Origin of the sequence: Cribrihabitans pelagius (assembly GCF_048820915.1) — a bacterium.
Classification (GTDB): domain Bacteria; phylum Pseudomonadota; class Alphaproteobacteria; order Rhodobacterales; family Rhodobacteraceae; genus Cribrihabitans_A; species Cribrihabitans_A pelagius.
Genome location: NZ_JBMERR010000017.1, coordinates 54834 through 110396, shown reverse-complemented (window position 1 = coordinate 110396; position 55563 = coordinate 54834). Strand labels below are relative to the sequence as shown.

Sequence of the window (55563 nt, the reverse complement as noted above, 5' to 3'; positions counted from 1 at the left end):
GAATGTGTAAACAGCGAGGCCGAACGATGCCAGCCCCCAAAAGCGCGCCCTTTGCGCTGCAACCCGCCAAACCCGCGGCCGCCGATTTCAAGATGGGCCTTGCCACGGCGCCGCCTGTTGCTGCGGCGTTTGCGCCGGGCCCGCAGGCACAGGCAGGCACTGACCGGGGGCAGGCGGATGCCGCGGCGGAGGTGCAGCGGCTGGTGGACGAAGGCCAGAGGCTTTTCCTGCTGCAGAACTACGGTGAGGCGGAGGCTTTGCTGCGAAAAGCGGTGCGGCAGATGCCGCGATCCGCACCGGCACAGCTGATGTATGCTATGCTTTTGCAAAACCTTGGCCGCATTGGCGAAGCCATCGACCATTTCAAGGCGGCGATCCAGGCCGATCCGAAGAATGCGCAGGCTTTCACCGCGCTGGCCGGATTGCTGTGGGGGGCAGGGGAATACACCGATGCCCAGGCGCTGTTTGCCCACGCGCTGACCTGTGACCCTGGCCATGCCATTGCCCGGGCGCGGCTGCTGCATGCAGACGGCCATCTGGCGGATTGGAGCCGCTTTGCCGCGCGGCCCGACGATGTGGAGCTTCTGCGCACCGCCAGTGCAAACGTCGAACCCTTTGCTGTCCTGCCGCTTGCGGATGACCCGTTTTTCCAGCGCACGGTGGCCGAACGCTATGCCCGGCTGATCCATGCGGGCCGTCAGGAAGTCCCGCTGGAGCCGCAGGTGCCGCGGGCGGGCGGCAAAATCCGGATCGGCTATTTCTCCAACGATTTCTTCAGCCACGCGACGATGTTCCTGATCGGCGAGCTGTTCTCGCTGCATGACCGGGACCGCTTCGAAGTGGTGCTCTATGATTACGGATCCCGCGCGCAGGACGAACAGCACACCCGCGCCCGCACCTCCTGCGACCTGTTCCGTGACGTGGCCGACCTGGACGACCGCGCTATCGCCATGCAAGCGCGCGCGGACGGAATCGACGTGGCGATCGACTTGAAGGGCTACACCGAAAAGGGCCGCACCGGGATCTTTGCGGTGCGCGCAGCGCCGGTGCAGGTTTCTTTCCTTGGCTATCCCGGCACGCTGGGCATGCCGGAGATGGACTATATCCTCGCCGACCCCATCGTGATCCCCCCGGAAATGCGCGACGGCTGCACCGAAAAGGTGCTGGCGATGCCGCAGTGCTATCAGGTCAACGACAGTACCCGTGAAGTTCCGGCTGAGGCGCCCTCGCGCGCGGAGCTGGGGCTGCCGGAGGACGCCTTTGTCTTTTGCTCCTTCAACAACACCTACAAGGTGAGCTTGAGTGAATTCGGTATCTGGATGCGGCTGTTGCAGCGGGTGCCGGGCAGTGTGCTGTGGTGTTTTGCGGCCCATGCGGCGGCGGAGGCCAACCTGCGCGCCGAGGCGGAGAAGCGGGGTGTGGCTGCGGACCGGATCATCTTTGCCAAGCGCGTCCCGCATGAGGACCACATGGCCCGGCACCGGCAGGCGGACCTGTTCCTCGATACCTTTGCGGTGAACGCCCATACCACCGCCAGCGATGCGCTTTTGGCGGGGGTGCCGGTGGTGACCAAGCTGGGCCGCCAGTTCGCCGCGCGGGTGGCGGGCAGCATTCTGAAGGCGGCCGGCATGAGTGAGCTGGTGACGGAAACCGAGGCGGAGTACGAGGCGCTGGCGCTGCGGCTGGCGCGGGACCCGGAGGAGCTTGGCCATCTGCGTGTGCAGTTGCAGCAGGGGCTGCGGCAAAGCCCGCTCTACGACACTGCTCAGTTTGCCCGCGATCTGGAAACGGGATTGGAAATGGTGGTCGCGCGCCAGCGCAGCGGCGCAGCGCCGCAGCATCTGCAAATCGGTGCCTGAGCGGCGCCTTTCCAACGGAATACGGGCGGCGGTTGGATGACCGCCGCCCGCGCTGTTGGATAGTCAGGCCAGAGGGATGAGGCCAAAGAAATCAGGCCAGTCGGATCAGAGCAGGCGGACCTGGGTGCCGATCTGCACCATCTCGTACAGCTCTTCCACGTGCTGGTTGAAAAGGCCGATACAGCCCGAGGAGCTCTGCCGCCCGATCTTGCGGGTGTCATGGGTGCCGTGCACCAGGTAGGCGGGCCAGCTCAGATACATCGCACGGGTGCCCAGCGGGTTGCCGGGTGCGCCGCCCTCGATCCGCTCCGGCAGCGAGGGGTCGCGCTCGCGCATGTTCGCGGTGGGCGTCCAGCTTGGGTTCTCGGCCTTGCGCACCACTTCGGTATAGCCGCGCTTGGTCAGCTCCTCGGTCATCGGCACGGAGGAGGGGAACAGGCGGTAGGTCTCCCCGTCCGCGCCCCAGTAATGCAGCGCGCGCGAGCTGATGTCGGCCAGCAGGCAGCCGGCCCCCAGCGTGTCGAAATGGTCCTGCCAGTCCTGCTGTTCGAAGGCGGAGACATTGCGCTCAACCGGCACCTGGTCGCGGATCGCCGGTTCGTCCTGCGGGAAAGCATCGGTGGACTGCGCTCGCAGGAGGGCCGGAGTGGCCAGAGTGGCGCCAAGCCCCATCAGCGTAGCACGGCGGGTGATGCGGAAGTTGCTCATGACTGTCCTCTTGCGGTTTGCTCTTATTCTCCGGGGGAAAATAGATATCGCGGCGGATTTTCCTAGGGGCCGCGGGGGCTTTCTGTCCAGCCTCACACGGATGTGTTGTCCCGCGGCGGCGGATCTTTGCCGCCCGGTCAGAAGTAAGGGGGATTGACGGTTGGGTCAGATTTCATTAGTTAGTCATCCTAACTTGTGGAGCAGCCGATGCAACTGGCCCGATTCCTGGAGCTGATTCACCGCAGCGCGCACCGGCAATGGGCCCGGAGCGCGGGGGAAGCGGGCGTCACCTACAGCGAATTCGAGTACCTGAGCGCGATCAGGGATCAGGAAGCTCGGCAGACCAGCAAGGAGGACCACGGACAGCACCTGCAGGATGTTGTCGATGACATGGGCGTGCGCAAGGCCTCGGCCAGTGCGATGGTGGTGAAGCTGGAGGGGCGCGGCTGGGTGCATCGCGTCCCGTGCCGCTATGATGCCCGCGCCCAGCACATCCTGCTCACCGAAGAAGGCGCGGCGCAGCTGGCCAAGGGGCGGGAGATCTATCTGGCCGTGGCCCGGGATCTGCTCGGCCGGCTGGAGGACTCGGACCGGCAGGCCGTCGCGGTGTTGCTGGAGTCTTTGGAGCAGGGGGCGTGAGCCCTCATTTGAGCCATAAAGTATGGCAGACTAACTAACATAAGGATCCTGAAATGACCTTCGAACTCGTTCTGATCGCCACCGCGGTGCATATATTGGTCTGGGAGAAGCTGCCGGAGTGGGGCAGCTGGTTCAACACGCTGATCGCGGCGCTGCCGCGGCCGCTGCGCACGCTCTACCACCAGTGGCATTGCCCGTTCTGCGCGGGCTTCTGGATTGCGCTGGTGCTGCACGGGCTGACCGGCCTCTGGACCGTCCCGGCGCTGGCGGATCTGCCGGCCTTCCTCGGCGCAGCGGCACCGGTGGCGGGCTGGGGGCTGGACGCGCTGGCCTCGGCGGTGCTGATCTATGCCGCGGTCATCGGGCTCAAGGCCATCGGCCTGCCCGCGATGAAGGGGGAGCTGATGAAGGAGGAGTTCATGCGCGCAAAGTTCGGCTCCCCGGAGGCGGAGCCTGCCGCCTGAGCCTTCCGCTCCCTAACCAGACGGCAAAAGGCCCCGGATCAAACCAGGGCCTTTATTGTTCTAAGTCACGATTTTAGTCCATCGGCCTAAAGTTGAACTCGCCACCGTCCTTGATGCCCGAGGGCCAGCGCGAGGTGATGGTCTTGGTGCGCGTGTAGAATTTGAACGCATCCGGGCCGTGCTGGTTCAGGTCACCAAAAGCCGACTTCTTCCAGCCGCCGAAGGTGTGGTAGGCCAGCGGCACCGGGATCGGCACGTTGATGCCCACCATGCCGATGTTGATCCGGTTGGCGAAGTCGCGCGCGGCGTCGCCATCGCGGGTATAGATCGCGGTGCCGTTGCCGTACTCGTGATCCATCGCCAGCTTGATCGCTTCCTCATAGGAGCCTGCGCGCACGGTGCAGAGCACGGGGCCGAAGATTTCCTTCTTGTAGATATCCATGTCCGGGGTCACGTTGTCGAACAGGTGCGGGCCGACAAAGAAGCCGTCCTCATAGCCCTGCAGCGAGAAGCCGCGGCCGTCGACCACCAGTTTTGCGCCCTGCTCAACGCCGGATTCGACCAGACCCAGGATGTTCTCCTTCGCCGCGGCGGTCACCACCGGGCCGTAGTCCACGTCGTCGCCGGCGGTGTAGGGGCCGACCTTCAGCTTCTCGATGCGCGGCACCAGCTTTTCGATCAGGCGGTCGGCGGTTTCGTCACCGACCGGAACCGCAACCGAGATCGCCATGCAGCGTTCGCCCGCCGCGCCGTAGCCTGCGCCGACCAGCGCGTCGGCGGCCTGGTCCATGTCGGCGTCGGGCATGATGATCATGTGGTTCTTGGCGCCGCCGAAGCACTGCACGCGCTTGCCCTGGGCACAGCCGGTGCCATAGATGTACTCGGCGATCGGGGTCGAGCCGACAAAGCCGACCGACTGGATGGTGTCGTTGTACAGGATCGCGTCGACCGCTTCCTTGTCGCCGTTCACCACCTGGATGATGCCCTTGGGCAGGCCGGCTTCTTCCAGCAGCTCCGCCAGCATCAGCGGCACCGAGGGATCACGCTCCGACGGCTTCAGGATGAAGGCGTTGCCGCAGGCGATGGCGGGGGCAAACATCCACATCGGGATCATCGCGGGGAAGTTGAACGGGGTGATGCCCGCGGTCACGCCCAAGGCTTGGCGCATCGAGTACATGTCGATGCCGGGGCCTGCGCTGTCGGTGAACTCGCCCTTCAGCATCTGCGGCGCACCGATGCAGTATTCCACCACTTCCAGGCCGCGCTGAATGTCGCCCTTGGCGTCCGGTACGGTCTTGCCGTGCTCGCGGCTCAGGGTCTCGGCCAGCTTGTCCATGTCGCGGTTCAAGAGGTCGACGAATTTCATCATCACCCGGGCGCGGCGCTGCGGGTTCACTTTTTCCCAGGCCGGCTGCGCCTTGGCGGCGATGGCCACCGCGTGCTCCATCTCCTCATTGGAGGCCAGCGGCACCCGGGCCTGCACCTCACCGGTGGCCGGGTTGAAGACATCGGCAAACCGGCCCGAAGTGCCCTTCACGTGTTCGCCGTTAATGTAGTGGGTCAGTTCCTGCATAGGATCCTCCTCTTTTCCGTTGGGACAATCCTAGGCTTGCAAAAAACACTGGAAAAGAGGAAAGATTTCAAAGAGGCTTTGCAGTAACGCAAATGGTTAACGACAAGTTGACAGGAGCAGGGAGGACCCCGGGCCGATGGAACCCCAGTGGGATGATATGAAAGTGTTTTTGGCGGTGGCCCGGGAGGCGAGCCTGTCCGGCGCCGGGCGGATCCTGAAGATGGACCCCGCCACCGTAGGCCGCCGCATTGCCCGGTTCGAGCAGGCGCTGGACACGCCGCTGTTCGTGAAATCGCCCCAGGGATACGCGCTGAGTGCCGCCGGGGACCGGCTCCTGGTGCATGCGGAAGCCGCCGAGCAGGCGATGCGCGCGGGCGCCGAGGCGCTGACGGGCCCGAGCGACACGCTGTCGGGCCAGATCCGCATCGGCGCGCCGGACGGGGCCGCCAACTACCTGCTGCCGCAGGTCTGCGCCGAGATATCGGAAAAGAACCCCGACCTCGACATCCAGATCGTGGCGCTGCCGCGGATGATCAACCTCAGCCGCCGCGAGGCCGACATGGCGGTCACCGTCTCTGCGCCCTCCGCCGGGCAGCTGGTGGTGCAGAAGATCACCGACTACAAGCTGCATATGGTTGCCTCGCGCCATTACCTGAAGGACCACGGGCCGATCGGCCGGCTGCAGGACCTGAAAGATCGCAAGATGATCGGCTATATCCCCGACATGATTTTCGACCGCGAACTCGACTACCTCAACGAGATCGGGGTGGAGCGGGTGGCGCTGGCCTCCAACTCGGTTTCGGTGCAGATCCGGCTGGCGGCGGAAGGCACCGCGCTGTGCGTGGCGCATGATTTCACGCTGCCGTCGCACCGGATGCTGCGCAAGGTGCTGACCGGAGAGATCAGCCTGACGCGCAGTTTCTACCTCGTCCGCCACCAGGGCGATCAGCGCAGCGAGCGGCTGAACCGCTTTGCGCAGGCGTTGTCAAAAGGCCTCCGTGACGAGGTGCTGCGGCTGGAAGCCTTGACTTGATGCGGTGTTGCGACAAACCTCAATAGAAAGGCGGCAACATATTTTCGGAGATCTGCGGGATGCTTGTTCAAGAAATTCTCAAGTCCAAGGCCGGCACTGGGGTGGTGACGATCAAGCCCGAGGCCAGCGTGGCGGAAGCGGCGCGGATGATGTCGGAGAACCAGATTGGCACCGTCGTGGTGTCTCCCGACGGCGAGGCCGCCGAGGGCATCCTTTCGGAGCGCGACATCGTGCGGGAGCTGAGCAAGGTCGGGCCCGGCTGTCTCGACAAGCCGGTCAGCAGCTACATGACCCGCAAGCTGATCACCTGCACCCGCCAGTCCAGCGTGGATCAAGTGCTGCAGCAGATGACCGAGGGTCGGTTCCGCCACATGCCGGTGATCGAGAATGACAAGCTCGCGGGCATCGTGACCCTGGGCGACGTGGTGAAGGCGCAGCTGTCGGAGGTGGCGATGGAGAAGGACGCGCTTCAGGACATGATCATGGGGCACTGACTTATGGCGCGCTGAGCGCGGCGCGGGTCACCGCCGGGCGCTCCTGCCAGGCTCCCGCGATGCGTATTTCTGCGCACTTGCATTTGCGGGCGCAAATGTGCTTGCCTGCGCGAAAATTTTGACATGGCAGGAGGCCGCCCATGCGCGTGGGTCTTTATCCCGGCACGTTTGACCCGATCACCATCGGACATGCCGACATCATCCGCCGGGCCTGCGCCCTGGTCGATAAGCTGGTCATCGGGGTTGCAATCAACCGCGACAAGGGGCCCTTGTTCCCGCTTGAGGAGCGGCTTGCGATGATCGAGGCGGAATGCGCTAAGCTGAGCGCCGAGACCGGCACCGAGATCGTGCCGCATCCCTTCGAGAACCTGCTGATCGACTGCGCGCGCGACGTCGGCGCCCAGATCATCGTGCGCGGCCTGCGCGCTGTTGCCGATTTCGAGTATGAATTCCAGATGGTCGGCATGAACCGTGTGCTCGACAGCTCGATCGAGACGGTATTCCTGATGGCCGAAGCGCGGCACCAGGCGATAGCCTCCAAGCTGGTGAAGGAAATCGCGCGGCTGGGCGGCGATGTGTCGAAATTCGTGAGCCCTGAGGTGAACGAGGCACTGAAAGCGCGGTTCGCAGTTTAGTGTTGGTCGTGTGAATTGAGCAAAGCCGGGGCCTGGCGGCTCCGGCTTTGCGCTTCTCTGGCGCGCGCGCTTCGCGCGCGGCGCCGGGGCGGACGTCCCGGCTCTTTCCGGGAAGTCGCGCCATACGCTTCCGGTCCGCCGCGACGATCTGTCCGCCACGGTCCTTGAGCCGCAAGCCGCACATCGCTGCCGCGGGAGGGCGCGCCGGCGATGCGCGGCGGCCTCTCGGCCTTGTCCCGCGCTGGGGATGATTTGGGTAAAGGCGGCTTCGCTCCAGCCGAAGCCCGATCCTTGGTCTAGCGCCAGAAGGCGGTCCAGTGAATCAGCGCGAAAAGTCGTTTGCCGAGAAACACCAGGTGGCGGTCGCCGAACAGCAACACGTCAATGGAGGCGGCCGCGGCCAGGAGCAGCGCCAGGGTCAGGGCGATCCGGTTGGTCATCGAGGCTCCGCCGCAGGGAAAAACACCCGCCCAGATAACCTGAGCGGGCGTGCAGTCTCAAGGGGCAGGGCGTGCGTCAGCCCAGCTTGCCCATGGCAACGGCCACATCGGCCATGCGCACCGAGAAGCCCCATTCGTTGTCGTACCAAGCCAGCACCCGCACCATGCGGCCGTCCACGACGCGGGTCTGGTCCGGTGCGAAGATCGAGCTTTCGCTGCTGTGGTTGAAATCGGTCGAGACCAGCGGTGCGGGCTCGTAGCCCAGCACGCCCTTCATTGCGCCGTCTGCGGCTTCCTTCATCGCGGCGTTGATCTGGTCGGTGGTGACGTCGCGCGCGGCGCGGAAGGTGAGATCCACGGCGGAGACATTCGGCGTCGGAACCCGGATCGCGGAGCCGTCGAGGCGGCCTTTCAGGTTCGGCAGCACTTCGCCCAGGGCCTGGGCGGCGCCGGTGGTCGTCGGGATCATCGACATGGCAGCGGCACGGGCGCGGTAGAGGTCGTCGTGACGGCGGTCCAGCGTCGGCTGATCGCCGGTGTAGGCGTGGATCGTGGTCATGATGCCGTGCTCGATGCCGAAGGCCTCGTCCAGCACCTTGGCCAGGGGTGCCAGACAGTTGGTGGTGCAGGAGCCGTTGGAGATCATCCGGCCCGAGGCGCGCAGCTCGCTGTCGTTGACGCCGAAGACGATGGTTTTGTCGACGTTCTTGCCGGGGGCGGACAGCAGCACCTTCTTCGCACCGCGCTGCAGATGGGCTATGGCCTTCTCGCCGTCGTTGAACTTGCCGGTGCATTCCAGCACCACGTCGCAGCCCGACCAGTCCAGAGCGTCCATGTCGTAGGTGGAGAACATCTGCATGTCGCCGCGGCCGAGGTTCATAGTGCCCTCGCCGATGGAGACCTCGCCCGGGAACCGGCCATGCACGGAGTCGTATTTGATCAGATGCGCGGCGGTTTCCAGCGGGCCGGTCGCGTTCACCTTGATCACTTCGATGTCCTCGCGGCCCGAAGCGGCGATGTGCGACAGGGTGCAGCGGCCGATGCGGCCGAAACCGTTGATCCCGACTTTGATGGTCATGAGCTGGTCTCCAAGCGAGCAATTCCTTTGCCGCCATATAGCCCGCTGCCCATGCGGTCTAAAGAGGAAAAAGCGCCACTATATGAGACTGTTAGCGCAAAAAGTTGACGGTGGCGCTAACGATTCCGGGCGGTGGCGATAACGGGATATTGCGGTGGCGCTAACGCTTGTGCCCGGCGCCGGAAGCAGGCAGGGTGCGGGAAACACGGGCCAAGAGACGGGACGGGATGATGAGCGGTTTGCTGGCGCTTCTGGATGATGTGGCTGGGATTGCCAAGGTGGCAGCGGCCTCGGTCGACGATGTGGCGGCGGCGGCGGGCAAGGCCGGGGCCAAGACAGCCGGGGTGATCATCGACGATGCGGCGGTAACACCGAAATACGTGCAGGGCTTTGCGCCCGCGCGGGAGCTGCCGATCATCTGGCGCATCGCGCGCGGTTCATTTTTCAACAAGCTGGTGCTCTTGCTGCCCGTTGCCATGCTGCTGGCCAATTTCGCGCCCTGGCTGATCACGCCGCTTCTGATGCTGGGCGGCGCCTACCTGTGTTTCGAAGGGGCGGAGAAGATCTTCCACGTGCTGTTCCCGCATGCCAGCCACGCCATCGACGAGGACATGAGCGTGAAGGACCCGGGCCACCTGGAGGAGCAGAAGGTGAAGGGCGCGATCAAGACCGACTTCATCCTCTCGGCCGAGATCATGACCATCTCCCTCGCCGCGATCGAGGCGCCGAACGTCTGGATGCAGGCAGCGACGCTGGCCGTGGTGGGCATTGGGGTGACGGTGGCGGTTTATGGATCGGTGGCGCTGATCGTGAAGATGGACGATGTGGGGCTGTTTCTGAGCGGTAACGCCTATACGGCGGCCGGCCGGGGTCTGGGGCGCGGGCTGGTGAAGTTCATGCCGGTGCTGATGAAGATCCTGTCGGTGGTCGGCACCGCGGCGATGCTCTGGGTTGGCGGCTCGATCATCATTCACGGGCTTGAAGTGCTGGGCTTTGGCTGGCTGGGGCATCACATCCACGACTGGGCTTATGCCGTGGGCCACGCGGTGCCTGCAGGCTGGACAGGGGTTGTCGAATGGGCCGCCAAGGCGGTGATGGACGGGGTGTTCGGCGTGGCGCTGGGGCTGCTGCTGATCCCGGTGGCAACCAGGGTGATCGGGCCGTTGATTGCGAAATTCTCCGGAAAAGCTGCGGAACATTGATCCGGCCGGGCAGGCCGCCTTTGGCAACCGTGTGAGACCGTATCCCCTGGTTCTTCCTCCAATGTGCGCAAGTCACTGATCTGTGATATACTTGCCTTGCTCGTGCCGTCCGGCAAACAGGCAGTTTGGACTCGTGTGGGCTTAGCGCATCACAAAGTCGAGGAGGAACACATGGCACTGTTCATGTGGCTGGCCCGGTATACGCCGCAGGCTGTGAAAAGCATTGTGGAAAGCGGATCGAACCGGGAGGAAATGGCCCGCAAAACTGTCGAGGCTGCAGGCGGAAAGCTGCTGGGGTTTTATGGGCTGATCGGTCAGGAGCATCATATCGCCCTGATCTGCGACGTCCCCAAGCAAAGCGACTTTATCGGAATCGTGCTGAGGGCAAACCTTGGCGGGGCGATCGAAAGTTTCAAGACGGTGCCACTGTTTGACTGGCCGGAATTCGAGGATGCCCTGAAGACCTATAGCAGCCTGAGCGGGGTCTATACCCCGCCAAGCTGAACGGGCCCGAGACACAAAAACGCCGGCAGCGTCTGGCTGCCGGCGTTTGGCTTTCAGATCGGCGGTAGCTTTAACCCAGCAGCTCTTTCACCTTGGCAACGGTGCCCTCGGCGGTGATGCCGAAGCGCTCGAACAGCTCGCCCGCGGGGGCGGAGGCGCCGAAGCGGTCCATGCCGACGAAGCCGGCTTTCTTCTCCTGGCCGCGCTCGCCCAAGAGCCAACGGTCCCAGCCGCCGTCGCGGACAGCTGCCTCGATGCCGACGCGCACGGGGCCCGCGGGCAGGACCTTGCGGCGGTAGGCTTCGTCCTGCGCGGCAAACAGCTCCATGCAGGGCATAGAGACCACGCGGGTGCCGATGCCTTCACCTTCCAGCTTGGTCTTGGCTTCCATCGCGACGGAGACCTCGGAGCCGGTGGCAATCAGGATCACCTGGCGCTTGCCCTCGGCCTCGGCCAGCACATAGGCGCCTTTTTCGACCATGTTGTTGAGCTTGTGCTCGGTCCGCACGGTGGGCAGGTTCTGCCGGGTCAGCGCCAGCACCGAGGGGGTCTCTTTGGCGGTTAGGGCAATTTCCCAGGCTTCCGCAGTCTCGACGGTGTCGGCGGGGCGGAACACATAAGTGTTCGGGGTCGCGCGGCAGATCGCCAAATGCTCAACCGGCTGGTGGGTCGGGCCGTCTTCGCCGACGCCGATGGAATCGTGGGTCATCACGAACACGGTCGGGATCTTGGACAGCGCGGCCAGGCGCATCGCCGGGCGGGCATAGTCGGTGAAGCAGAAGAAGGTGCCGCCGTAAGCGCGCACGCCGCCATGCAGCACCATGCCGTTCATCGCCGCGGCCATGCCGTGCTCGCGGATGCCCCAGTAGATGTAGCGGCCCTTACGATTGTCGGTGTCGAAGACGCCGAGATCGCCGGTCTTGGTGTTGTTGGAGCCGGTGAGGTCGGCTGAGCCGCCCACGGTTTCCGGCATGATCGGGTTGATCACTTCCAGCGCCATTTCCGAGGATTTGCGGGTCGCGACCTTGGGCTGCGTCTCGGAAACCTGCTTTTTCAGCGCCTTGATGGTGGCGGACAGTTTCCTGGGCGCCTCCAGCGCATAAGCGCGGTTGAAGCGGTCCTGCTTCTGCTGCGAGAGTTCCGCAAAGCGGGTTTCCCAGGCTTCGCGCTCGGACTTGCCGCGGGCGCCGATCTCTTCCCACTGGGACTTGATGTCCGCCGGCACCTCGAACGCACCGCCGGTCCAGCCGTAGGCGTCCTTGGCCGCTTGCAGCTGGTCCTTGTCGGTCAGCGCGCCGTGGCCCTTGGAGGTGTCCTGCGCGGCATGGCCCAGGGCGATGTGGGTCTTGCAGGCGATCATGGACGGCTTCTTGGTTTTCTTCGCCGCTTCAATGGCCTCGTCGATGGCCTTGGGGTCATGGCCGTCGATTTCCTGCACGTGCCAGCCCGAGGCCTTGAAACGCTGCACCTGGTTGGTGCGGTCGCTGAGTTCAACGCTGCCGTCGATGGTGATGTTGTTGTTGTCCCAGAACACGACCAGCTTGCCCAGCTGGTGGCGGCCGGCCAGGCCGATGGCCTCCTGGCTGATGCCTTCCATCAGGCAGCCGTCGCCGGCGATCACATAGGTGTGGTGGTCGACGACCTTCTTGCCGTAATGCGCGCGCTGCATCTCCTCGGCCATGGCAAAGCCCACGGCATTGGCGACGCCCTGGCCGAGCGGGCCGGTGGTGGTTTCCACCGCGTCGATCAGGAAGTTCTCCGGGTGGCCCGCGGTGATCGCGCCGGTCTGGCGGAAGTTCTTGATCTGATCGAGTGTGACCTGCTTGTCGCCCGCGAGGTACAAGAGCGCGTAGATCAGCATCGAGCCGTGGCCGGCCGACAGGATGAACCGGTCACGGTCCGGCCAGGCGGGGTTGGATGCATCGAATTTGAGGTGCTTTTCAAACAGCACCGTGGCGACATCGGCCATGCCGATCGGCATGCCGGTATGCCCGGAATTGGCGGCAGCAACGGCGTCCAGCGCCAGAGCGCGGATGGCGGCGGCCTTGTTCCAATGGTCGGGGTTTGCGGTGCGCAGGGCGGTCAGGTCCACGGGGAATATCCTTTGGCGTTTCTGGCGATCGGTTAGGGCGGTAGCGCCTTCGCTGCGCTGAATACCAGCGGTGCCGCAAAGATCAAGCACTGCTGCGCCAATCCTTGCGATACCGCGCGAAGGACCGCGGGCAAGTGGTTGAAAGGCAAGGATGGGTGTTTTACTCCTGAAACAGCGCCCCGGACCGGACCCGGTCGGGGGCTTGCGATTCGCAAAGACCGGCTGGAACAGGCAACGCGGGAAGAGGCGGACGGGTGAGGGACAGGCATGAACCAGATTGAAGAGTTGCAAGGCCGCATCCAGGCCGCGCTGGAGCGGATCGGCGCCGGCACCAGGGCGATGGAGGCCGCGCGCGAAGCCGGCATCGCCCGCGCGGCGGAAGCCGCCGCCAGCAGCGGCGCGGGCAATGCCGCGCTTGAGCAGGAGCTGGAAGAGGAACGTCTCGCCAATGCTCAGCTAGAGGAACGGCTGAAGGCCCTGCATGCCCGCCTGAAAGAGGCGGAAAGCCAGGCCGGCCCCAACAGCGACATGTCGGCGATGCAGGCTGAACTGGAGCTCTTGCGCAACGAGGCCGGCGACCCGGCCGAGAAACAGGCGCTGAGGGCCGAAGCAAAGCGGCTGAAAGCCGAGCTGGAAGCCGCCGCCAATGGCGCCGCTAGCCAGCGCGAGGCGCTGGAGGATCGGCTGGCCGAGGCCCAGGCGGCAAATTCCGGATTGAAACGGGAGCTTGAAGAGCTTTCCCCGGGCGGGGACGGCGGTGCAGTGGAGGCCGAGATTGCGGCGCTGCGCGAACAGCTGGAAACCGCGCAAGCCGCCGTGGCCGAGGCGCAGCAGCAGGTGCAGCAGGCCGAACTGGAGCAGGCGCAGGCCGCCGAGGCTGCGGGTGCGGCCGCGCCCGCGTCGCAAGACGTGAGCGCCGAGCTGGCCCGCCAGAACGAAATGCTGATCCGGCTCGACAGTGAATTGCAGCAGCTGCGCCGGGCCAATGAGGAACTGCGCGCCTCCAACACAGCGCTGCGCGCTGCCAATGCCGAAGGCGTCGGCGATGCCAGCCTGATCAACGCCGCGATGGAAGCGGAAATCGAGGGGCTGCGCGCGGCCCAAGCCAGCGACCAAGCCCAGGTCAACGTCGTGCTGGCCAAGCTGGAGCCGCTTCTTGCCGATGCGCGCAGCCTGCCCGAAGGAGAGGAAGTCTGATGCCGGAAGTCACCATTCACATCGGCGGCCGCGGCTTTGAGGTCTCCTGCCAGGAGGGCGAGGAGAGCTATCTGCACTCCGCCGCCAAGATGCTGGACGATGAGGCGCAGGTGCTGTCTGACCAGATCGGCCGCATGCCCGAAGCGCGGATGCTGCTGATGGCGGGGCTGATGCTGGCGGACAAAACCACCGCGGTGGAGGAACGCAACAAGGAGCTGGAGGCCGTTCTGGCCGAGCGCGAGCAGGAGCTGGCCGCACTGCGCGCCGCGCCTGCACCGGAGCCGGAACGGATCGAAGTGCCGGTGGTGCCGCCGCTGGTCACCGAAACCCTGGCCGAACTCGCCGCCCGCACCGAGGCGCTGGCCCAGGAGATCGAGGAAAAGGCAGCGCAGCCTGAGTAGGCCGCGCGCTATCCCCGCAGGCAAAGAAGGGCGCTCACCCGGCCAGCCCTTCGCAAGTCCGAGGCAGCAGAATGATCTGCACGCGCCGGGCGGCATTAACCGCCGAGAACCCGGTACTGGCTGTCCCCGGCATCGGACACAAGGCCGAAGGCCGCCGCGTGTCGCCCGCGCGGCACGGCTTTCCGGTTGCCGCCTGCGATTGCCGCTGCGGGGGGACGCTATCCGGCGTGGGTAGCCAACACGGTTTGCGGAAGTCCAAATGAAAAAGGCGCCCGATCGGGCGCCTTTCCTGTCTGCTCCGGCCTGCGGCCCAGCTCAGCCGTTGGCTTCGCGGATCTTGTCGGCAGCGTCTTTGTCGAAGGCTATGCCGTTCTGCTCGAACATGCCGTCCAGCTCGCCCGACAGGGTCATCTCGGTGATGATGTCGCAGCCGCCGACAAATTCGCCCTTCACATAAAGCTGCGGGATGGTCGGCCAGTCGGAATATTCCTTGATGCCTGCGCGGATTTCCTCATCCGCCAGCACGTTCACATCGGTGTAGTCCACGCCGATGTAGTTCAGCACGCCCGCCACGCGCGAGGAGAAGCCGCACTGCGGCATTTCCTTGGTGCCCTTCATGTAGAGCACCACGTCGTTGGCTTTGACGGTTTCGTCGATGCGGGTCTTTGCGTCGGTCATGGTCCGGTGTCCTTTTCGTCGTGCAGGCGCATGATGGCCGGCAGAAGGTGTTCGAGAGCGAGATAAGCCACAATGGGCGGCAAGAAAAGGCCGCGGGCGCAGGAAATCGCGCTGGCGGCGGCCAGGGGCTGCCGCCGCGGGCGGTTACTCCGGCGCCTTAGTGGTGAGCGCCAGCGCGTGCAGCTCGCCGTCGGAGCCGTCCATCTTGCCTTTCAGCGCGGCATAGACGGCGCGCTGCTGCTGAACGCGGTTCTTGCCGCGGAAGCTTTCGTCGATCACCATCGCGGACATGTGCACCCCGTCGGTGCCGCCGACCTGGATCTTGGCCTCGGGAAAGGCTTCGCGCAGCAATTCTTCGATTTCGTGGGCTTGCATAGGCATGCGGGGAAGTCCTTTGTCTGTTTCCAAAAATGTAAGGGGAGGCCGGGAGCTCTGCAAGCAGGATCAGGAGGCGTCTGGCGCGTAAGGCGCAACCGCCTCGACGAAGTCCGGCACACTGGCGAGTGCCTCCTGCACGGCGTCTTCCTCGAAATCCCAGACCGAGGTGGTGCCTTCGGGGCAGAGCGCCCGGATCAGCGCCGCGCAGCGGGTTTGCAGCGTGGCGGGCAAGGGCAGGGACGCGGCTTCCTGCAAGACGAGAAGCGCCTCGTGGATCGGGCGCAGGACGCGCAAGGCGCGGGTCATATGCGGCAGCAGGTCCTCGTCGTCGCGCCAGGTCTCACCGCTGAACAGCTCCTGCGTCACCCGCTGGCCGGCGCCCGCGCAGGAATAGGCAACGCAGCCGCCAAAGCCGCAGGCGGCGAGGTCATCGTGGATGGTGCAGCGGAAGTCTTCGCCCAGGTTGGGGCAAGGGGTGTCCGCGTCCTTGAGGAGACCGAAGTCTTCGTGTGCTTCAAAAGGATAGGCAAGGCAGCAGAGGGCCGCGCAGCGGCTGCAATCCTCTGTCAGCCCGGGAAGGTTCCGGTCCGTGCCGGAGACGCCCGTATCGGGAAATCCTGTGCGCGCGGGGGATGTCAACGCCTAAGCACCTTCGGGCAATGCGGGCGGGGAGGCCATGCCATCCCGCCCGTTAGTTTAATGCGGCCAGCGCCCGTCAGGCGACGGCGGCGGCGAAGCTGGAGCGGAAGATCTCCGACAGTTCGGCCAGCGGCGCTTCGGAGCCGCCGATCCTCACCGTGTCGCCGCCAAACTTGCCGACTGTGGCAATCGGCACTCCGGCCTGGCCCGCGGCCAGCATCAGCCCCTCGGCTTGGTCGAAGTTGCAGGCCACCAGATAGCGGGCCTGATCCTCGCCGAACACCGTCGGGGTATCGCCCGCGTCGATCTGCACGCCGACGCCCGCTTCCTCGGCCAGCTCGAAGGCTGCGAGTGCAAGGCCGCCGTCGCCGAGGTCGGTGCAGGCCTTGATCAACTCGCGGTTGGCGCGGATGAACTCGCCGTTGCGCTTCTCCGCTACCAAGTCGACGTGCGGCGCATCGCCGTCCTCCCGGTTGAAGACCTCGGCGAGCAGTGCGGACTGGCCCAGGTGGCCCTGCGTCTCGCCGATGAGCAGCGCGACATGGCCGTCGCGGACCTCGCCGATGATCGGCTCCTCTCCGGCGGCAATGAGGCCGACCGCGCCGATGGTGGGGGTGGGCAGGATCGCCTGGCCGTCGGTCTCATTATAGAGCGAGACGTTGCCGGAGACGATCGGCATGTCCAGTGCCGCCACGGCGGCGCCGATGCCCTTGATGGCGCCGACGAACTGGCCCATGATCTCCGGCTTCTCGGGGTTGCCGAAGTTGAGATTATCAGTGCTTGCCAAGGGCTTGGCGCCCACAGCCGAAAGATTGCGGTAGGCTTCCGCCACCGCCTGCTTGCCGCCCTCGAAGGGGTTTGCCTTGACGTAGCGCGGGGTCACGTCGGAGGTGAAGGCGAGCTTTTTCTCCGTGCCGTGCACCCGGATGATGCCGGAGCCCGCACCGGGGCGGCGGGCGGTGTCGCCCATCACGGTGGTGTCATATTGCTCGTAGACCCACTGCTTGCCGGCGTAGTTCGGCGAGGCGATCAGCGCTTTCAGCCCGTCCACGGGATCGATGGTGGGCACGTCCTCATCCGCGAGCGCCTCGGGGGGAGTGACCTCCTGCCAGGGGCGGTCGTATTCCGGCGCGGTCGACGACAGTTTCGACAGCACCAGGTCCGCCTTCACTTCGCCGTTGTGCAGGATCAGGAAGCGGTCTTCGGCGATGGTCTCGCCCACGATGGCGAAGTCGAGGTCCCATTTCTCGAACACCGCCTTGGCCTCGGCCTCCAGCTCGGGCTTCAACACCATCAGCATGCGCTCCTGGGATTCGGACAGCATCATTTCGTAGGCGGTCATGTTCTCTTCGCGCTGCGGCACCTTTTCGAGGTCGAGCCGCACGCCGAGGCCGCCCTTGTCGCCCATTTCCACCGCAGAGCAGGTGAGGCCCGCGGCTCCCATGTCCTGGATCGAGATCACCGCACCGGTCTGCATCAGCTCCAGCGTCGCCTCCATCAGGCGCTTCTCGGTGAAGGGGTCGCCAACCTGCACGGTGGGGCGCTTTTCCTCGATGGTGTCGTCGAACTCGGCCGAGGCCATAGTGGCGCCGCCAACCCCGTCGCGGCCGGTCTTGGCGCCGAGGTAGACCACCGGCATGCCAATGCCCGAGGCGGCGGAGTAGAAGATACCGTCCGTGCGCGCGAGACCCGCGGCAAATGCGTTGACCAGGCAATTGCCGTTATACGCGGGGTGGAAGCGCACTTCGCCGCCGACGCAGGGCACGCCGAAGCAGTTGCCGTAGCCGCCGATGCCTTCGACCACGCCGTTGACCAGCTGCCGGGTCTTGTGGTGCGCGGGCTCGCCGAAAGAGAGCGCGTTCATCGAGGCGATGGGGCGCGCGCCCATGGTGAAGACATCACGCAAAATGCCGCCAACACCGGTGGCGGCACCTTGATAGGGCTCGATGTAGGAGGGGTGGTTGTGGCTTTCCATCTTGAAGACAACCGCGTCGCCGTCGCCGATGTCCACTATCCCTGCGTTCTCGCCGGGGCCGCAGATCACCTGCGGGCCTTCGGTGGGCAGGGTGCGCAGCCATTTCTTGGAGGACTTGTAGGAGCAGTGCTCGTTCCACATCGCCGAGAAAATGCCCAGCTCGGTGAAACTCGGCTCCCGGCCGATGATGTCGAGGATCAGGTCGTATTCATCGGGCTTGAGCCCGTGATTGGCAATCAGTTCCGGCGTGATGGCGGGTTCCTGCATCCGTATTCGTCCCCATTGGCTGCGATTGCGCGCCTTGTAGGGCAAGGAGGGGCGCGGGGGAAGGGAAATTCCAGCGCGCCTCGATGCAGCTGCTGCGCCGCGGTGCAGGCGGGGCGCTCCCGCCCGGGGCGCAGGCTGTGCAGGGCACAGCGGCCCCCGTTGGGCGTGGCGCCGCGCTCACGCGCGGCGGGGCGCGGGGTGCAAGGCGAAGCGCAAGAAACGGGCAGGAGGGCATTGAAGGCGGCGGAATTCCGTGCAGTTGCAGAGTTTTCGGCAGATTTCTGGCCGGGTCCGCGTGACGGCATTGAATGGTTCTGCAAGGAACGGGGCATCAGCCTAACGGGCCGGCCGCGTCCAACGCCAGAAAACCGGAATACGCCAAGCACTTGACCAAAAAAAAGGCCGAGCACTAAGCTCGGCCGAAGTCCAACAGGGAGGTATGAAGGGGGGCAGCTGCCGCCGCCTTCATAAGGATCATTTAGGGTGATGCGATTGCCCCTTCAAGGGAATTAACGAGAAATGACGCTCAAGGCTGCTATGCGGAAATTGCATGGCTGGCGGTGCGCCTGTCCCGGCCCGCCGGAGCGGGCCGTTAGCAGCGCCGCGGCCGCCGCCGCCGGGGAAAACCCAGCGCGCAGGGGGCTGGCCTGTTCCTGCGGGCAGGCCCGTTGCCGAGGGGGAGGTTAGAGGCGCCCCAGTTCCTTCATGTGCTTGCGGTGGGCGATGATCTCGTTCTGGACGAAATCGCGGAAGGCGCTGACGCGCTGGGAGTGGCGCAGCTCCTCGGGGTAGGCAAGGTACACCGGCACGTCATCGGCATCGTTGGCGGCCGGCAGGATCTCGACCAGCTCGGGAAAATCCTCGGTCACGTAGTCCGGCAGGATGCCGATGCCAAGATTGTTCAGCACCCCCTGCAGCACGCCGAAGTAATTGTTCACGGTCAGCAGCGAGCCCGGGTTGTGGGTCATCAGTGTCTGGCCCAGCACCGCGGCCGATCCAACCTGTGCGGCGCGCAGGTTCTGACAGATCAGCCGGTGCTGTGAGATGTCCTCGATCCGGTCCGGAGTGCCGTTCTTCTCCAGATAGGCACTGGTGGCATAAAGCTTCATCTGCACCGTCATCAACCGTTTGCGCACCAGATCGGCCTGGCTCGGCTCCTTCATGCGGATCGCCACATCAGCTTCGCGCATCGGCAGGTCCAGAACCCGCTCCTCCAGCATCAGGTCGATCTTCAGATGCGGGTACTGCTCGTAGAGCTTTGTCAGCCGCGGCGCCAGCCAGAGCGTGCCGAAGCCTACGGTGGTGGTCACGCGCAGCTCGCCAAAGACCTCCTCCTCGCTGTCGCGAATGCGGGCGGAGGCCGCCTCCAGCCGCGCCGACATCGATTTTGTGGCGTCGAACAGCAACTCGCCCTGTTCGGTCAGAATCAGCCCGCGCGCATGGCGGTGGAACAGGGTGGCGTTGAAGCTCTCCTCCAGCGCGCGGATCTGGCGGCTGACCGCCGATTGCGAGAGGTTGAGCGTGTCGCCGGCATGGGTCAGGCTGCCCGCATCCGCCACGGCGTGAAATATTCTGAGCTTGTCCCAATCCATATGCGTTACTTTCCGTGCCTGCGGGTGTGATTTGCTGAAATCATACGTATGTACCAATTCTATGGGCGCAAGCGAGAGAAAAGCGAAAAATACCGGCTATGCAGGTCAGCAGTTATGACCTATTATGCCGCGCAGCACAGCAAGCTAATCCAAAGGTTGAGGAGGAACGGATGGGCACGCAAAAGATCTCGCTCAACGACAAATACGACCTGAGCAAATCCCCCGTCATGCTGAACGGCACCCAGGCGCTGGTGCGCCTGATGCTGATGCAGAAGCACCGCGACGCGGCGGCAGGGCTGAACACGGCCGGGCTGGTCACCGGCTACCGCGGCTCGCCGCTGGGCGCGGTGGACCTGCAGATGAGCCGCGCCGAAAAGCTGTTGAAGGCGTCGGATGTCACCTTCCAGTTCGGGCTGAACGAAGACCTCGCGGTCACCGCGCTCTGGGGTGCGCAGCAGGCGGAGGTGCGCGGCGAAGGCAAGTATGACGGCGTTTTTGGCCTGTGGTACGGCAAGGGGCCGGGCGTCGACCGCTCCGGTGACGCGATCCGCCACGCCAACATGGCCGGCACCTCGAAACACGGCGGCGTTCTGCTGGCGATGGGGGACGACCACACCGGCGAAAGCTCCACCGTGCTGCACCAGTCGGAATGGTCTCTGTTGGACTGCTACCTGCCGATTGTGAGCCCCGCAGGCGTGCAGGAGATCCTGGACTACGGCATCTATGGTTATGCGCTCAGCCGGTTCTCCGGCCTGTGGGTCGGCCTAAAGACGATGAAGGACACCATCGAGGTGACCTCGGTTGTGGACGCGCAGCCTGACCGGATGCAGCTGGTGGCACCGAAGTTCGACATGCCGCCCGATGGGTTGAACATCCGCCTGGGTGATGACCGTTTCCGCCAGGAAGACCGCATCATCGACTACAAGCGTTTCGCCGCCGAGGCTTTCAGCCACGCCAACAAAATGGACAAGCGCGTCTGGGGCAAGCCCGGTGCCAAGATCGGTTTTGTCGCCGCGGGCAAGAACTGGCTCGACCTGGTGCATGCGCTGAAGCTGCTGAATATCGACGAGAACATGGCCGAACGCCTGGGCATCACCACCTACAAGGTGGGCCAGACCTGGCCGATGGACATGAAGGGCTTCCACGACTGGGCCGAAGGCCTGGACCTCATCGTGGTGGTCGAGGAGAAGCGCAAGCTGATCGAGATCCAGATCAAGGAAGCGCTGTTCGACGACCGCCAGGGCCGCCGGGTCTATGGCTGGTACAAGGGCGGCGCGGGCAGCATGCACCGCGAGGAGCTGTTCCCGACCCGCTATGCGCTCGACCCGGTGATGATTGCAGAAAAACTCGGCGGCATCCTGACCGAGGAAGGCCGCGAGACCGAGGCGATCCGCGCCGGCATGGCCAAGCTCGACGAGGCGCGCCGCGCCGACAACGCCGAGGAAATCGCCACCCGGCTGCCCTATTTCTGCTCCGGCTGCCCGCATAATACCTCCACCAAGCTGCCGGAAGGCTCGCGCGCCTATGCCGGTATCGGGTGCCACTTCATGGTGCAGTGGATGGACCGCGAGACCACGGGCTTTACCCACATGGGCGGCGAGGGCGCGAACTGGATCGGCGAAGCACCGTTCTCCAAGCGCAAGCATGTGTTCCAGAACCTCGGTGACGGCACTTACAACCACTCGGGCGTGATGGCGATCCGCGCGGCGCTGGCCGAAGGCACCAACATCACCTTCAAGATCCTCTACAATGATGCTGTGGCGATGACCGGCGGCCAGCAGGCCGAAGGCGGGCTCACCGCGCAGCGGATCGCGCATGAGCTGACCGCGATGGGCGTGAAGACCATTGCCGTGGTCTACGACGAAAAGGAAGACGTCGACGCCAAGCTGTTCCCGTCCGGCATGCGGATGCACGAACGCGCCGAGCTGATGAATGTCCAGCGCGAATTCGAGGAGGTGGAAGGCGTCTCTGCCATCATCTACATCCAGACCTGTGCCGCCGAAAAACGCCGCCGCCGCAAAAAGGGCCTGTTCCCCGATCCCGACCAGCGCGTCTTCATCAACAGCGACGTTTGCGAAGGCTGCGGCGATTGCGGCGTGCAGTCGAATTGCGTCTCGATCGTGCCGAAGGACACCGAGCTGGGCCGCAAGCGGGCCATCGATCAATCGTCCTGCAACAAGGACTTCTCCTGCCTCAACGGCTTCTGCCCCTCTTTCCTGACCGTCGAGGGCGCCAAGATCCGCAAGGAAGCCACCGCCAGCCTGGTCCTGCCGGAGCTGCCGCAGCCCGAGCTGCCCGCCATCGATGGCACCCATAACGTGGTGATCACCGGCGTCGGCGGCACCGGCGTGGTGACCATCGGCGCGGTGCTGGCGCAGGCGGCGCAGATCGACGGCAAGGGGGCCGGGCTGATGGAAATGGCCGGGCTCGCCCAGAAGGGCGGCGCGGTGCATATCCACTGCCGCATTGCGGAGAAGCCCGAAGACATCTCGGCCATCCGCGTCGCAACCGGCGAAGCCCATGCCCTGATCGGCGGCGATCTGGTGGTGAGTGCCGGCGCCAAGACCCTGGGCCTCACCGCCACCGGCCAGACCGGTGCGGTTGTGAACAGCCACGAGATCATCACCGGCGATTTCACCCGCAACACCGAGTTCAACCTGCCCACAGACCGGCTGCAGGTGGCGCTTCAGGCCCGGCTGCGCGACCGGCTGGCGCTGTTCGACGCCTCCGAACTGGCGCGCGCCACGATGGGGGACTCGATCTTCTCCAACATGATGGTCTTTGGCGGCGCCTGGCAGCGCGGCCTGGTGCCGGTCAGCCTTGAGGCGATCACCGAAGCGATCACGCTGAACGGTGCCGCGGTAGAAAAGAACCTGCGCGCCTTCGACATCGGCCGCTGGGCGGTTCTTTACCCGGCGGATGCGGCGAAGCTGTTCGCGCCCGACACAGTGGTCGAAAAGCCCAGGACGCTGGACGAAAAGATCGCCTTCCGCCGCGATCACCTCATCGCCTACCAGGGCAAGGGGCTGGCGAAGCGCTACATGAAGATGCTCGACGGCATCGAAGATCCTGCGCTCAAGGAAGCGGTGGCCAAGGGTTACCACAAGCTCCTGTCCTACAAGGATGAATACGAGGTGGCGCGCCTGCTTCTGTCGAGCCGGGAGAAGGCGGAAGCCGAGTTCGAGGGCGATCTGAAGATCTCTTACAACCTCGCCCCGCCGATCCTTGGCGGCAAGGATCCGAACGGCCGCCCGAAAAAGCGCAAGTTCGGCCCCGGCATGGAGCGCTGGCTGTGGCTTCTGGCCAAGTTCAAGGGCCTGCGCGGCACGCCTCTGGATGTCTTCGGCTACACGGACGAGCGCAAGATGGAACGCGCGCTGATCAAGCAGTATGAGGCCGACATGGCCGAATGGCTGCCCAAGGCCGGCCCGGACATCATCGCGCCGCTGACCGCCCTGGCCGAGCTGCCGCTGCAGATCCGCGGCTTCGGCCCGGTGAAGATGGCCAACGAGCAAAAGGCCGCCAAGCGCCGCGAAGAGCTGCTCGCCACGCTGCGGAATCCGGGCGCCGCGATGCAAAAAGCGGCCGAATAAGCCGCCCTGCGCCACGCAGGCGGACGGGGCCCTCCCGCCCGCCTGGCCGCAATCGCAGATTGCCTCCAGCCCGTTGGGCCTCGCGCCCGCGGCCACTCTTCCCCCTTACTTTCTGGCCGAAAATACCCTGGGGTCCGGGGCAAAGCCCCGGGTGCCAGCCACAATCGGCAGCCTCTCCACGAAGACCGGGCCTCCGCGGTCATGGCGCTGTTACAGCGCCCCGCTACGCTACGCTGCACCCCCGCCGCTGGGGGATCGAACCGCTAACGGAGACCGGCGCATGACGACAGGCTACCACTTCGCCCGCGACATTTCTTATGCCCATGCTGCCGAAAGCCGCAGCGGGCGCATGGTAATCCGGCTGATGGAAAACGCTACCGGCCGGCTGGGGCTGATCGGCCGCGCGCGCGGCTATGAGGCGGAGCTGGCCGAGGGCCGCGACTTCTGGTCGGTGATGGCGGAGCGTTACGGGCTGACACTGGAGGTGGTGGCGGGCTCGCTGCAGAACATCCCGCGGGACGGGCCGGTGGTGCTGATTGCCAACCACCCCTACGGCATTCTCGACGGTCTGATGATGGGCCATATCCTGCATGAGGCCCGCGGTGATTTCCGCATCCTCGCGCATCAGGTGTTCCGCAGGGCGGGGGACCTGAGCCGGATCATCCTGCCGGTGGACTTTGCCGGAACCAAGAAAGCGCTGCGCACCAATCTGGAAACTCGCAAAACCGCGCTCGATTACCTCGGCCAGGGCGGCGCCATCGGAATCTTCCCGGGCGGCACGGTTTCTACCGCGGCCAAGCCCTTTTCGCGGCCGATGGACCCGGGCTGGCGCAGCTTCACCGCGCGAATGCTGACCAAATCCGACGCAGTGGCGGTGCCGATCTATTTCGACGGCCACACCTCGCGCCTGTTCCAGATTGCGAGCCACCTGCACACGACCCTGCGCATGGGGCTTCTTATCAAGGAGTTCAGGACCCGCATCGGCACCCCGGTGCGGGTGGCCGTGGGGGAGCCGATCAGCCGCTGCGTGCTGGACCCGCTGGCAGGCGATGCCCGCGCGATGATGGCCTACCTGCGCCAGGCCACCTACGCGCTCTCGCCCGAGCCGCTGGACCCAGAGCTTCGGGGCTTCGAGTTCGAGGAGAAGCACCGCCTCTGATCCGGCAGGAGCCGCGCAGCGGGCTGCGGCGCTGCGGCTGGCGAAAGGCGTGGATTTCCCGCGCAAATCCACGTAAGAGCTGTCCTTAGCACCGCCCGGACCCCGCGCAAGGGCCGGGCTCCACCACCCGCGTGTGAGAGAGCTTTATGTCTGTAGGCATCTTTGATTCAGGCCTCGGCGGCCTGACCGTCCTGAACGCCGCGCAGAATCGTCTGCCGGATGTGAACTTCCTCTATTACGGCGACAACGCCCATGCCCCCTACGGCGTGCGCGACGCCGAGGACGTCTACCAGCTGACATCGGCGGCGGTCCGGAACATGTGGGACAAGGGCTGCGACCTGGTGATTCTGGCCTGCAACACCGCCTCTGCCGCGGCACTGCGGCGGATGCAGGAGGGCGGCCTGCCCAAGGGCAAGCGCGTGCTTGGCGTGTTCGTGCCCCTGATCGAAGCGCTGACCGAGCGGCAGTGGGGCGACAATTCGCCGCCGCGCGAAGTCGCAGTGCAGCATGTGGCGCTGTTTGCAACCCCCGCCACCGTCGCCAGCCGCGCCTTCCAGCGCGAACTGGCCTTCCGCGCCATCGGCGTCGATGTGGAGGCGCAAAGCTGCGGCGGCGTGGTCGATGCGATCGAGGAGGGTGACCTGATCCTGGCCGAGGCGCTGGTGCGCAGCCATGTGGAGGCACTGAAGCGCAAGATGCCGCATCCTGAAGCGGCGATCCTCGGCTGCACCCATTATCCGCTGATGCAAGATGTCTTCCAGGCGGCACTCGGCCCGGAGGTCAAGGTCTTCAGCCAGGGCGATCTGGTGGCCGACAGTCTCGCCGACTACCTGCAACGCCACCCCGATATGTATGGCAACGGCACCGGCGGCTATTTCACCACTGGCAACCCGGGCCGCGTCGGCGACCGCGCGACGCAGTTCCTGCGACGGGAAATTAATTTCCAGGCCGCGTAAGCAGCCCTCGCCGCGGCATTGTCCCAAATCAAGGCGCGCGGCGGCTCTCCCCTTTATCCGGTTCCGAAACACCTGCGGAACCGGCCCGGCATTCTAAAGACGAGGTCCGACATGACCCATAAAGTGGCAATTCTGGGCGCTTCCGGCTACACCGGCGCCGAACTGGTGCGGCTGATCGCTCAGCACCCCAACATCGAAATCGCGGCGCTGGCGGCGGAGCGCAAGGCGGGCATGGAAATGGCCGAGGTCTTCCCGCACCTGCGCCATATGGATCTGCCCACGCTGTGCAAGATTGATGAGATCGACTTTTCCGGCATCGGCCTCTGCTTCTGCGCCCTGCCGCACAAGACCAGCCAGGAGGTGATTGCCGCGCTGCCGAAGGATCTGAAGATCGTCGACCTTTCTGCTGATTTCCGCCTGCGCGACCCGGCCGGATACGAGAAATGGTACGGCAATCCGCATGCGGCGCTGGAGCAGCAGGAAGAAGCGGTCTATGGGCTCAGCGAATTCTACCGCGACGAGATCCGCGCGGCGCGGCTGGTCGCGGGCACCGGCTGCAACGCGGCCACCGGACAGTTTGCGCTGCGGCCGCTGATCTCCGCCGGGGTGATCGACCTGGACGAGATCATCCTCGATCTGAAATGCGCAGTTTCCGGCGCCGGGCGCGCGCTGAAGGAAAACCTGCTGCATGCGGAGCTGAGCGAGGGTTACAACGCTTATGCCATCGGCGGCACCCACCGGCACCTGGGCGAGTTCGACCAGGAATTCAGCAAGCTGGCAGGCCGCCCGGTCAAGGTGCAGTTCACTCCGCACCTGATGCCCGCCAATCGTGGTATCCTCGCAACCGTCTACGTGAAGGGCGATGCCCAGGCGATCTATGATACCTTCGCCAAGGCCTACGCGGATGAACCCTTCATCGAGCTTCTGCCCTTTGGCACCGCGCCCTCGACCCATGACGTGCGCGGCTCCAACTTCTGCCATATCGGCGTCGCTGCGGACCGGATCGAAGGCCGCGCCATCGTCTTTGCCGCGCTCGACAATCTGACAAAGGGCAGCAGCGGCCAGGCCTTGCAGAATGCCAACCTGATGTTAGGTGAAGAGGAGACCCTGGGCCTGATGATGGCGCCGCTGTTCCCTTAAACCGGGGCAGGGCACGCGGTCTGGGGTGACGAAGAGGATACGATGAAGAACCTGAAGAAACAGCGCCGGATCCAGGTCATTGCTGTGGCCGCGCTGGCGCTGGCGGTGTCGACGGTGCTGATCGGCTATGCCATGCGCGACGGCATCAACTATTTCCGCTCGCCCAGCCAGGTGATGGACGCGCCGCCCACGCCGGATGAAGTTTTCCGCATTGGCGGGCTGGTGGAGGAAGGCAGCCTCCAGCGCGGCCAGGGCGAGACCGTGCGTTTTGCGGTGACCGATGGCGGCGCCACGGTGCCGGTTGCCTTTACCGGCGTGCTGCCTGACCTGTTCGAGGAGAACCAGGGTATGGTGGGCACCGGTCGTTACGTGAATGGTGTCTTTGAAGCTTCTGAAATCCTTGCCAAACATGATGAGACTTACATGCCCAAGGAAGTCATGGACGCCTTGAAGGAGCAGGGGGTCTACAAGGAGCCCGAGAGCTGAGTTTGGCGGTTTTCCCAGGTCGAAGAACGCCCCGCAGGACTTCGGTCCTGCGGGGTTTTTGCTTCGGGTCTCACCGGCTGACGGATCCGGGTTTCGGGCGCGTTGCGCGGGCCGCGGGCGCTGTGGTGAGGCGGGGTTAGCACGCCTTCGGCAGCATGGTTTCCCAAAAGGTGAGGTGCCATGCTGACGGTCAGAGAGATTGCCGACGCCATCGTTGCGCGCGAGGGCGGATTTGTGGATGACCCCGACGATCCGGGCGGGGCAACCAAACACGGGGTGACGCTCACGACGCTGCGCCGTCTGGGACTGGATCTGGACGGCGACGGCGCGGTGGGGGTTGCCGATCTGCAGCGGCTGAGCCGCGCGCAGGCCGCGGAGATCTTCATCCGCCACTACTTCGAGAAGCCGCGGATCGACCTCTTGCCCAAGTGCCTGCAGCCGCCGGTACTTGACATGTATGTGAATGCCGGCAGCAATGCGGTGCGCATCCTGCAGCGATTGCTGGGGCAGATGGGCTACCCGCTGACCGCGGACGGGGTGATCGGCCCGAAGACCGCCGATGCGGCGGCACGCGCGGCAGCGGTCGGGACGGCGGCTCTGCGCGATGCCTACGGCGTGGCGCGGCGCAACTACTATTTCCGCCTCGCGGACCGCCGCCCGGCCAGCCGCAAATACGCACGCAGCCGCGCGGGCGGCAAGGGCGGCTGGATCAAGCGGGCCGAAGAGTTCATGTCATCGCGCTATCACCTGAGCCCGGAACAATTTACCGAGAGGACCAAGTCATGGGGCTGATCAGAGAGTTTCTGGCTATGGTTTTTGGCGGCCAGCGTAATGTGTTGCGGGAGACAGTTGAAGTCTTTCGGGAAAACGCTGAGGCCGGCGCGTCGCGCGCCTACGAGCTGCGCGCAGCGGCGCTTTCGCAGTTCGGCGCCGAGTTCCGGCCCGGCCGCAAGGGGCGGTTCGACCGTTTCATGGACGGGGTCAACCGCCTGCCGCGGCCGATGCTGGCGCTGGGGACTATCGGGCTGATGGCGGCGGCGCTGGTGGATCCCCTGTGGTTTGCCGCGCGGATGCAGGGCATCGCCCTGGTGCCCGAGCCGCTGTGGTGGCTGCTGGGCGTCATCGTCTCCTTTTATTTCGGGGCGCGGCACCAGGTGAAGGCACAGCAGTTTCAGGAGGGGATTGCCGCCAGCATGGCCCGCCTGCCTGAGGCGGCGGGCAATATCGCGGTGCTGGAGACCTTGCGCGCCGCGCGGCCGCAACCGGGCACCGCCGCCACCGGCACCGATGCCGCGGCCCGGCTGGACGCCACGGCACCCGACGCCAACCCGGCGCTGGAGGAGTGGAAGCGGCTGCGCGGCTGATCACAATTTGCTCACTGCGGCGGCGTGGCGCGGCGATGCCCATTGGCGGCCCTGCCGGATCGGCATATAGGGGAGGCATGATTACAGAGCTTGGCCACTTCGCCCTTATCCTCGCCTTCATGATCGCCCTCGTTCAGATGGTGGTGCCCTTGATCGGTGCGCAGAAGCGCTGGCCCGGCTGGATGGCCGTGGCCGAGCCGGCGGCGCAGGCGCAGTTCCTGTTCACCGCTTTTGCCTTCGGCGCGCTGATGTGGGCCTTCATCACCTCGGATTTCTCGCTCAAGCTGGTAACGCTCAACAGCCATTCGGCCAAACCCATGCTCTACAAGATCTCCGGCACCTGGGGCAATCACGAGGGCTCGATGCTGCTCTGGGTGCTGATCGTGGCCCTGTTCGGGGCGCTGGCCTCGGTGTTTGGCGGCGGGCTGCCTCCCACGTTGAAAGCGCGGGTGCTGTCGGTGCAGGCGGCGATTGGCGTGGCTTTCTTCGCATTTATTCTGTTCACGTCCAACCCCTTCGAGCGGCTGCCGGTGCCGCCCTTTGACGGGCAGGACCTGAACCCGCTGTTGCAGGACCCCGGGCTCGCCTTCCATCCGCCGTTCCTCTACCTCGGCTATGTCGGGCTTTCGATGGCGTTTTCCTTTGCCGTCGCTGCGCTGATCGAAGGCCGCATCGACGCCGCCTGGGGGCGCTGGGTGCGGCCCTGGACGCTGACGGCCTGGATTTTCCTCACCATAGGCATCGCGCTGGGGTCCTGGTGGGCCTATTATGAACTGGGCTGGGGCGGCTTCTGGTTCTGGGATCCGGTCGAGAACGCCTCCTTCATGCCCTGGCTGCTGGCGGCTGCATTGCTGCATTCGGCCATCGTGGTGGAAAAGCGCGAAAGCCTGAAGAGCTGGACCATTCTCTTGGCGATCCTGGCGTTTGGCTTTTCGCTAATCGGCACGTTTATCGTGCGCTCGGGGCTTTTGACCTCGGTGCATGCCTTTGCCAATGACCCCGAGCGCGGCGTGTTTATCCTGTTCATCCTGGCCTTCTTTACCGGCGGCGCGCTGACGCTTTTTGCCGCCCGTGCGCAGGCGATGGAGGCCAAGGGCGTCTTTGGCGTGGTCAGCCGCGAAAGCGCGCTGGTGGCCAACAACATCCTGCTGGCGGTGAGCTGCTTTGTCGTCTTCTTCGGCACCCTCTGGCCGATCGTGGCCGAGATGGCCTTTGACCGGAAGCTTTCGGTTGGTCCGCCGTTCTTCAATTCGGCCTTCACCCCCTTCATGGTAGTTTTGGGGCTGATCCTGCCCGTCGGCGCAATGCTGCCCTGGAAACGCGGCCGGCTTGGGCGGGCGGCCTGGCATCTGCGCTATGTCTTTGTTCTGGCAGTGGCGCTTGCGGTTCTTTCCTGGGCAATGCAGACCGGGCGGTCCGCGCTGGGGCCGGTGGGGCTGTTCCTTGGCGCCTGGGTGGTGTTTGGCGCCTTCACCGATCTCTGGCTGCGCGCCGGCAAGGCGGACCGGCTGCGGCGCCTCGCGCGGCTGCCGCGGGCCGACTGGGGCAAGGCGCTGGCGCATTCGGGGCTGGGTATCACCATCTTTGCCATCGCCGGGCTCACCGCCTGGGAGCGGGAGGATATCCGCGTGGCGCAAGTGGGTGCGCCCTTCATGGTTGGCCCCTACAGCCTGGAACTGGCCGATGTCAGCCGCGCGCAGGGGCCGAATTATTTCACCACCATGGGCCGGGTCGAGGTGACCCGCGCGGGCCGCCCGGTCGCGACGCTCTACCCCGAGAAGCGCGATTATCCAGTCGCCAGGATGCCGACCACTGAAGCCGCGATCGACTACCGGTTGACCCGCGATCTTTACGTGGTGATCGGCGACCGGCAGGACAATGGCGGCTGGACCATGCGCACCTATATCAAGCCGCTAGCAAATTGGATCTGGGGCGGCTGCATCCTGATGGCGCTTGGCGGGTTGCTGAGCCTTAGCGACCGCCGCTTCCGGGTGGCCGCAGGCGCGCGCAAGTCCCGCCCCGAAGGAGTGCCGGCCGAATGACCCGCTTACGGCTGATACCGCTTGTGATGGCGGCCTTGGTGTCCGTCAGCCTGCTGGCGCCGCTGCCGCTCAGCGCAGTGGAGCCGGACGAGGTGCTTGCCGATCCGGCACTGGAGGCGCGCGCGCGCGAGCTGTCCAAGGACCTGCGCTGCCTGGTTTGCCGCAACGAGAGCATCGATGAATCCAATGCCGATCTGGCCCGTGACCTGCGCGTTCTCCTGCGCGAGCGGCTGGAGGCGGGGGACAGCGACCGCGAGGCGATTGCGTTCATCGTCGACCGTTACGGCGAATACGTGCTGCTGCGGCCCACGGTGAGCGGGGCCAACTGGCTGTTGTGGGCGGCGGGCCCCCTGATGCTGCTCTGTGCCCTGGGGATCGGCGCGGTCTATGTCCGCAACCGTTCCCGCGCGCCTAAGGCCGCCGAGCGGGGCTTGAGCGAAGAAGAGCGCAAACGGCTGAAGCAAATCCTCGACAAATGACGCCGGGTCCGCCTTTCCGGCGGGCAGGCTTTGCGTCACCATGCCGGCAAACCGGCCGCCCGCGCGGCCGCCGCAATCAAGGTGAGGCACGCTATGGACTACAAGGAAATTCTGTTTGCGCTGGAAGACGGGCTGGCAGTGATCACACTGAACCGCCCGGCGAAGAAGAACGCGCTCACCAGCCAGATGCGGGCCGAGATCACCCATGCGATGCGGCTCGCGGGGCAGGAGGCGCGGGCGGTGGTTTTGACGGGCGCGGGCGGCTGTTTCTGCTCGGGCCAGGATCTGAGTGATGCCAACAGCGCCGGCAGCCTCGATCTGGAGCGCACCTTGCGCGATGAATACACCCCGATGCTGGAAGCGGTCTATGACTGCCCGGTGCCGACGATTTCGGCCGTGACAGGTGCCGCCGCCGGCGCGGGGGCCAATCTGGCGCTGGCTGCGGATGTGGTGATTGCGTCGGAGAGCGCCTTCTTCATGCAGGCCTTTGCCCGTATCGGCCTGATGCCGGATGCCGGCGGCACCTGGTTCCTGCCGCGCCAGATGGGGCTTGCCAAGGCGATGGGCGCTGCATTGTTTGCCGAGCCGATCACCGCGCGCCAGGCCAGCGACTGGGGGATGATCTGGGAGGCGGTGCCGGACGACCGCTTCGAGGCGCATTGGCGCGCCCGCGCGGAATATCTGGCCAACGGGCCGACCCGCGCCTTTGGCGCGATCAAGACCGCGCTGCGCGAAAGCTCCAACCGCACCCTGCCGGAACAGCTCTCGGCCGAGGCGCATCTGCAGGGCGAATGCGGCAAGAGCCGCGACTTCATGGAAGGCGTGACTGCCTTCATGGAAAAGCGCCCCGCGAAGTTTGAGGGGCGCTGAGGCCGTTCCCTTCCCACGGTTGTTGGAATAGCCGTCAGGACAGCAGGGAACTCTCTGGTGTCCGCTCTACTATGCTGATGTCGCTGACCGACAGCAGGCCTCCTGCACCCGGCATCCGTGCGACAAGGGCGTTGTCGGCAAACAGAAGCGCCGAGCCTTGGCCGCCGCCGGTCCCGTCTTCAAGATGCATGACGAAGAGGTCCGGCATCGTGCCCTCGCCATCGTGCGAGTAGACGAGCACGTCCTCGCTGGTATCGAAATCGGTGACAAATACCGGGTCGTCATCGGACTGATGCCAGTCGCCGACTGCGAGCATGTCGTTGCCGCTGCCCAGAGAGACCGTATCGCCTTCACCGGCGATCACGCTGTCATTGCCGCCGCCGCCGAACACGCTGTCTGCGTTGCTGTCGGTATCGGTGTCTGGAGAGTAATGGTCGTTGACGCTGGCGGGATCGGTAATGCTGCCATCCGCGACGCCGCGGTAGAACCCCGCGAGCCCTTCGCCATCGAAGGTGGACGTCGCCGCGATGAGGTCGTTGCCACTGTCGCCGTGCATCGTGTCCGATCCCGCGTTGTCGATCAGCAAGTCATTGTCCGCTCCGCCGCGCAGGCAGTCGTCTCCGGAACCGCCGACGATAAAGTCCTCTCCATCCATCCCGAAGATCCGGTCGTCGCCGCCGCGTCCTTCTGCCAAATCGTCGCCGCCGCGCAAGAAGATCGACTGATCCTGGCTGCCTCCGATGATGTCATTCGCTGCATCGGTGGCGGTAATGGTTGCGGCCTCGTTGCTTTCGTAATTTTCCGGTTCTGGATCGGAGCTTCCCTGACGTTCGTCTGTGTTCCCGTCCTCGGAATCTCCGCTGTCGTCATCGTCGTTCAGCAGCGCAAATGTGCCCGCCGTGAGGCCCAGACCAAGAAGAATGAGAAGTTCCATGAATAATTCTGCCGTTGAATCTCGCGGGTGGCATGGGAGTTCCTCCTGCCAGGAGCCTGCGCACCTTAAACGTTTAATATTTTACTAAAAGGTTGTGTAGCGCTCGTCAACTTCACGTCAAGTTTGTGCATGTTCCCCAAAACAGTTGCCGTGGTTTTGCCGGTATCGTTGCTCGCGCGGGAATAGCCGCGCAAATGCGGCGGCAAAGAGGGTGCGCGAATCCGGAGCGGGCAGATGCAGCGGACCCTGAACCCGGCGCCGGGCGGCAAGCCGGACGCTGTGCGCATCTGCAGTGCCGACAATGTGCGGCGGTCTTCCGGCCCGGTCCTGCGCTGCGGGCAACATGTACCAGACATATATGCGGCGGACCGGGATGGAACCGTCGCAAAAAAAACGCCCCGCAAATGCGGGGCGCTCGTGTTTCGCAGGACGGCCGCGATCAGCGGTTTTCGATGTCCACGTAGTCGCGCAGGTTCTCGCCCAGGTAGAGCTGGCGCGGGCGGCCGATTTTGTTCTGCGGATCGGCAATCATTTCCTTCCACTGCGAGATCCAGCCGATGGTGCGGCTGACCGCGAAGATCGGGGTGAACATCGAGGTCGGGAAGCCCATCGCCTCCAGGATGATGCCGGAGTAGAAGTCGACGTTCGGGAACAGCTTCTTCTCGGCGAAATACGGATCCTCCAGCGCCTGCTTCTCAAGCTCCTTGGCGACCTGCAGGATCGGGTTGTCCTCGATGCCCATGAGGTCCAGCACCTCGTCGGCGGACTGTTTCATCACCGTCGCGCGCGGGTCGAAATTCTTGTAGACCCGGTGGCCAAAGCCCATCAGGCGGAACGGGTCGTTCTTGTCCTTGGCGCGGGCGATGAACTCGGGAATGCGGTCGACGGTGCCGATTTCTTTCAGCATCTCCAGGCAGGCTTGGTTGGCGCCGCCGTGCGCGGGGCCCCAGAGGCAGGCGATGCCGGCCGCGATGCAGGCGAAGGGATTGGCACCGGAGGAGGACGCGAGCCGCACGGTCGAGGTCGACGCGTTCTGCTCGTGGTCGGCGTGCAGAGTGAGAATCCGGTCCATTGCACGGGCCACGATCGGGCTCACGTGGTATTCCTCCGCCGGCACGCTGAAGCACATGTGCAGGAAGTTCGAGGCGTAATCCAGATCGTTGCGCGGATAAACGAAGGGCTGGCCGATCGAATACTTGTAGGCCATCGCGGCAATCGTCGGCACCTTGGCGATCAGGCGGATCGCGGCGACCTCACGCTGCCAGGGGTCGTTCACGTCCAGCGAGTCATGGTAGAAGGCCGACATCGCGCCGACCACACCCACCAGCGTCGCCATCGGATGCGCGTCGCGGCGGAAGCCGCGGAAGAAGTTGTGCATCTGTTCGTGCACCATGGTGTGGCGGGTCACCCGGGTCTCGAAATCCTCGAGCTGGGCCGCGGTCGGCAGTTCACCATAAAGCAGCAGATAGCAGACCTCGAGGTAGTGCGACTTGGCCGCAAGCTGGTCAATCGGGTAGCCGCGGTGCAGCAGGTGGCCGGCATCGCCATCGATATAGGTGATGGTGCTGTCGCAGCTGGCGGTCGAGGTGAAGCCCGGGTCATAGGTGAAGACACCTGCCTGCGCATAGAGCTTGCGGATGTCGAGGACATCGGGCCCGGCCGTCGGCGAAAAAATGGGCAGCTCGTAAGTCTTGCCATCAAGGCTGAGCGTGGCAGATTTCTTGGTCTCGGTCATGGGTGTCCCTTCCTCTTACAGGCATGCAAGCGGCCGGTCCGGTCTCTTGCATGCGGGGCAGCACCTGCGCGGCTGCGCGCAGGCGTGGTCATATCGGAGCAGGCTTACCCGAACGTTAACGCCAGGTCAGCCCGTTGCGTCAGCGAGCCGGGCCAGCGTTTCCTCGCGGCCCAGAACCAGCATCATGTCGAACACCGAAGGCGTTACCGCGCGGCCCGCGAGCACGGCCCGCAAGGGCCCCGCCAGTTTGCCGAACTTGGTATCATGCGCTTCCGCAAAATCGTTCAGAAGCACCTCCAGATCGTCACGGACCCAGCTAGCATTTTGCAACTGCGGCGTCAATTCTCTCAGTATACCATCGGATACAGATGTCAGCGCCTTTTCTGCTTTCTGATCCCGTTCAATAGGCCGTGAGGTCAAAACAAAGTGGGCTTTTTCAAGCAGTTCCGGAAAGGTGCGGGCACGGTCCTTGAGGCAGGGCATGGCCCGTTCCAGCCCGTCTGACTGTACGTCACTCAGCGGCGGTTCCCCGGCAGCTACGAGATAAGCCTCGATCTCATGCCGCAATGCGGCGTCATCGCTGATGGCGATGTGCTGGCCGCAGAGGTTTTCCAGCTTCTTGGTATCGAAACGGGCCGGGCTTTTGCCGATGCCATCGAGGCCGAACCACTCCCTGGCCTGGGCGTCCGTGAAAAATTCGTCATCGCCGTGGCTCCAGCCCAGGCGCGCCAGGTAATTTCGCATCCCTGCCGCCGGGTAGCCCATCGCCTGATATTCCTGCGCCCCCAAAGCGCCGTGGCGCTTGCTGAGCTTCTTGCCGTCCGGCCCGTGGATCAGCGGGATATGCGCCCAGACCGGTACGTCCCAGCCCATCGCCTCATAGATCATCATCTGCCGGGCGGCGTTGTTGAGGTGGTCGTCGCCGCGGATCACGTGGGTTACGCCCATGTCGTGATCGTCCACCACAACCGCCAGCATGTAGACCGGCGTCCCGTCCGAGCGCAGCAGGATCATGTCGTCGAGCTGGTCGTTGCGGATCGTCACATCACCCTGCACTTCGTCCCGGATCACCGTGGCGCCGTCCTGCGGGGCCTTGATGCGGATCACGTAAGGCGCGTCCGGGTGGTTTGCCGGATCGGCGTCGCGCCAGGGCGAGCGGTAGAGGGTGGATTTGCCCTCGGCCTTGGCCTGCTCGCGAAACGCGGCGATTTCTTCCTGGGTGGCAAAGCATTTGTAGGCCTTGCCTTCGGCCAGCAGCTGCTGTGCCACTTCGGCGTGGCGGTCAGCACGCGCGAACTGGCTGATCACTTCGCCGTCATGATCCAGCCCCAGCCACTCCATGCCCTGCAGAATAGCGGCGGTTGCCTCCGGGGTGGAGCGCTCGCGGTCGGTGTCTTCGATCCTGAGCAGGAACTTGCCGCCGCGTCCGCGGGCAAACAGCCAGTTGAACAGTGCGGTGCGGGCGCCGCCGATATGCAGAAAGCCGGTGGGAGAGGGGGCGAAACGGGTGACAACCGGTTTGGTCATGAGGGGGGATTTACCTTTTGGAAACCGTGTGAGGCCTAGAGTTGCGTCTGTCTACCGGGCCAGAAGGCGGGGGGCAAGCATGCGGCAAAGCGCAGCCATCGTGGATATATTGCAACGGCAACGGGGATATCTGCTCCCTTGGGTGCCGGTGTGGCTTGGGGCGGGGACCGGCCTCTACTTTAGCCTGAAAATCGAACCCGGCGCAGCCGAATTTGCTGCCGCGGCTGTCGTTTTCATTCTCTGCTCCGGTGTCGCGCTCTGTGACCGGGCACTGGCCTTCCTGGCCTGGGCGCCGGCACTGCTCGCGGCCGGCTTCTGCCTAGGCGGGGCGCGCGCCCATCTGGTTGCGGCACCGGCGCTGGATTTCCGCTACTACGGTCCGGTCGAGGGGCGGGTGGTGGCGCTCGACCGCTCTCAGACCGGCGCGCTTCGCATGACACTGGATCAGGTGCGGCTGGGTGATCTGCCGCCGCGGCGCACGCCCGCCCGGGTGCGGATCTCGCTGATGGCCCCGGACCGGCAGCCCGCGCCCGGCGCGCGGGTAATGACCACGTCGCATCTGCTGCCGCCGCAGGGTCCGGCCGAACCCGGCGGCTTCGACTTCCGCCGCCATGCTTGGTTCCTCGAACTCGGCGGCCTTGGCTACACGCGGGCGCCGGTGCTGCTGGCGGAGCCTGCGGGCGATGCGCTGGCGGTGGAGCGGCTGCGCCACCGCATGGCGGCCGCGCTGCAGGCCCGCATCCCGGGCGAGGCCGGCGGTTTTGCCGCGGCGCTCACGACGGGGGTGCGCAGCGGTGTGCCGGACCAGGTGCTGGAGGCGCTGCGGCACAGCAATCTCGCGCATCTGCTGGCGATCTCGGGCCTGCACATGGGGCTGCTCACCGGCTTTGTCTTTGCTGCGCTGCGAGTGGCGCTGGCGCTGGTGCCGCCGCTTGCGCTGCGTGTGCCAGGCAAGAAAATTGCAGCGGTTGCGGCGCTTGCTGCGGCGGCGGGGTACCTGGCTCTCTCGGGCGGCAATGTCGCGACAGAGAGAGCCTTTGTCATGGTGGCGGTGATGTTTTCCGCAGTACTGCTGAACCGCCGCGCGATCACGCTCAGGGCGGTGGCGGTGGCAGCGGTGATCGTGCTCCTGCGGCGCCCGGAAAGCCTGCTCAGCCCCGGTTTCCAGATGAGCTTTGCCGCCACTACTGCGCTGGTTGCGGTCTTTGGCTGGCTGCGCGAGGCGGAGATTGGACTGGGCCCGCGCTGGCTGCGCCCGGTGGCGGCGCTGGTGATCTCTTCCGCCGTGGCGGGGCTGGCGACGGCGCCGTTTTCGGCCGCGCATTTCAACACGCTGCCGCACTACGGGCTGCTCGCCAATGTGCTGGCGGTGCCGGTGATGGGCACGGTAGTGATCCCGGCTGCGGTGCTGGCGGCCTGCTTGCTGCCCTTTGGGCTGGAAGGCGCGGCGCTCACGGCGATGCGCTGGGGGCTGGAGTGGATCCTGACGGTGGCCAGGGCGGTATCGGGGCTGGAGGGCGCGTTGTCGCCGGTGACGGCACCCGGCCCGCTGGTGCTGCCGCTGCTGGCGGCGGGGCTTTTGCTGTTGGCGATTTGGCAGGGGCGCCTTCGGCTTGCGGGGCTTGTGCCGGTGGCGGCGGCGCTTTGGCTCTGGCAGCAGGCCGAGCGGCCCTTCCTGCTGATCGCCGAGTCCGGCGGGCTGGTCGGGGTGATGCAGGCCGACGGCCGTGCGTTGTCGCGCGCCAAAGGGCAGGGGTTCACCGCAGGCATCTGGCTGGAGAATGACGGCGACTTCGCCTCTCAGTCAGATGCGGCCGGGCGCTGGCAGGCGCTTGGCAGCGGCCCGGCGGTCTGGCACGGCCCGCGGGGCCGGCTGGTGCACGCGCCGGGGAAACGCAAATTGGCGGCGGCAGGACCCTGCGGCGCGGGCGACATCCTGGTGTCTACGGTCGCCCCGGACCTGGCGCAGCCGCAGCAGGGCTGCCTGCTGCTGACGCCGGAGGTCCTGCGCCAGACCGGAAGTATCGCGATAAGTGCGGAGGGCAAGCTGCAGACCGCGCGGGAAGTGAGCGGCTCCCGGCTCTGGACGGCGCCGGACCGGGACGGCCGGCCGGAACGCCTGCCCCCGGTCTGGCGCCGGGCGGCCCGCCCGGAGGTTCAGTAGCTGCGGATCAGGCCCACCAGCCGCCCCTGCACTTCGACTTTGTCAGCCGAGTAGCGGCGGGTTTCATAGGCCGGGTTGGCGGCCTCCAGCGCGATCATGCGGCCTTCGCGGTGGTAGCGTTTCAGCGTCGCCTCCTGCCCTTCGACAAGGGCCACGACAATGTCGCCATTGTCGGCGGTGCTGGCTTCGCGGATCACCACGATATCGCCGTCGTTGATACCCGCCTCGATCATCGAGTCGCCGCGCACTTCCAGCGCATAATGCTGGCCGCTGGAGGACAGCATGGCGCCTGGAACCGCGACCTGATGCGAGACCTGGCTGATCGCCTCGATCGGGACACCGGCGGCGATGCGGCCCATCACCGGCAGCTCCACCGCGGCAGGGCTGGACGAGGGTGCCGGCGCAGGCGCCGCCGCGCCTTGTCCGCCCTCGATCACCCGGGGCGCGAAGCCCTGCGCCTCTGCCGGGCCACCGAGGCTTTCGGGCAGGCGGATGATCTCGATCGCGCGGGCGCGGTGGGCGAGGCGGCGGATGAAGCCGCGTTCCTCAAGCGCCGTGATGAGCCGGTGAATGCCGGATTTCGACCTGAGGTCGAGCGCCACCTTCATCTCGTCAAAGCTGGGCGGCACCCCGTTGCGCTGCAGCCGCCCGTGGATGAATTCCAGCAAATCCAGTTGCTTCTTGGTGAGCATTCTCGGTGCCTCCGCGCCTTATCAGGTGTTTCTTTTTGTTCTACGCATGTTCCCGTTTTGTGTCAACAGGTCGGCTCGTAGTTGTGGAGAAGGCGCAACGCGCCGCCGGCGCGTGCCTGCGGCGCGAGTATTTCTGCAAAGGTGAAGGGGCTTCACAGCGGGATGTATTGCATCGGTTCACCTGTCTGACGCGGCCCGTCGTTTGGCGGCCGGATCAGCAGCGCCTGCGCGGCCGCCAGCACCGTCAGCAGCGAACTATCCTGATTATCGAAGGCAGTCAGCCCGTCCGCGTCCAGCTTCGCCCGCATGTAATGCGCGCGCGGGCCGTTGGGGCCAAGCGGCGCCGCGAGCGGGGCTGTCAGCGGCGCCTCCACGGCGGGCAGGCCGAGCATGGTGCGGATCATCGGCGCGAGGAAGATATGGCCGCAGACCATGGCGGAGACCGGATTGCCCGGCAGCCCCACCATCGCTGCGCCCGAGAGGCGGCCCGCCATCAAAGGTTTGCCCGGGCGCATGGCGACCTTGTAGAACGACCGCTCCATGCCGATGTCCTGCGCCACCTTGCCGACCAGATCGTGATCGCCGACCGAGGCGCCGCCGATGGTCACCACTAGATCCGCACCCTCGGCCAGCGCAAAGGCGGCGCGCAGCGCGGGTTCGGTGTCGCGGGCAATCGGCAGGATGCGGGCGCGGGCGCCGAGGTCCGCGAGCAGGGTCTTGAGACCGAAGGTGTTGGAGGCGATGATCTGGTCCGGTCCGGGGTTGCCGCCCGGCATCACCAGCTCGTCCCCGGTGGAGATCAGTGCGACCTCGGGACGGCGGGTCACCGGGACGCTGGCGATGTTCATGGCGGCCAGCAGGGCAATATCCGCGGGCGTTAGCCGCCGCGGCGCCGGGACGGTATCGCCTGCGGAGAAATCTCCGCCGCGCGGGCGGATGTGGGTGCCGGGGCCGGGCGGGTTGGTGAGGGTGATGAGACCGCCGCTGCGGGTCACATCCTCCTGGATCACCACCTGGCCCGCCCCCTCCGGCACCGGGGCTCCGGTGAAGATGCGCACGGCCTGGCCCGCGCCGACGTGGCCCGCAAAGCCATGTCCCGCCGCCGCCTCGCCGATCACCTTGAACATCGCGTGCTGCTCGGCTTCGTCTGCCCGCACGGCATAGCCGTCCATCGCGGAGGACGCGAAGGGCGGCTGGTCGCGGGTCGCCTGCACATCGCGGGCCAGCGCCCGGCCCGCGGCTTCCTCCAGGGGAATGTCTTCGCTCTCCAGCCGGGAGACCAGGGAGAGAAGCTGGCTGAGGGCGTCGCTGACGGAGATCATCTAGGCCTCGTAACGTCCTGATTTTCCGCCGTCCTTCAGAATGACGCGGATGCCGCCGATCTGCATCGCCTTGTCGGCCGCCTTGGCCATGTCATAAACGGTGAGCGCGGCGGTGGAGACCGCGGTGAGCGCTTCCATCTCGACACCGGTCTGGCCGGTGGTCTTGACCGTGGCTTCGATGCGGATGCCGGGCAGGCCGGGATCCAGCGTCAGCTCGACGGCGACCTTGGTGACCGGCAGAGGGTGGCAGAGCGGGATCAGCTCGGGCGTCTTCTTCGCGCCCATGATGCCCGCAAGCCGCGCCACGGCCAGAACATCACCCTTCTTGGCGCGGCCTTCTGAAATGATTTCAAAGGTTTCCGGCGCCATGCTGATGTGTCCCTCGGCGGTCGCAATCCGGGCGGTGACCGGCTTGTCCGAAACATCGACCATATGGGCATCGCCCTTGGCGTCGAAATGGGTAAGGCTCATCGCGGGTTCTCCCTACATTGCACCGGGGGTCAGGGGGCTCGCCAGCAGCGCGCGGGTGGCGGCGGCCACGTCCTCCTGCCGCATCAGGCTTTCGCCGATCAGGAAGCTGCGGGCGCCGTAACGCGCCATGTCGGCCAGATCTTCGGGGCGCGACAGGCCGCTTTCGCAGACAATGGTGCGGTCCGCGGGCACCAGGCGGGACAGGGTGCGGGTGGTGTCCAGCGTGGTCTCGAAGGTCTTGAGGTTGCGGTTGTTGATGCCCATCAGCGGCGATTTCAGGGCGCAGGCGCGTTCCAGCTCGGCCTCGTCATGCACTTCCAGCAGCACGTCCATACCCCAATCGAAGGCGGACTGCTCCAGCTCCGCCGCCTGTTCGTCCGAGACCGAGGCGAGGATGATCAGGATGCAGTCGGCGCCAAGCGCGCGGGCTTCGGCGACCTGGTAGGGGTCATACATAAAATCCTTGCGCAGCACCGGCAGGCTGCAGGCTTCGCGCGCCTCCACAAGATACTCCTTGGCGCCCTGGAAACTGGGCGTGTCGGTCAGCACCGAGAGGCAGGCAGCACCGCCGCTTTCATATGCCTTGGCAAGCTCCGCCGGGTTGAAATCGGCGCGGATCAGCCCCTTAGAGGGGCTGGCTTTCTTGACCTCTGCGATCAGCCCGTAGCCATCGCGGCTGGCCTGCATCAAAGCCTTGGCAAAGCCGCGCACGGGCGGTGCGTTCTGGGCTTCGGCCTCCAATTCCCCGATCGGCTTGGCAGCCTTGTCTGCGGCCACTTCCTCGAGCTTGTAGGCTTTGATCTTGTCGAGCACGTTTTCCGTCATAGCAGCGGCTCCGTTCATGCGTTCCAGTCTATCTCGGCGCCGCCGCGTGCGGCGAGCCAATTATTCACTTGCGAAAATGGCTTTGACCCGAAGAAGCCGCGCCGCGCCGAGAGCGGCGAGGGATGGGCGCTCTTCAGGACCAAGTGTTCGCCCGGTTTGATATGGGATTCAAGCCTCTGCGCTGCATTGCCCCAGAGAATGTAAGCGGTGGGGCAGGCAGAGGTCGCTTCCAGCACCTGATGCGCCAGATGGTGCCAGCCGAGATGCTTGTGGCCATTGGCAGCCCCGGCCGGGGCGGTGAGGGAAGTGTTGAGGAGCAGCACGCCCTGGCGGGCCCATCCGCGCAGGTCGCCAGTGGCGCGGCGGATGCCTAGATCATCCTCGAGCTCCTTGAATATGTTGGACAAGGAGCGCGGCAGCGGGCGCACGTCCGGCTCGGCCGAGAACGCCAGCCCATGGGCATGGCCGGGTGTCGGATAGGGGTCCTGGCCGAGGATCACCAGCCGTGTGGTCTCCGGCGGGGTCAGTTGCAGCGCGGCGAAACGATGCGCCTCGGGCGGCACTACGGTGCGTTCTTCCGCTTCCAGCGCGGCGGCGATGGCGGGCCAATGGGTGGTGAAAAAGGGCAGGCGGGACCAGCCGCCCAGCCCCGGGGGCAGATCCGTCATGCCGCGGAGGTGATCCGGGCCAGCGCCGCGACCTTGGCTTTGGCGGCACCGCTGTCGATCGACTGGGCCGCCATCTCGGCGCCTTCAGGGAGGCTGCCGGCCTGGCCCGCAACCAGCAGCGCGGCGGCCGTATTCAACAGCACCGCATCGCGATAAGCCGACGCGGCTCCATCCAGCAGCGCGCGGAAGGCGGCGGCGTTTTCCTCTGGCGTGCCGCCGACGATGGCCTCGAAAGGATGGGCTCGCAGGCCCGCGTCCTCCGGGCGGATCTCCAGCTCGCGAAGCGTGCCGTCTTCCTCCAGCGCCGAAACCCAGGTGGCGCCGGTGATCGTCATCTCGTCGGTGCCGTCGGACCCATGCACCAGCCAGGCCCGTTCCGAGCCGAGTGTCCGCAGGGTTTCCGCCATTGGCCGGATCAGGTCACGGCTGAAGGCGCCCGTCAGCTGGCGCTTGACGCCGGCAGGATTGGTGAGGGGCCCGAGAATGTTGAAGATGGTGCGGGTGCCAAGCTCGGTCCGGGTCGGCATCACATGGCGGGTGGCAGGATGGTGCATGGGCGCCATCATGAATCCGATCCCGGCTTCATTGATTGCCTTTTCAACGATTTCCGGGCCGACCATGACGTTGATCCCCATCTGCGATTGCAGATCGGCGGTGCCGGATTTGGAGCTGAGATTGCGGTTGCCGTGTTTGGCGACGACCACGCCCGCGCCCGCGGTGACAAAGGCGGTGGCGGTGGAGATGTTCAGCGTGTTCTTGCCGTCACCGCCGGTGCCGACGATGTCCATCGCGCCATCCGGGGCCTTCACGGCGTTGCATTTGGCGCGCATCACCGAGGCGGCAGCGGCGTATTCGTCCACCGTCTCGCCGCGGGTGCGCAGCGCCATCAGGAGCCCGCCGATCTGGCTCGGCGTGGCCTCGCCTTCGAACAGCAGGGTAAAGGCCATTTCCGCCTCGGAACGGGTCAGCGGCCGCTCGGCCGCGGCGCCGATCAGCGGTTTCAGGCGTTCGCTCATGCGGGCACCTTCATGTTGTCGAGGAAATTCTTCAAAAGCGCGTGGCCGTGCTCGGAGGCGATGGACTCCGGGTGGAACTGCACCCCGTGGATCGGCAGCTCCTTGTGCTGCAGCCCCATGATAGTGCCGTCTTCCAGCTCGGCGGTGATTTCCAGGCACTCCGGAAGGCTCTCGCGCTCCACCACCAGCGAATGGTAGCGGGTTGCTTCAAAAGGCGACGGCAAACCTTTGAATACGCCAGTGTTCCTATGATGCATTTGGCCCATTTTGCCATGCACGATCTCGTGGCAGCGCACCACCTTGCCGCCGAAGGCCTGACCGATGGTCTGATGGCCGAGGCAGACGCCCAAGAGCGGGGTCCGGGTTTCAGCCGCGGCTTCGGTGAGCGCCAGGCAAATACCCGCCTGATCCGGATCGCACGGGCCGGGCGACAGCAGGATGCCTGCGGGCTTCATCGCCATCGATTCCTGCACGTCGATTGCATCGTTGCGGCGCACTTCCATTTCCGCGCCCAGCTCGCCCAGGTAATGCACGAGGTTGTAGGTGAAGGAATCGTAGTTGTCGATCAGCAGCAGCATCTTGGCGGGCTCTTTTAAGGGCTGGCGGGCCGGGGCCGCGCCGCAGTATAGTGGCTGCAACATACATGCTCAGGGAAGCGCGGCAGCGTCAAGGGCAGGAAGGGCGTTTGACCGGAGCGGCTGCGGGCAGTCTGGCGGCCTCCGGTGCAGAGGCGGACGGGAAGGTTGGCGGGAAGGCCGGCAAGAAAGATTGAGAGGCAGAACAGGCATGCGGGATTTTCTGGGCGGCGTGAGTGTCGGGGCTGTTCTGGCCGCGGGCGGGCTGGCGATGTGGTCGCTGTCGGTGCCGTTGCCGGAAACCGTTCGGCAGGTCTCCGAGACTCCGCCTGCCGCGCCCGCGCCGGCGGCGGAAGACGCGGGCAGCCTGCCCGGAGATGCGCCGGGCCGGGATGCGGATCTGGCGGGGGCGCTGCCCACGGTGCCGGAGAGCGGTGCGGCACACGATGACCTGAGCGCGCTGGAGGGCGCGGACACCACGCCTGCGCAAAAGCCGGAAGTGGGCGCGGCGTCCAGGCCCTCTGCCCGCGCGGACTCTCCCGCGGCGGAGCCAGAGCCCGGCCCGCAACCAGCCGCCGGAGCAGCCGGTCCGGAGGCGGTGACGCCGGAAAGCCTTGCCGCGCCGCAGGCGGACAGCGGTCCAATCGTGGTGACCGTCGCGCCGCGGTTTCCTGCGCAGCAAGTCCCGGGCCAGACCGGCGGCACTCCAGGCAGCATGGAAGCTCCCCGGCCCGCGGCCGAAGTCGCGGCCGAGGCAGGCGGCGCGGCTGAGGCGCCCGCCATCGGCGCGGGTCCGGAGGCGCCCCTTGGCACCATTGGCCCGGCCAACCGCCTGGCGCCGCAAATCGGGAGCGCGCCGGAAGCCACGCGCTTGCCCGTGGTGACTGCCCTGCCCGAGGCCGCAGAGCCATCCCCTGACGCGGACCCGGAGGCGGCGGACACCAAGGTCGCGCAGAACGGCGCCGCGTCCGGGGCTGCGGAGGCGGCGCACATTGGCACGCCCGTGGTGCCGCTGACCGAACGAAAGATCGCTCAGGCAGAGGCCAGTACGGCGCCCTTTGCCGATTTCTCCGAACCCTTTGCCAATCCGCAAGGACATCCGCTGATGTCGATCGTGCTGATCGACACGCCGGGCTCGCTGGGGGCGGAGGCGCTGGCGGATTTTCCCTATCCCTTGAGCATTGCGATCGATCCCGATGACCCGCAGGCAGCGCAGAAGATGGCGATGCACCGGGCGGCGGGCTTTGAGGTCCTGATGCTCGCCGATCTGCCGCGCAGCGCCGCACCGCAGGATGCGGAGGTTGCGCTGGAGGTCTGGCGCGCCCGCCTGCCCGAAGCCGTAGCGATCCTGGAAGGGGTGGAGACCGGCATCCAGGGCAACCGGCCGCTGGCCGACCAGGTGGCGGCGTATGCCGCCTCGGCGGGCTACGGGCTGCTGACCCAGAACAGCGGGCTCAACACCGTGCAGAAGCTGGCGTTGCGCGACGGCGTGCCCGCGGGCGTGGTGTTCCGCGATTTCGACGGCGCGGGCCAGGATCCGCGCGCGATCCGCCGCTTCCTGGATCAAGCGGCCTTCCGGGCCGGGCAGGAGGGGGCGGTGATGATGCTGGGCCGGTTGAAACCCGGCACGGTTTCGGCGCTGCTGATCTGGGGCTTGCAGGACCGCGCGAGCCGGGTGGCACTGGCGCCGGTCTCGGCCGCGCTGGAGGCGCAACTGCCGGAGAAATAGGCTTTGCCTCGCGCTGTGCGAGCGGTGTGAACGGCGCCCCTTGGGGCGCCGTGCCTTCGGCGAGGGTATTTTGGGCCAGAAAGCGGCGGCGGGCGCGGCTTGCGCCGGGGTTAGCGGTTGCCGTTGCCGGTGAACCTGGCCGCATCGGCGGCGGCGCGGCGGATCGCGTTGGATTTATGCACAGTTTCCATGTACTCGGCCTCGGGGTCGCTGTCATAGACAACGCCGCCGCCGGCCTGGATGTAAAGCGACTGGTCCTTCACGATGGCGGTCCTGAGCGCGATGCACATGTCCATGTCGCCGCCGGCCGAGAAATAGCCCACGCCGCCGCCATAGACGCCGCGCTTTTCCGGCTCCAGCTCGTCGATGATCTCCATCGCGCGCACCTTAGGGGCGCCGGAGACGGTGCCTGCGGGCATGCCGGCAAAGAAGGCATCGAGCGCATCCTTATCCCCGGCCAGCTCTCCCACGACGTTGGAGACGATGTGCATAACGTGGCTGTAGCGTTCGATGATGAACTTCTCGGTCGGGCGCACGGTGCCGATTTTCGATACCCGGCCGGTGTCGTTGCGCCCCAGGTCCAGCAGCATCAGGTGCTCGGCCAGCTCCTTCTTGTCGGCGAGCAGGTCCGCTTCCAGCGCCTTGTCCTCTTCCGGTGTGGCGCCGCGGGGGCGGGTGCCGGCGATGGGGCGGATGGTGACCTCCTTGCCGAAGACCCGGACCAGGATTTCGGGGCTGGCGCCGACCACCTGGAAGCCGCCGAAGTTGAAGTAGAACATGAAGGGCGAAGGGTTGGTGCGCCGGAGCGAGCGGTAGAGCGCGAAGGGCGGCTGGTGGAAAGCTTGGGTCCAGCGCTGCGCCGGCACCACCTGGAAGATGTCACCTGCGCGGATGTAATCCTTGGCCCTTTCCACCGCGGCCATGTAACCCTCTTTGGTGAAGTTCGACTGCGGCGGGGCGATCTCATCCGCGTTGCCGAGGCCGCGGGTTTCCGCGGGCATGGCGCGTTCCAGGTCGCGCACCGCATCCATCACCCGCTCTGCAGCCTGGGCGTAAGCAGCCTTGGCGCTTTGGCCCCCGGCGGCCCAGGCGGGGGAGACCACGGTGACCTCGCCCTTGACCCCATCGAGCACCGCAATCACCGAAGGCCGCAGCATCAGCGCATCCGGCAGGCCGAGCGGGTCGGGGTTCACGTCCGGCAAATGCTCGACCAGGCGGATCATATCGTAGCCGAGGTAGCCGAACAGGCCCGCCGCGGCCTGCGGAAGGTCCTCGGGCAGGGCGATGCGGCTTTCGGCGATCAGCGCCCGCAGGTTGTCGAGCGGATTGCCCTCCTGTGCGGCAAAGGCTTCCGCATCGAATCGCGCGGAGCGGTTCAGCGCGGAGGTCTCCCCGTGGCAGCGCCAGACAAGATCCGGCTTCATCCCGATGATCGAATAGCGCCCGCGCACCTCGCCGCCGGTCACCGACTCCAGCATGAAGGCATCTTTCTGGGCGCCGGTCAGCTTCAGCATCAAGGACACTGGCGTGTCGAGGTCCGCGGCCAGGCGGGTGTAGACGACCTGGTTTTCGCCGGCCTCGTAAGCCCTTGCAAAGGTGTCGAAATCGGGGGTCAATGCCATCGGGTGCCGCCTCGCTTACTGGAAGTTCGCCTGCGCCGCGTTGAGCGCCTGCTGGTCGATCTGCGGTTCGGCGCGGGTCTGGACGTCCTGGACGTAGGCGCGGAACAGCGCCTGGGCCAGCGACTGGTCGAGCTGGGTGCCAAGCGCCTCGGCCAGCATCTCCATGTCGTCGCTCTCGGCGGGAGGCAGGATGTCGTCAAGCTGCACCACGACGGCGGAGGTTTCGTTCTGCACCATGCCGAAGGCGCCTTTCTCCATCGCGAAGACCTCGGTCATCAGGTCGGCCGGAACGCTCTCGATATAGGCGGTGCGGGTGAGACCGGTTTCCTCCTGCACCTCGGCGTCCCCGGGGAAGCTGCCTGCGTCCTTGGCGGCGGCAAGCAGGGCTTCGGCCTGTTCGCGCAGGGCGGTGTTCAGGCGGTCGGCCTGCCAGGCCTCCAGCACTTTCTCGCGTGCCTCTTCAAAGGGCTCGGGGCGTTCCGGCAGCACCTCGTCGAGACGCAGCGCGAAGACGCTGCCATCGTCGAGGAAGGCGGCTTCGGGAAAGTCTTCGGCAGTGATCGCGGCGGCGGCGGTGCGAAAGCCTTCATAGGCGGCGATGCCCTCGCTGCTGTCCCCGGTCCAGTTCAGCTGGCCCAGCTCCATGCCGGTTTCATTCGCCAGCTCCTCCAGCGTGGCGCCGCCTGCAAGCAGGTCGTCGATGGTTTCGGCCTGCACTTCGATCTGGCGGCGGGCGCGGCCGGAGGCCAGTTCGTCGCGCAGCTCGGGCTCGGCCTGCTCGACACTGGTGACCTGGGCGTCAAGCTTGCCGTTCACACGGTAGAGCGCCGGGCCGAGGTCGGAGGGCAGGGGGCCTGCGACGCCGCCAACTTCAGCGGCAAAGACATCGGCGCCGGCCGCGCCGAGGCTGTCTTCGGTCACATCGCCCATGTCGACGTCGGCAAGCGTCAGGCCGCGATCGGTCACCAGGCTTTCGAAGGTGGCGCCGCCGGCCTCGATTTGGGCCTTGGCGGAGGCGGCGGCATCCTCGTTTGCGTAGACCAGCCGTTCGACCAGGCGGCGTTCGGGTTGCTGGTATTCGCCGGCGCGGTCCTCGAACAGCTCGCGCAGGGCGTCGTCGCTGACCTCCATCTCGTCCACCAGCATTTCCAGGCGCAGCGCGGCGTAGGTCAGCACCTTGGTCTCCGGCAGGGTGAACTGGTCCGGATTGGCCGTGTAGAAGGCTTTCAGGTCCTCGCCGGAGGGCGCCTCAGCTGTCAGCGCGATGTCTTCGGCGTTGAGCTGCACGTAGGAGAAGCTGCGGCGTTCGCCGATGTAGCCGGTCAGCGTATCGGTAAGGGTCGCGGGCATTTCGGTCCCGGCCATGATCGCGCGCTGCACGATGGTGCGGGCGGCTTCGCGGCGCAGGTCGGCTTCGAACTCGGCTTCGCTCAGCCCGGCGTTGTCGAGCGCGAAGCGGTAAGCGTCGCGGTCAAAGCCGCCGTCGATGCCCTGGAAGGCCGGGATGGCGCCCAGTTCCTCCAGCAGGTTCTCATCGCCGATCGACAGGCCAAGCGCCCGCGCTTCGTGGTCGAGCGCGGCGAGCGACACCAGACGGCCCAGCACCACGCGGTCGATGCCGAAGGCGCTCAGCTGCGCCATGGTCACCGCCTGCCCGGATTGCGCCTGCAGCGCCTGCTGCTCGCGGCGCAGCTCGCGCACGTAGTCGCCGATGCTGACTTCCTCGTCGCCGACCTCTGCCACCGAGGAGGCGGAGCTGGTGAAATTCACCGCACCGAACCCGGCAAGACCGGCAATAAGCAGCCCCATAAGGATCCAGACGAAGGTTTTGGATAGCTGTTTCATGCCTGCGGCCATGATGCCCTCTTCTTTTGTTCTGAGCCCGCGGCGCCCGGCCGCTGGCTGTGTTGCTGCCTGAATACGCGCCTGCCCGCGGCGGGGCAAGATGCGGCGGCGGGCAGGTTCTGTGCTCAGGGCTGGAAGTTTTCCAGGCGGCGGAACAGCTCGGCGATGCCTGCGCGGTCCACATTGGCAAAGGCGATGCGGAACTGGCGCGCGCCGTCGGCGTCGTCCTCGGGCATGAACATCGAGCCGGGCAGCATCAGCACCGCCGCCTCGCGCACCAGTTGGCGGGCGATTTCCTCGGATGGGGCATCAAAGGGGTGCTCCACATAGGCAAAGTAGGCGCCGCATCCGAGCAGCTTCCAGCCGAGCGCGGCAAGTGCGGGGAAACCCTCCTCGATCGCAGCGCGGCGGTCGAGGATTTCCTGCCGTTCGCCTGCCAGCCAGTCCTGCAGGTTTCCAATCCCCCAGCGCGCGCCGATCTGGCCCAACTGGGCCGGGCAGATTGTGACGGTGTCGAGAAACTTCTCCATTTCGAACATTCGCGCCTCGGAGGCCACGACCGCGCCCACCCGGTGGCCGGTCAGACGGTAGGCCTTGGAGAAGGAATAGAGGTGGATCAGCGTCTCGTCCCAGTCCGGCTGCTGGAACAGCGCGTGCGGAGCGCCTTCGCGGCTGTCGAAGTCGCGGTAGGTTTCGTCCACCAGGAGCGTAAGGCCGCGGCTGCGGGCGAGGTCGTGGAACGCCTGCACCAGCCCGCCGGGGTATTCGACGCCACAGGGGTTGTTCGGGGTGACCAGCACGATGGCGCGGGTGCGCGGGGTGATCAGCGCCGCCGCGGCGTCCGGGTCCGGCAGCATGGCGCCGTCCACCTTCAGCGGCACCGCTTTCACGCCCGTCATGTCGAGCCACATCTTGTGATTGAAGTACCAGGGCACCGGGATGATCACCTCGTCGCCCTCGTTGCAAAGGGCGGAGATGGCCGCGGCAAAAGCCTGATTGCAGCCCGCGGTGATGCCGACCTGCGCCGGGAGAACCTCGCCGCCGTAGCGGCTGGAGATCTGACTTGCCAGCGCTGCGCGAAGATCGGCGTTGCCCAGCACCGGCCCGTAGAGGTGCGCGTCCACCGTGTTCAGCGCGGCCTCCGCCATCGCCCGGCGCAGCCCTTCGGGCGGGGCTTCGGCAGGGGCGGCCTGGCTCACGTTGATCAGCGGGCGCTCGGCAGAGAATTCCGCGCCATCGAGCCAGCGGCGCGATTCAACGATGGGGGAGACGAAAGTGTCCTGGGTGCGGCTTTGGGGCATGAAAAGGGTCCTGGGCGCCTGTCTGTCAATCAACGCGGCGCCTGCGCGCCTGCGCCGCCCTGTCTGGCACGGCCCTTGCGGCGGCTCAAGGGAAATAGGCGGCGCGGGGCGCGGGAGGGTGCACACAGCAAAAAAGGCGCGCCGCGGGGGCACGCCTTGGAGAGTATGCAATACCGGCTGCCTCAGTCCTTGCCGCGGTAGGGCTCCACATATTGCAGCGCCATGTCCCAGGGGAAGAAGATCCAGGTGTCCTGGCTCACCTCGGTGATGAAGGTGTCGACCATCGGGCGGCCCTGCGGCTTGGCATAGACGGTGGCGAAATGCGCCTTGGGGTAGAGCTTGCGCACCAGGTCCAGCGTCTTGCCGCTATCGACCAGATCGTCGACCACCAGCACACCCTCGCCGTCGCCCATAAGGTCCTTGTCGGGGGCTTTCAGCACCTCGGCCTCGCCTTGCGCCTGGTGGTGATAGGATTGCACCGAGATGGTGTCGACGGTGCGGATGCCCAACTCGCGGCTGACGATCATTGCCGGCGCCATGCCGCCGCGGGTGATCGCCACCACCGCGCGCCAGGTGCCGTCTCCGGGGCCTTGCCCGTCGAGGCGCCAGGCCAGTGCGCGGGAGTCGCGGTGGATCTGGTCCCAGCTGATGTGAAAGCCCTTTTCATGCGGCAGGCGGTCGGTCATCACGATCTCCATGGTTTTTGCGCAGGCATACTCGAACGGCAACACAAAGGGAAGTGTGCTAGAGTCTGCATCATGAAACCCCGCTTGCTGACAACCTGCTGGAGTCTTCCGGCGCGGATCGAGGATGTCTCCGAGGTCCTGGCCGACGTGACCCGGTTCCCGCAGTGGTGGGGCGATGTCTATCTGGACGTCCGGATCCTGGATGCCGGCGGCGAAGACGGGATCGGGCGCAGGGTGGCGTTCCACACCCGCGGCCGGCTGCCCTACACACTGCGATGGACCGGGGAGGTGACGGAGGCCAACCGCCCGCACGGCTGGAAAATCCGGGCCAGCGGCGACCTTCAGGGGCAGGGGGTATGGCAGCTTGTTCAGGACGGCGATACCGCCAATATCCGGTACGATTGGCGCGTGGCGGTGGGCAAACCGGTCCTGCGGGTGCTGGCGCCGCTCTTGTGGCCCGCCTTTGCCGCCAATCACCGCTGGGCGATGGAGCGCGGCCTGGAGGGGCTGCGCCGGGAACTGGCCCGGCGCAGCGGCTGACTCAGCCTTTTTCGATGTCGGGGGCGTCGACCGCCTTCATGCCGACCACGTGGTAGCCCGCGTCAACGTGCAGGTTCTCGCCGGTGACGCCGGAGCTGAGATCGGACAGCAGGTAGAGCGCCGACTTGCCGACATCATCGGTGGTCACGTTGCGGCGCAGGGGCGAGTTGTACTCGTTCCACTTCATGATGTAGCGGAAATCGCCGATACCGGAGGCGGCCAGCGTCTTGATCGGCCCGGCGGAGATCGCGTTGACGCGGATGCCGTCCTTGCCGAGGTCCTCGGCCAGGTACTTGACCGAGGCTTCCAGTGCGGCCTTGGCCACGCCCATCACGTTGTAATGCGGCATCACCTGCTCGGCGCCGTAGTAGGTCAGGGTCAGCATCGAGCCGCCTTCGCTCATCAGCTTCTCGGCACGTTTGGCAACCGCGGTGAAGGAGAACACCGAAATGTCCATGGTCATCTGAAAGTTCGACCGGCTGGTGTCGACATAGCGGCCGCGCAGCTCGTTCTTGTCGGAGAAGCCGATCGCATGCACCACGAAGTCCAGCTTGCCCCATTTCTCTTCAAGGCCCGCGAACAAAGCATCGATCGAGGCTTCGTCGGACACGTCGCAGGGCAGCACGATATCGCTGCCCAGCTGCGCCGCCAGCGGGCCGACCCGCTTCTTCAGCGCCTCCCCCTGATAGGAAAACGCCAGCTCGGCCCCCGCATCGGCGCAGGCCTTGGCAATGCCCCATGCGATGGATTTGTCGTTGGCCAGGCCCATGATGAGGCCGCGCTTCCCGGCCATCAGTTGACTAGACATGCAGGTTCTCCGCCTGTGATCTGTGAATTATGCGACCTTTAGTATGCCGCGCCCCGCGCATCAAGAGCACACGCCCTTGAAGCCGCCGCGGAAGCTGCCTAACGTGCGGCCGAATTGCCCGTCCCGATCCGTGAACCGCCCGCCAGGAGGTGCCCCATGTCTGACCGCTCCGGAATCTTCGCAGGCGAGGACCCATTTGCCATCGCCCGCAGCTGGCTGGCGGAAGCGGAAAAGAGTGAGCCCAGTGATCCCAACGCCATTGCCCTCGCGACGGTGGATGCCAGTGGTCTGCCGAACACCCGTATGGTGCTCTTGAAGGAGATCGAGGCGGAGGCTTTTGTCTTCTTCACCAACTACGAAAGCGCCAAGGCGCAGGAGCTGGAAGCGACTGGCAAGGCGGCTTTCGTGATGCATTGGAAATCCCTGCGCCGCCAGATCCGGGTGCGCGGCACGGTGAGCCGCGAAGACGGGCCGCTGGCGGATGAGTATTTTCGTTCGCGCTCCCTCAAAAGCCGCCTCGGCGCCTGGGCCTCGCGCCAGTCGCGGCCGCTTTCGAGCCGCGGTGCCCTGATGGCGGAGCTGGCCAAGGTAACTGCGCAGCAGGGCCCGAACCCGGACCGCCCGCCCTTCTGGGGCGGCTACCGGATCGTGCCGCTGGAGATCGAATTCTGGGCCGACGGGGCTTTCCGCCTGCATGACCGCTTCCGCTGGCGGCGCGAGAAACCGCAGGCCAACTGGGAGATCGAGCGCCTCAACCCCTGATTGCTTGCCCGCGGTTCTTGACCCAGCGTCAATATAAGATTCGCGACAATGGTTAAATTTAATACTTGAACTCAATAACTGAAATCGCGCATCAGAATTATGACTATAATAATAAACGCAGTGGGAATATTTTCGTGGCAGAAGATCTGAGCAGCTTGCAGCAGGTTCAGGGGCTGGTGAAGTGGTTCGACCCGGCCAAGGGCTATGGTTTTGTCGTGTCCGACGAGGGCGGCCCCGATATTCTTTTGCATGTGAACGTGTTGCGCAATTTCGGCCAGAGCTCTGTTGCGGATGGCGTCAGGATTGATGTGGTCATTCAGGAAACCGGCCGCGGCGTGCAGGCGGTCGAGGTACTCGCGATCGCGCCGCCGGAACGTGATGAAGCGCCGGTGCTGAGCGATTTTGCCGATCTCGACATGGGCACGGTGCAGAGCAAGCCGCTGGAGCCGGCCCGGGTCAAGTGGTTCGACAAGGGCAAGGGATTCGGCTTTGCCAATGTGTTCGGCCGCACCGAGGACGTGTTCCTGCATGTCGAAGTGCTGCGCCAGTCCGGGCTTGCCGATCTGCAGCCGGGCGAGGCGCTGTCGATGCGGGTGATCGATGGCAAGCGCGGCCGCATGGCTGTGGAAGTGCTGGCCTGGGAGGCCGCGCTGCTGCCTTCCGAGCAGGTCTGATCCGGTGCGGCGGCTGGGCGTTGCGGGTCTGGCCGGCGCGATCCTTCTGGCCGGAGGCGCCGCAGCGGCCGAGTGCCGTCCGGATCGTGTCACCTTGCGCGGCGACTGGGGGCAGGCGGCCTTCACGGTGGAAATCGCCGGCAGCCAGGAAGAGCGCGCCCGCGGTCTGATGTTCCGCGAAAGCCTGCCTCAAGGGGCGGGGATGCTGTTTGTCTATGACGCGCCGCAGCCCGCCGCCTTCTGGATGAAGAACACGCTGATCCCTCTGGATATCCTGTTCCTTGATGCGGGCGGCACGGTCACGTCGGTGCATGAAAATGCGGTTCCGGGGGATCTGACGCCGATTTCCGGCGGTGCCCGGGTCTTTGCGGTGCTGGAAATCAACGGCGGGCTGGCGCGGCGCTATGGCATTGCCGCGGGCAGCCAGATGCAGCATCCGTTTTTTTCGCAGGAAACAGCAGTTTGGCCCTGTTAGGGCTTTTCAAATCAGTTCCGCGGCGATAGGAAGGCGCACGGTCCGGGGCGTGGCGCAGTCTGGTAGCGCACCTGTTTTGGGTACAGGGGGTCGTGAGTTCGAATCTCGCCGCCCCGACCACTTTTCCCATAGAAATCCAGCGCTCTCCTGGCCCCGGCGGGGCAGCGGAGGCGTCAGTCATGCTGCCGGCGCATTAACCCTTTGTTAATTTGCTGCCGCCAAAGCGCGTCAGGCGGGGCGCGGCCGACCGTGGCGGGAACCGTTAAGCCGGAAAAAAACCGGGGAAAGTGCAAAGGGGCCGCATGTGGATGTTTTACGCTGGCAGCCGCCATGGCCTTCTGCCAGCAGGTCTCAGGAGCGCGCGGCAAGCCTTTACCGTTTCGCAAGAAATTCCGGCGCCTCCCGGAACGTCAAAGGTTTGCTGCCGCGCTGCGGGCTGTGGATGAATCAAACCGCCCGGCGTGACCCGGCAAGCTGATTGGAGCGTCAACAGGAAAGATCGGCAGCCTGCCCGAAATTTTGCGTTGACCACTTGTGTCGGAATACGTCAAATTGTGTTCACGAGTTGCTCTGACACCAGATCTTGTAGGTTTAGCGTCGGCAGCAACAACGCCAGACCATAACCAACAGGTTTGTAACAGGCCGGTGAGGGCCGCGGCAGTGCGCTTTGGTTGCACAGTGCGATGTGGTGTTCGGGACGGCAGACGGCGGGTGCGGGGGCGCATCCGGCAGAAGAGATGCAGCTTGAGAAGGGGCAGGGCATGAAGATCGAACGGAAATACACGAAACCCGGGCAGGACGCCTATGCGGGGCTGGCTTTCGCCAAGACCGCCTCCGAGATCCGCAATCCGGACGGGACCATCGTTTTCCGACTCGACAACATCGAAGTGCCCGCCTCCTGGAGCCAGGTCGCCAGCGACGTGATCGCGCAAAAGTACTTTCGCAAGGCAGGGGTTCCGTCCCGGCTGAAGAAGGTGCGCGAAAAAGGCGTGCCGGAGTTCCTGTGGCGCTCGATCCCCGAACAGGGCGCGGAACTTGGCGGGGAGACCTCCTCCAAGCAGGTGTTCGACCGGCTGGCGGGCGCATGGGCCTATTGGGGCTGGAAGGGCGGCTATTTCACTACCGAGGAAGACGCCCGCGCTTATTATGACGAGATGCGCTACATGCTCGCGACCCAGCGTGCGGCGCCGAACTCGCCGCAGTGGTTCAACACCGGGCTGCACTGGGCCTATGGCATCGACGGCCCGGCGCAGGG

Annotated in this window: 51 protein-coding genes, 1 tRNA gene and 1 pseudogene (1 of these 53 cut by a window edge); 28 read left to right on the top strand and 25 right to left on the bottom strand. The window is 65.6% G+C overall.

Features of this window, described 5'->3' with window-relative positions:
- Positions 1 to 26: 26 nt before the first annotated feature.
- Positions 27 to 1859, top strand: a complete 1833-nt coding sequence (locus ACOHX0_RS15670; RefSeq protein WP_420678008.1) for an O-linked N-acetylglucosamine transferase, SPINDLY family protein — start codon at positions 27 to 29, stop codon at positions 1857 to 1859.
- A gap of 105 nt (positions 1860 to 1964) precedes the next feature.
- Here the strand turns inward: ACOHX0_RS15670 and ACOHX0_RS15665 are convergent, their stop codons facing one another.
- Positions 1965 to 2567 (bottom strand): L,D-transpeptidase, encoded by a 603-nt coding sequence (locus ACOHX0_RS15665; protein ID WP_420678007.1) that lies wholly within the window; start codon positions 2565 to 2567, stop codon positions 1965 to 1967.
- Between the two features lie 207 nt (positions 2568 to 2774).
- Between ACOHX0_RS15665 and ACOHX0_RS15660 the strand changes: the two genes are divergently transcribed.
- The gene (locus ACOHX0_RS15660) at positions 2775 to 3206 is read left to right on the top strand and encodes a MarR family winged helix-turn-helix transcriptional regulator (protein WP_420678005.1); all 432 of its coding nucleotides are present in this window, start codon (positions 2775 to 2777) and stop codon (positions 3204 to 3206) included.
- 53 nt (positions 3207 to 3259) lie between these two features.
- Positions 3260 to 3670, top strand: coding sequence for a hypothetical protein (locus ACOHX0_RS15655; RefSeq protein WP_420678004.1), 411 nt, complete (start codon positions 3260 to 3262; stop codon positions 3668 to 3670).
- Positions 3671 to 3743: 73 nt separating this feature from the next.
- Here the strand turns inward: ACOHX0_RS15655 and ACOHX0_RS15650 are convergent, their stop codons facing one another.
- Entirely contained in the window at positions 3744 to 5243 is a 1500-nt protein-coding gene (locus ACOHX0_RS15650; RefSeq protein ID WP_420678002.1) for a CoA-acylating methylmalonate-semialdehyde dehydrogenase, read from the bottom strand.
- Positions 5244 to 5379: 136 nt separating this feature from the next.
- Here ACOHX0_RS15650 and ACOHX0_RS15645 point away from each other — a divergent pair, with 136 nt between their 5' ends.
- From ACOHX0_RS15645 to coaD, 3 genes are all read left to right on the top strand, one after another.
- Positions 5380 to 6276 (top strand): LysR family transcriptional regulator, encoded by an 897-nt coding sequence (locus tag ACOHX0_RS15645; RefSeq protein ID WP_420678000.1) that lies wholly within the window; start codon positions 5380 to 5382, stop codon positions 6274 to 6276.
- A 59-nt stretch (positions 6277 to 6335) separates the two neighbouring features.
- Positions 6336 to 6770: a CBS domain-containing protein gene (locus tag ACOHX0_RS15640; RefSeq protein ID WP_420677997.1), complete on the top strand. Its 435-nt coding sequence runs from the start codon at positions 6336 to 6338 to the stop codon at positions 6768 to 6770.
- Positions 6771 to 6910: 140 nt separating this feature from the next.
- Positions 6911 to 7405: a pantetheine-phosphate adenylyltransferase gene (gene coaD / locus ACOHX0_RS15635; protein ID WP_420677995.1), complete on the top strand. Its 495-nt coding sequence runs from the start codon at positions 6911 to 6913 to the stop codon at positions 7403 to 7405.
- Between the two features lie 296 nt (positions 7406 to 7701).
- Here the strand turns inward: coaD and ACOHX0_RS15630 are convergent, their stop codons facing one another.
- Together ACOHX0_RS15630 and gap are read right to left on the bottom strand one after the other, a co-directional pair.
- Positions 7702 to 7845, bottom strand: a complete 144-nt coding sequence (locus ACOHX0_RS15630) for a hypothetical protein (RefSeq protein ID WP_420677993.1) — start codon at positions 7843 to 7845, stop codon at positions 7702 to 7704.
- Between the two features lie 76 nt (positions 7846 to 7921).
- Positions 7922 to 8923 (bottom strand): type I glyceraldehyde-3-phosphate dehydrogenase, encoded by a 1002-nt coding sequence (gene gap / locus ACOHX0_RS15625; RefSeq protein WP_420677991.1) that lies wholly within the window; start codon positions 8921 to 8923, stop codon positions 7922 to 7924.
- A gap of 230 nt (positions 8924 to 9153) precedes the next feature.
- On the opposite strand from gap, the gene ACOHX0_RS15620 reads away from it, so the two are divergent.
- Positions 9154 to 10125, top strand: coding sequence for a DUF808 domain-containing protein (locus ACOHX0_RS15620; protein WP_420677988.1), 972 nt, complete (start codon positions 9154 to 9156; stop codon positions 10123 to 10125).
- A 171-nt stretch (positions 10126 to 10296) separates the two neighbouring features.
- Entirely contained in the window at positions 10297 to 10629 is a 333-nt protein-coding gene (locus ACOHX0_RS15615) for a GYD domain-containing protein (RefSeq protein WP_420677987.1), read from the top strand.
- A 70-nt stretch (positions 10630 to 10699) separates the two neighbouring features.
- Here ACOHX0_RS15615 and tkt read toward each other — a convergent pair whose 3' ends face one another.
- Positions 10700 to 12721 carry a transketolase gene (gene tkt, locus ACOHX0_RS15610; protein ID WP_420677986.1) on the bottom strand — a complete coding sequence of 674 codons (2022 nt, stop codon included), beginning with the start codon at positions 12719 to 12721 and terminating at the stop codon, positions 10700 to 10702.
- Positions 12722 to 12988: 267 nt separating this feature from the next.
- Between tkt and ACOHX0_RS15605 the strand changes: the two genes are divergently transcribed.
- Both ACOHX0_RS15605 and ACOHX0_RS15600 read left to right on the top strand, forming a co-directional pair.
- The gene (locus tag ACOHX0_RS15605; protein WP_420677985.1) at positions 12989 to 13918 is read left to right on the top strand and encodes a coiled-coil domain-containing protein; all 930 of its coding nucleotides are present in this window, start codon (positions 12989 to 12991) and stop codon (positions 13916 to 13918) included.
- Complete coding sequence (locus tag ACOHX0_RS15600) at positions 13918 to 14319, top strand: cell division protein ZapA (RefSeq protein WP_420677983.1); 402 nt, start codon at positions 13918 to 13920, stop codon at positions 14317 to 14319. Before ACOHX0_RS15605 ends, ACOHX0_RS15600 begins: the two co-directional genes overlap by 1 nt.
- A gap of 315 nt (positions 14320 to 14634) precedes the next feature.
- Here ACOHX0_RS15600 and grxD read toward each other — a convergent pair whose 3' ends face one another.
- The 5 genes from grxD to ACOHX0_RS15575 all read right to left on the bottom strand — a co-directional run bounded on the left by grxD (position 14635) and on the right by ACOHX0_RS15575 (position 19848).
- Positions 14635 to 14997 carry a Grx4 family monothiol glutaredoxin gene (grxD, locus tag ACOHX0_RS15595; protein WP_420677981.1) on the bottom strand — a complete coding sequence of 121 codons (363 nt, stop codon included), beginning with the start codon at positions 14995 to 14997 and terminating at the stop codon, positions 14635 to 14637.
- 144 nt (positions 14998 to 15141) lie between these two features.
- Positions 15142 to 15378 carry a BolA/IbaG family iron-sulfur metabolism protein gene (locus ACOHX0_RS15590; protein WP_420677979.1) on the bottom strand — a complete coding sequence of 79 codons (237 nt, stop codon included), beginning with the start codon at positions 15376 to 15378 and terminating at the stop codon, positions 15142 to 15144.
- A 63-nt stretch (positions 15379 to 15441) separates the two neighbouring features.
- A complete protein-coding gene (locus tag ACOHX0_RS15585; protein WP_420677978.1) occupies positions 15442 to 16014 on the bottom strand; it encodes a hypothetical protein in 573 nt (190 codons plus the stop codon).
- A 76-nt stretch (positions 16015 to 16090) separates the two neighbouring features.
- Positions 16091 to 18256 (bottom strand): phosphoribosylformylglycinamidine synthase subunit PurL, encoded by a 2166-nt coding sequence (gene purL / locus ACOHX0_RS15580; RefSeq protein ID WP_420677977.1) that lies wholly within the window; start codon positions 18254 to 18256, stop codon positions 16091 to 16093.
- 683 nt (positions 18257 to 18939) lie between these two features.
- Positions 18940 to 19848, bottom strand: coding sequence for a LysR family transcriptional regulator (locus ACOHX0_RS15575; protein WP_420677976.1), 909 nt, complete (start codon positions 19846 to 19848; stop codon positions 18940 to 18942).
- Positions 19849 to 20009: 161 nt separating this feature from the next.
- Here ACOHX0_RS15575 and ACOHX0_RS15570 point away from each other — a divergent pair.
- The 10 genes and pseudogenes from ACOHX0_RS15570 to ACOHX0_RS15525 all read left to right on the top strand — a co-directional run.
- Positions 20010 to 23441, top strand: a pseudogene (locus ACOHX0_RS15570) (indolepyruvate ferredoxin oxidoreductase family protein); the annotation flags it as partial.
- Between the two features lie 280 nt (positions 23442 to 23721).
- Entirely contained in the window at positions 23722 to 24600 is an 879-nt protein-coding gene (locus ACOHX0_RS15565; RefSeq protein WP_420677973.1) for a lysophospholipid acyltransferase family protein, read from the top strand.
- A gap of 146 nt (positions 24601 to 24746) precedes the next feature.
- Positions 24747 to 25556 carry a glutamate racemase gene (locus ACOHX0_RS15560; protein ID WP_420677972.1) on the top strand — a complete coding sequence of 270 codons (810 nt, stop codon included), beginning with the start codon at positions 24747 to 24749 and terminating at the stop codon, positions 25554 to 25556.
- A 111-nt stretch (positions 25557 to 25667) separates the two neighbouring features.
- Entirely contained in the window at positions 25668 to 26696 is a 1029-nt protein-coding gene (argC, locus tag ACOHX0_RS15555; RefSeq protein ID WP_420677971.1) for an N-acetyl-gamma-glutamyl-phosphate reductase, read from the top strand.
- Between the two features lie 42 nt (positions 26697 to 26738).
- Positions 26739 to 27182 carry a cytochrome c maturation protein CcmE gene (gene ccmE / locus ACOHX0_RS15550; protein ID WP_420677970.1) on the top strand — a complete coding sequence of 148 codons (444 nt, stop codon included), beginning with the start codon at positions 26739 to 26741 and terminating at the stop codon, positions 27180 to 27182.
- Positions 27183 to 27362: 180 nt separating this feature from the next.
- Positions 27363 to 27974, top strand: a complete 612-nt coding sequence (locus ACOHX0_RS15545) for a holin-associated N-acetylmuramidase (RefSeq protein WP_420677969.1) — start codon at positions 27363 to 27365, stop codon at positions 27972 to 27974.
- Positions 27965 to 28546, top strand: coding sequence for a holin family protein (locus ACOHX0_RS15540; protein WP_420677968.1), 582 nt, complete (start codon positions 27965 to 27967; stop codon positions 28544 to 28546). The genes ACOHX0_RS15545 and ACOHX0_RS15540 overlap by 10 nt, the downstream gene beginning before the upstream one ends.
- A 77-nt stretch (positions 28547 to 28623) precedes the next feature.
- A complete protein-coding gene (locus ACOHX0_RS15535; RefSeq protein ID WP_420677965.1) occupies positions 28624 to 30588 on the top strand; it encodes a heme lyase CcmF/NrfE family subunit in 1965 nt (654 codons plus the stop codon).
- Positions 30585 to 31067: a cytochrome c-type biogenesis protein gene (locus ACOHX0_RS15530; protein ID WP_420677964.1), complete on the top strand. Its 483-nt coding sequence runs from the start codon at positions 30585 to 30587 to the stop codon at positions 31065 to 31067. The genes ACOHX0_RS15535 and ACOHX0_RS15530 overlap by 4 nt, the downstream gene beginning before the upstream one ends.
- Before the next feature lie 93 nt (positions 31068 to 31160).
- Positions 31161 to 31937, top strand: coding sequence for an enoyl-CoA hydratase-related protein (locus ACOHX0_RS15525; RefSeq protein ID WP_420677963.1), 777 nt, complete (start codon positions 31161 to 31163; stop codon positions 31935 to 31937).
- A gap of 34 nt (positions 31938 to 31971) precedes the next feature.
- On the opposite strand, the gene ACOHX0_RS15520 is transcribed toward ACOHX0_RS15525, so the two are convergent.
- From ACOHX0_RS15520 to gltX, 3 genes are all read right to left on the bottom strand, one after another.
- Positions 31972 to 32871, bottom strand: coding sequence for a calcium-binding protein (locus tag ACOHX0_RS15520; protein WP_420677962.1), 900 nt, complete (start codon positions 32869 to 32871; stop codon positions 31972 to 31974).
- A 439-nt stretch (positions 32872 to 33310) separates the two neighbouring features.
- Positions 33311 to 34606, bottom strand: a complete 1296-nt coding sequence (locus ACOHX0_RS15515; protein WP_420677961.1) for a citrate synthase — start codon at positions 34604 to 34606, stop codon at positions 33311 to 33313.
- Positions 34607 to 34732: 126 nt separating this feature from the next.
- Positions 34733 to 36133 (bottom strand): glutamate--tRNA ligase, encoded by a 1401-nt coding sequence (gene gltX / locus ACOHX0_RS15510; protein ID WP_420677960.1) that lies wholly within the window; start codon positions 36131 to 36133, stop codon positions 34733 to 34735.
- Positions 36134 to 36212: 79 nt separating this feature from the next.
- Between gltX and ACOHX0_RS15505 the strand changes: the two genes are divergently transcribed.
- Positions 36213 to 38297 carry a ComEC/Rec2 family competence protein gene (locus tag ACOHX0_RS15505; protein ID WP_420677959.1) on the top strand — a complete coding sequence of 695 codons (2085 nt, stop codon included), beginning with the start codon at positions 36213 to 36215 and terminating at the stop codon, positions 38295 to 38297.
- Here ACOHX0_RS15505 and lexA read toward each other — a convergent pair.
- The 7 genes from lexA to ACOHX0_RS15470 all read right to left on the bottom strand — a co-directional run bounded on the left by lexA (position 38291) and on the right by ACOHX0_RS15470 (position 43869).
- Positions 38291 to 38989 carry a transcriptional repressor LexA gene (lexA, locus tag ACOHX0_RS15500; RefSeq protein WP_420677957.1) on the bottom strand — a complete coding sequence of 233 codons (699 nt, stop codon included), beginning with the start codon at positions 38987 to 38989 and terminating at the stop codon, positions 38291 to 38293. The genes ACOHX0_RS15505 and lexA overlap by 7 nt on opposite strands.
- 152 nt (positions 38990 to 39141) lie before the next feature.
- On the bottom strand, positions 39142 to 40311 hold the full coding sequence (locus ACOHX0_RS15495) for a molybdopterin molybdotransferase MoeA (RefSeq protein ID WP_420677956.1): 1170 nt from the start codon (positions 40309 to 40311) through the stop codon (positions 39142 to 39144).
- Positions 40312 to 40782: a cyclic pyranopterin monophosphate synthase MoaC gene (moaC, locus tag ACOHX0_RS15490; RefSeq protein ID WP_420677955.1), complete on the bottom strand. Its 471-nt coding sequence runs from the start codon at positions 40780 to 40782 to the stop codon at positions 40312 to 40314.
- Positions 40783 to 40794: 12 nt separating this feature from the next.
- Positions 40795 to 41607 (bottom strand): indole-3-glycerol phosphate synthase TrpC, encoded by an 813-nt coding sequence (gene trpC, locus ACOHX0_RS15485; protein ID WP_420677953.1) that lies wholly within the window; start codon positions 41605 to 41607, stop codon positions 40795 to 40797.
- Between the two features lie 14 nt (positions 41608 to 41621).
- Complete coding sequence (locus ACOHX0_RS15480) at positions 41622 to 42275, bottom strand: uracil-DNA glycosylase (protein ID WP_420677951.1); 654 nt, start codon at positions 42273 to 42275, stop codon at positions 41622 to 41624.
- Positions 42272 to 43291: an anthranilate phosphoribosyltransferase gene (gene trpD / locus ACOHX0_RS15475; protein WP_420677949.1), complete on the bottom strand. Its 1020-nt coding sequence runs from the start codon at positions 43289 to 43291 to the stop codon at positions 42272 to 42274. Before trpD ends, ACOHX0_RS15480 begins: the two co-directional genes overlap by 4 nt.
- Positions 43288 to 43869: an anthranilate synthase component II gene (locus ACOHX0_RS15470; protein WP_420677948.1), complete on the bottom strand. Its 582-nt coding sequence runs from the start codon at positions 43867 to 43869 to the stop codon at positions 43288 to 43290. The genes trpD and ACOHX0_RS15470 overlap by 4 nt, the downstream gene beginning before the upstream one ends.
- Positions 43870 to 44077: 208 nt before the next feature.
- Between ACOHX0_RS15470 and ACOHX0_RS15465 the strand changes: the two genes are divergently transcribed.
- Positions 44078 to 45595 (top strand): divergent polysaccharide deacetylase family protein, encoded by a 1518-nt coding sequence (locus tag ACOHX0_RS15465; protein ID WP_420677947.1) that lies wholly within the window; start codon positions 44078 to 44080, stop codon positions 45593 to 45595.
- Between the two features lie 110 nt (positions 45596 to 45705).
- Here ACOHX0_RS15465 and trpE read toward each other — a convergent pair whose 3' ends face one another.
- The 4 genes from trpE to gpt all read right to left on the bottom strand — a co-directional run bounded on the left by trpE (position 45706) and on the right by gpt (position 51049).
- Positions 45706 to 47217, bottom strand: coding sequence for an anthranilate synthase component I (gene trpE, locus ACOHX0_RS15460; RefSeq protein ID WP_420677946.1), 1512 nt, complete (start codon positions 47215 to 47217; stop codon positions 45706 to 45708).
- A gap of 15 nt (positions 47218 to 47232) precedes the next feature.
- On the bottom strand, positions 47233 to 49074 hold the full coding sequence (locus tag ACOHX0_RS15455) for a peptidylprolyl isomerase (RefSeq protein WP_420677944.1): 1842 nt from the start codon (positions 49072 to 49074) through the stop codon (positions 47233 to 47235).
- Between the two features lie 113 nt (positions 49075 to 49187).
- A complete protein-coding gene (locus ACOHX0_RS15450; RefSeq protein WP_420677943.1) occupies positions 49188 to 50363 on the bottom strand; it encodes an aminotransferase in 1176 nt (391 codons plus the stop codon).
- Positions 50364 to 50545: 182 nt separating this feature from the next.
- Entirely contained in the window at positions 50546 to 51049 is a 504-nt protein-coding gene (gene gpt, locus ACOHX0_RS15445) for a xanthine phosphoribosyltransferase (RefSeq protein ID WP_420677941.1), read from the bottom strand.
- 72 nt (positions 51050 to 51121) lie between these two features.
- On the opposite strand from gpt, the gene ACOHX0_RS15440 reads away from it, so the two are divergent.
- Positions 51122 to 51589, top strand: a complete 468-nt coding sequence (locus tag ACOHX0_RS15440; protein ID WP_420677940.1) for an SRPBCC family protein — start codon at positions 51122 to 51124, stop codon at positions 51587 to 51589.
- A gap of 1 nt (position 51590) precedes the next feature.
- Here the strand turns inward: ACOHX0_RS15440 and fabI are convergent, their stop codons facing one another.
- Complete coding sequence (gene fabI, locus ACOHX0_RS15435; RefSeq protein ID WP_420677939.1) at positions 51591 to 52397, bottom strand: enoyl-ACP reductase FabI; 807 nt, start codon at positions 52395 to 52397, stop codon at positions 51591 to 51593.
- A gap of 156 nt (positions 52398 to 52553) precedes the next feature.
- Here fabI and pdxH point away from each other — a divergent pair, with 156 nt between their 5' ends.
- The 5 genes from pdxH to ACOHX0_RS15410 form a co-directional block, all read left to right on the top strand.
- Positions 52554 to 53159, top strand: a complete 606-nt coding sequence (pdxH, locus tag ACOHX0_RS15430) for a pyridoxamine 5'-phosphate oxidase (protein ID WP_420677937.1) — start codon at positions 52554 to 52556, stop codon at positions 53157 to 53159.
- A 134-nt stretch (positions 53160 to 53293) separates the two neighbouring features.
- Complete coding sequence (locus tag ACOHX0_RS15425) at positions 53294 to 53833, top strand: cold-shock protein (protein ID WP_420677936.1); 540 nt, start codon at positions 53294 to 53296, stop codon at positions 53831 to 53833.
- A gap of 4 nt (positions 53834 to 53837) precedes the next feature.
- On the top strand, positions 53838 to 54308 hold the full coding sequence (locus ACOHX0_RS15420; RefSeq protein ID WP_420677934.1) for a DUF192 domain-containing protein: 471 nt from the start codon (positions 53838 to 53840) through the stop codon (positions 54306 to 54308).
- A gap of 43 nt (positions 54309 to 54351) precedes the next feature.
- Positions 54352 to 54428, top strand: a tRNA-Pro gene (locus tag ACOHX0_RS15415).
- 641 nt (positions 54429 to 55069) lie between these two features.
- On the top strand, positions 55070 to 55563 hold the beginning of the coding sequence (locus tag ACOHX0_RS15410; protein ID WP_420677932.1) for a vitamin B12-dependent ribonucleotide reductase. Its footprint extends 3154 nt past the window's final position; the window shows 494 of its 3648 coding nt (coding positions 1-494); its start codon is at positions 55070 to 55072; its stop codon lies beyond the right edge, outside the window.

Bases quoted from the DNA above. Each gene is read 5' to 3' on its own strand.
- ACOHX0_RS15615 (WP_420677987.1), top strand. From the start codon at position 10,297: ATGGCACTGTTCATGTGGCTGGCCCGGTATACGCCGCAGGCTGTGAAA.
- ACOHX0_RS15575 (WP_420677976.1), bottom strand. From the start codon at position 19,848: ATGGATTGGGACAAGCTCAGAATATTTCACGCCGTGGCGGATGCGGGC.
- ACOHX0_RS15455 (WP_420677944.1), bottom strand. From the start codon at position 49,074: ATGGCCGCAGGCATGAAACAGCTATCCAAAACCTTCGTCTGGATCCTT.
- coaD (WP_420677995.1), top strand. From the start codon at position 6,911: ATGCGCGTGGGTCTTTATCCCGGCACGTTTGACCCGATCACCATCGGA.
- ACOHX0_RS15670 (WP_420678008.1), top strand. From the start codon at position 27: ATGCCAGCCCCCAAAAGCGCGCCCTTTGCGCTGCAACCCGCCAAACCC.
- ACOHX0_RS15525 (WP_420677963.1), top strand. From the start codon at position 31,161: ATGGACTACAAGGAAATTCTGTTTGCGCTGGAAGACGGGCTGGCAGTG.
- ACOHX0_RS15560 (WP_420677972.1), top strand. From the start codon at position 24,747: ATGTCTGTAGGCATCTTTGATTCAGGCCTCGGCGGCCTGACCGTCCTG.
- ACOHX0_RS15545 (WP_420677969.1), top strand. From the start codon at position 27,363: ATGCTGACGGTCAGAGAGATTGCCGACGCCATCGTTGCGCGCGAGGGC.
- ACOHX0_RS15480 (WP_420677951.1), bottom strand. From the start codon at position 42,275: ATGACGGATCTGCCCCCGGGGCTGGGCGGCTGGTCCCGCCTGCCCTTT.
- trpE (WP_420677946.1), bottom strand. From the start codon at position 47,217: ATGGCATTGACCCCCGATTTCGACACCTTTGCAAGGGCTTACGAGGCC.
- ACOHX0_RS15660 (WP_420678005.1), top strand. From the start codon at position 2,775: ATGCAACTGGCCCGATTCCTGGAGCTGATTCACCGCAGCGCGCACCGG.
- ACOHX0_RS15495 (WP_420677956.1), bottom strand. From the start codon at position 40,311: ATGATCTCCGTCAGCGACGCCCTCAGCCAGCTTCTCTCCCTGGTCTCC.
- ACOHX0_RS15470 (WP_420677948.1), bottom strand. From the start codon at position 43,869: ATGCTGCTGCTGATCGACAACTACGATTCCTTCACCTACAACCTCGTG.
- purL (WP_420677977.1), bottom strand. From the start codon at position 18,256: ATGCAGGAACCCGCCATCACGCCGGAACTGATTGCCAATCACGGGCTC.
- ACOHX0_RS15590 (WP_420677979.1), bottom strand. From the start codon at position 15,378: ATGCCTATGCAAGCCCACGAAATCGAAGAATTGCTGCGCGAAGCCTTT.
- ACOHX0_RS15440 (WP_420677940.1), top strand. From the start codon at position 51,122: ATGAAACCCCGCTTGCTGACAACCTGCTGGAGTCTTCCGGCGCGGATC.
- ACOHX0_RS15645 (WP_420678000.1), top strand. From the start codon at position 5,380: ATGGAACCCCAGTGGGATGATATGAAAGTGTTTTTGGCGGTGGCCCGG.
- ACOHX0_RS15605 (WP_420677985.1), top strand. From the start codon at position 12,989: ATGAACCAGATTGAAGAGTTGCAAGGCCGCATCCAGGCCGCGCTGGAG.
- ACOHX0_RS15640 (WP_420677997.1), top strand. From the start codon at position 6,336: ATGCTTGTTCAAGAAATTCTCAAGTCCAAGGCCGGCACTGGGGTGGTG.
- ACOHX0_RS15630 (WP_420677993.1), bottom strand. From the start codon at position 7,845: ATGACCAACCGGATCGCCCTGACCCTGGCGCTGCTCCTGGCCGCGGCC.
- lexA (WP_420677957.1), bottom strand. From the start codon at position 38,989: ATGCTCACCAAGAAGCAACTGGATTTGCTGGAATTCATCCACGGGCGG.
- ACOHX0_RS15530 (WP_420677964.1), top strand. From the start codon at position 30,585: ATGACCCGCTTACGGCTGATACCGCTTGTGATGGCGGCCTTGGTGTCC.
- gap (WP_420677991.1), bottom strand. From the start codon at position 8,923: ATGACCATCAAAGTCGGGATCAACGGTTTCGGCCGCATCGGCCGCTGC.
- pdxH (WP_420677937.1), top strand. From the start codon at position 52,554: ATGTCTGACCGCTCCGGAATCTTCGCAGGCGAGGACCCATTTGCCATC.
- moaC (WP_420677955.1), bottom strand. From the start codon at position 40,782: ATGAGCCTTACCCATTTCGACGCCAAGGGCGATGCCCATATGGTCGAT.
- ACOHX0_RS15505 (WP_420677959.1), top strand. From the start codon at position 36,213: ATGCGGCAAAGCGCAGCCATCGTGGATATATTGCAACGGCAACGGGGA.
- ACOHX0_RS15600 (WP_420677983.1), top strand. From the start codon at position 13,918: ATGCCGGAAGTCACCATTCACATCGGCGGCCGCGGCTTTGAGGTCTCC.
- trpD (WP_420677949.1), bottom strand. From the start codon at position 43,291: ATGAGCGAACGCCTGAAACCGCTGATCGGCGCCGCGGCCGAGCGGCCG.
- ACOHX0_RS15535 (WP_420677965.1), top strand. From the start codon at position 28,624: ATGATTACAGAGCTTGGCCACTTCGCCCTTATCCTCGCCTTCATGATC.
- ACOHX0_RS15665 (WP_420678007.1), bottom strand. From the start codon at position 2,567: ATGAGCAACTTCCGCATCACCCGCCGTGCTACGCTGATGGGGCTTGGC.
- gpt (WP_420677941.1), bottom strand. From the start codon at position 51,049: ATGACCGACCGCCTGCCGCATGAAAAGGGCTTTCACATCAGCTGGGAC.
- trpC (WP_420677953.1), bottom strand. From the start codon at position 41,607: ATGACGGAAAACGTGCTCGACAAGATCAAAGCCTACAAGCTCGAGGAA.
- ACOHX0_RS15465 (WP_420677947.1), top strand. From the start codon at position 44,078: ATGCGGGATTTTCTGGGCGGCGTGAGTGTCGGGGCTGTTCTGGCCGCG.
- ACOHX0_RS15450 (WP_420677943.1), bottom strand. From the start codon at position 50,363: ATGCCCCAAAGCCGCACCCAGGACACTTTCGTCTCCCCCATCGTTGAA.
- ccmE (WP_420677970.1), top strand. From the start codon at position 26,739: ATGAAGAACCTGAAGAAACAGCGCCGGATCCAGGTCATTGCTGTGGCC.
- ACOHX0_RS15620 (WP_420677988.1), top strand. From the start codon at position 9,154: ATGAGCGGTTTGCTGGCGCTTCTGGATGATGTGGCTGGGATTGCCAAG.
- gltX (WP_420677960.1), bottom strand. From the start codon at position 36,133: ATGACCAAACCGGTTGTCACCCGTTTCGCCCCCTCTCCCACCGGCTTT.
- grxD (WP_420677981.1), bottom strand. From the start codon at position 14,997: ATGACCGACGCAAAGACCCGCATCGACGAAACCGTCAAAGCCAACGAC.
- ACOHX0_RS15515 (WP_420677961.1), bottom strand. From the start codon at position 34,606: ATGACCGAGACCAAGAAATCTGCCACGCTCAGCCTTGATGGCAAGACT.
- fabI (WP_420677939.1), bottom strand. From the start codon at position 52,397: ATGTCTAGTCAACTGATGGCCGGGAAGCGCGGCCTCATCATGGGCCTG.
- ACOHX0_RS15655 (WP_420678004.1), top strand. From the start codon at position 3,260: ATGACCTTCGAACTCGTTCTGATCGCCACCGCGGTGCATATATTGGTC.
- ACOHX0_RS15540 (WP_420677968.1), top strand. From the start codon at position 27,965: ATGGGGCTGATCAGAGAGTTTCTGGCTATGGTTTTTGGCGGCCAGCGT.
- ACOHX0_RS15650 (WP_420678002.1), bottom strand. From the start codon at position 5,243: ATGCAGGAACTGACCCACTACATTAACGGCGAACACGTGAAGGGCACT.
- ACOHX0_RS15520 (WP_420677962.1), bottom strand. From the start codon at position 32,871: ATGGAACTTCTCATTCTTCTTGGTCTGGGCCTCACGGCGGGCACATTT.
- argC (WP_420677971.1), top strand. From the start codon at position 25,668: ATGACCCATAAAGTGGCAATTCTGGGCGCTTCCGGCTACACCGGCGCC.
- ACOHX0_RS15565 (WP_420677973.1), top strand. From the start codon at position 23,722: ATGACGACAGGCTACCACTTCGCCCGCGACATTTCTTATGCCCATGCT.